Source organism: Bacillus sp. 17RED48 (genome assembly GCF_019837545.1).
GTDB classification, from domain to species: domain Bacteria; phylum Bacillota; class Bacilli; order Bacillales; family Bacillaceae_G; genus Bacillus_A; species Bacillus_A wiedmannii.
On record NZ_JADAXG010000002.1, the window covers coordinates 804,675 to 862,345 of the forward strand.

Consider the following 57,671-nt stretch of genomic DNA (forward strand, 5'->3'; position numbering starts at 1 on the left):
ATCTGAAGTTACGTAGAAGTTATATACATCCCACCAAAAATCTAAATTCCCTTCAAATCCATATCGCTTCCACGTTTGAAGTTGCTGCATAACATATGACAACGTTACTTCTGGCGTTGCTACGTATGAAATTTGTTCCGAACGTGATAAATCATTTACGTCATTTGTAATAAATGTATCTTTCACATCAGGGAACATTCTTTTTATTTTCTTAATAAAGCTAGACGCAAGTAACGTCTTCCCTTCTTCATCTGCAAGAGGGCATGAAATATATAATTTCTCAGTTGCTCTCGTTACCATTTGATACATAACGAACTGTTCTTCTAATAAGGTTTGTCTCGTCGTTGGTGCTAATTCGATACCTGCAACGCTAAGAACATCTCTTTCCTCATCAGAAAGCATCCCTTCATCCATTGGTGCTGCCGGAATAACTCCTTCATTCACGCCAATGACAAATGTTGCTTTCACATTTGATAATCTTGAACGATCAATATTAGCAATTAACACTTGGTCTAATGACGGCGGAATGTTTGCGAATTGAAGCGCCTCAAGACCTGTCGACATAACATCTGTGAACATAGAAAGTGACATTTTCTCTTCGCCAAGCATCTCAACGAACGTATCAAGAAGACTCATTACTTCTTCCCATACTTGCTCATGATCTGTCGCAAATAAGAAATCTCCGCTCTCTTCTGCGCGAATACGTAATGCTTCTAGTTTTTTCGGAACGTCTAGCTCTTCTAAAAATAAGTAAACCGCTTCGCACATTTGCATAACTGTTCCCGCACGCTTCAGCCTTTTTTGCATACGAATAACAGGCGTTCTTACAACATCGCGCAGTCGATTTATTCTCTCTTCCATTTCCCGTTCACTGTCTGTAATCATCCCGTCCGTATCGTCAAGAGAACGATAGCGGCGATACATCCACGGATCCTCAGAAGTCCATCTCTTCCCTTGTACACCGTACGCTAAACAGTAGTTTTCAAACTCATCCATCTCTTCGCGCATCGTTTCTTTTCTTACGTCTAGTGGATATAAAAGCTCTGTTTTCACGCAGCGGAACACTGCATCATAACGCCAATTTCCGCTAATAATCTCGAGTGCAGAACGAATGCATTCTACTAGCGGATGATGTGACATCGGGCGTTTTTCATCGATGAAATGCGGGATATTATAATCTGTAAATAGCGTTCGCATCACATCGTAATAACTTTCCCCGTTACGAAGAAGAACTGCAATATCTCGGTAACGATAGTCTTCATCCGCCACAAGTCTACGAATTTCACGAGCAACACCTTCTACTTCAGCCCGTAAATTCGCTGCTGTACTAATCGTTACACTTGCTTCTCCGTGAAACTTTTCATTTGGACGTGCTTCATAATGCGTTTCTAAATGCGCTAATGCTTGCGAATGAAAACGCGGTTGTTCCATAAGTGGAATCGTTTTTTCAATTTCTATCTTCTCTTCACGCGCCACTTGCTTTATTTTTTCATACGTTAACGTCGTTTCATAGAATAAATCTAGTTCATTTACTGGCTGCGCTAACGTTTTTTCATCTATCGTTAACGTGATCGTAACTCTCGCTCCGCAAATCATAAGCTGTCTTAAAATTTCTAGTTCTTGCGGTGAAAATGAATGAAATCCATCTATATAAATTTCAGCCCCTTTTACATATTCAGACTGTGGAAGCTTTTCGACTAGCAATTGCAGGTAGTCTTCTGAATCTAAATATTTTCCGATTAAAGCACGTTCGAAATCATCATATAATAGTTGTAGATCATGCACTTTATTCGCTAATAGCTTTTGTTCGGCACTGCTACTATGTGCATCTAATTGTTGCCACATTTCATATACGTTAGATGGCGTCACATTGTAACGTTTAAACTCCGCAATCATACTACCAAGATGTTCAAAGAAACCGTTTTGCTCCGCTGCTTTTTGGAATACTGATAATCCATCTTTACGAGACTCTACAATTTTACGAAGTAGCATATGTACGCCCGCTTCATCAATGTGTAGACGACTCGCTCCGCCAACTTCTTGCAGTACCTTCCATGCTAACCGTGAAAAACTAAAAACTTGTGCCCGAATAGAACCTCTAACATCCTCACTACCAATTAACGCCTGCTGCGTTTGGAATGTCATCTGTTCTGGCACAAGATATAATATTGTTTCCCCTCTTGGGCGCTGCTTTAACTCTTCTTGCACTTCGTGTAAACAAAGTGTACTTTTTCCACTTCCCGCTCTACCAATCACAAATCGAAGTGACATGTAACCCCACCTTTCACTTACATAACGAACGTTAGTTTGCTACTATAATTGTATTATAGGACACGAAAAAAGACAAACGGAGTAGTTTGTCTTTTACTATACTTCTACCTATTATATCAACCTTTTGAAAAATTCGTTTGCACCTCTTTAATTGGCCAATATCGTAAATCAACTTTACCGACAACTGTATCAGCTTTTACAAATCCAAAGTGTCTACTATCCCAGCTTCCGAGGCGGTTATCGCCTACTACAAAAATATATCCAGGTGGTACCGACTTTTCTTTCGTTAACTCTTCTAGTTTAAAATCACCTGTTAGTTGTCGTCCATTTATCTCTTTCTTATACGTCTCTAAATAAGGTTCATCCAAGAATTGTCCGTTTATATATAGTTTATCATGCTTATATTCAATTTGATCCCCAGGTAAACCGATAATTCGTTTTACATAGTCCTCTTTTTTATTCGCATGAAACACAACAACATCAAACCTGTTCAAGTCCCCTACTTGATAACTCACCTTATTTACAACGAGCATATTGCCATCTTGCAATGTCGGCATCATTGACTTCCCCTCTACAACGTACGTTGAAAAGAAAAACGTTCGAAAAAATACAGCTAATAATACACCAATTAAAATTGTTCGTATCCACTCTATGCCTTCTTTTTTCAAAGTTTTCTTCATCCGCTTCTCCCCTTATCCTTTAATAATGAAGCTTTCCTTTACAAAGAAGACTATTCTTACTGTAGTTCTAACTTTACTTCGATTTTCTTGCCGACATACCATAAAATAAAAATACCAATCACTACAATGACTGATTTCACCGGATTATGAATAAATGACATTAAATCATGACCGATATACGTTAAAATAAAAATCATCACAAGTTTTCCGAACGCGAGTGCAAGGCCAAACTGTTTTACACTAATGCGAGATAAACCAGCGACAACATTTATAAGCGCAGACGGTGTAAACGGAAAACAAAAGATGACGAAAATTGGTGCGAATCCTTTCCTTTCAATCCATCCCATTGCCTTTCGTACTCTCTCATGCTTATTTACAAAAGAAAAGAAACGGCTGCGGCCAAAATGGCGGATTATGAAAAAGACAAGCAAGGCACCCATTACTGATCCAAGCCAGGAATAAAGAAAACCGAGCCAAAATCCAAATGCAACAGCATTCGCCAGTACAAATACGATGAGTGGCAATGCCGGAATCAACGCTTCTATCATCGGTAAACCAATACCAAGAAGTGGTCCGAACGCTTTATAACTTTCAACAATATGATCCATATTTTCTGGTGAAAAATACTCTTTGATTGTCTGAAAATCCATTCTACACTTTACCCCTTTACTCTAAGTACTACCTCTACTGTATCATCGCTTATATGAAAGAGGAAATGGTAGATACGACATATGGAGATGTAATTATTAAGTTTCCATATCTTTCATTAGAATTCCTTCATTATTATGCTATGATAATCTATCAATATTCGACAGGACGTGTCGCGATTTTGGAAGTGGTCCTTTTGTTTTGGTGGCAAATTCCTTGGTAACTGAAATTATATTGGCGATTTTCTGAATATATCGACCGTAACTCACTTTTTATCAGCGATTTTTCAAATATATCAACCACAACTCGATTTTTATCGGCGATTTCTCGAATATATCGACTTACCGACAAAAGCTGACAAATAAAAAAAGATGGGGGTTCCCCCATCCTCTCACATTTCGCCTTCCTTAACAAAATACACTTTCTCATATGCTGGTTTTAATCTAGATTCCTCATTTTTATCAATTAATTTAAAGGAAGGATTTCCTTGTTTTTTTCTACGATCTTCATATTCAGTACGCAATTTCGCTGTACGATTTTGTTGATTTTCAAAACTACTTTTTGATATTTCTAATTTCACAGCAAAGCCATTTATAAATCTAACAATAACATTTCCATCTTTTAACTCTTTATTACTTTCAATATAAAAATGAGACAACCAAGCGCACTCTTTTCTAGAGTAAGAATACGTAGGGAAAAAATAAAATTGATCTGCCGGACTAATCGCAATCGGTGCTTTATGTGTAATATGAGTTAACTCTTTCGTTCCTTCTTTTCTGCCTAAGAAACTAGAGCCATGCTTGCGGCAACTTCTTTCTATAATATCTAGGGGCTTTTGAAACACGAAAAAAGAATCTTCCATCTCAACAACTCGTGTAACAATTTTCTTTTCACTTAGAATAACAGGAAGTAAGGCCATTGTATTTTTATTTACCACATAGTTTTCGACATAGCGTTCTACTTTACTTTCCATATTCTACTGTCTCCTTTTTTACATTTATATTAGCAGCTGCATATATAATTTTAGCATCTATGAAAAGGAAATGGTTTACAGATTCCGATTTTTTACAATAATTTATCATTTATCAAATATCTTTTAAATTATAAATTAACAATATAGTGATTTCATAATAAAAAGCCTATATAAAATGTATTTATAATACCTATAAATATTTACAACTACTTCCTCATTTCGCATCATTACGACAATTAACTTTGCTATAATTAAAAGGAAAATCCAATATATGGAGGTCCACTATGGAAGAAAAAGAAATGCAACCAACAATTCAAATGAAAAATAGTAGCATTGTAATCGTGAAAAATTCAGCTAGTATTATATTCGGTTTGTTTTTCATTCTACTATTCTTCGCAAAGCCTTTTCGTAAATCGAAATGCTCTGAATGTAAGAAACGCGAGAAGAAAAAGATTGGAAAAGAAGAGTAAAAGGCCTTCCATTTTGGAAAGCCTTTTACTCTTCTTCGTCCTCAAAAAAAATGACTATTTTTTCTTATTCATCTAAAACGGGCGAATAAGATTTCTTCAATCGTATTGTGTAGATCTTCTTTATTCCCGCTACGAACATCGAGTATGACTTCATTTGTATACTTTTCCCCAAACTATAATCATTATGCTCGTATATTACAACAAAAAAAGGGATGGCAGCAGCCATCCCTTTTTTCCATAATAAACTATAAAATTATAGTTTGATTACGTTTTTAGCTTGAGGTCCACGGTTACCATCTTCGATTTCGAAGCTAACTTTTTGACCTTCTTCTAGAGATTTGAAACCTTCAGTTTCGATTGCAGAGAAATGTACGAATACATCGTTTTCGCCTGGAACTTCGATGAAACCGAATCCTTTTTCGTTGTTAAACCATTTTACTTGTCCTGTTACTGCCATAATTATTTCCTCCTAAAGAAAACACAATTTATTTTAGTCTTCCTGTATAAAAAAAGAATCCACACATTATCAAACACGAAACATAAACTAGTTCTCACATACTTTTTCTCGTTCGTTTTTCGGCACTTGATAATATATGGATTGCTTAATTTAACTATTCAACTGACTTCATCATAGCATACTTAAAATGAAATGTACAATCTTTTTTGAAAATAACTGACAAATTAAATTGATTATACATTCGTAAATAATTGATTTTAGTATGTGTGGATTTCACTATAAAGTGAACACAAACATCATTTGAACGCGATTACATCCCTTGTTCTGAAGTGTTACAATATAATCGTACAGTCGTTATATTGGAGGGGATTATATGTCAAACTACACCAACGAAGAAAAGCTTACAGGTGGAAATGTATCAAATGTGTATCGTTCTGAAAATACTGTTCGGCGAGAATTAAAGCCAGGCAGTGCAAAAATTCATACATTATTACAGCACTTAGAAAACAAAGGATTTCATCATGCTCCAAAGTTTTTAGGTGTAGATGAAAAAGATAGAGAGATTTTATCCTTTATTGAAGGAGACGCTGGGAATTATCCTTTAAAAGAATATATGCGATCTAATGATGCTTTAAAGGAAATAGCAAAGATGCTCCGCCTTTATCATGATGCGGTAAGTGACTTTCCCTTATCAGATGAATGGCAACCGATGGATCTTACTCCAAATAACATTGAGGTTATTTGCCATAACGATTTTGCTGTATATAACATTATTTTTAATGACGAGAAACCAGTAGGTATTATTGATTTCGATGTTGCTGCTCCTGGTCCAAGAATTTGGGATATCGCTTATACGCTTTATACTTGTGTACCTTTAAGTAGAGTGTATTATACAGAATCGGGTGAGGCAGTTCATTATGAATCGGTACAACATGCTAGCCGTATGAAAGAAAGAGTGAAATTGTTTGTCCAGTCCTACGGTAAAAGTATGGACGAAGACTACTTAGGAATAGTGTTACTACGATTAGAAGCATTATGTACATATATGAAAAGAAAAGCACAAGAAGGCGACTTGAATTTCAAAAGAATGATTGATGAAGGACATTTAGAGCATTATGAGAAAGATATGAAGTTTATTCGCGATCATAGAGCTGAGTGGATTTAATAATATCGTCTTTTTTGTCTGTAAGTCGATATATGTGAAAAATCGTTCCGAAAATAAAAAGGGGCACCCTTCAAAAAGGGGCCCCTTCCTTTTATTTCGTAAACTGTGCTTCTTCTGTAGATCCTTTTAGCGCTGTCGTCGATGAAGTACCACCTGTAATAACTTGTGCTACTTCATCAAAGTAACCTGTTCCTACTTCGCGTTGGTGACGAGTTGCAGAGTAGCCGTGTTTTTCTGCTGCGAATTCTGCTTGTTGTAGTTCAGAGTACGCTGCCATGCCGCGCTCTTTATAGCCACGTGCTAATTCAAACATGCCGTAGTTTAATGAGTGGAATCCAGCTAGTGTTACGAACTGGAACTTATAACCGTAAGATGCGATTTCTTTTTGGAAGCTTGCAATTGTTTTTTCATCTAATTTTTGTTTCCAGTTGAATGAAGGTGAACAGTTATATGCAAGTAATTTCCCTGGATGCTCTTTATGAATTGCGTCCGCAAATCGTTTTGCATCTTCTAAATTTGGTTCAGATGTTTCACACCAAACGAGATCTGCATAAGGAGCATATGCTAAACCACGTGCAATTGCTTGATCAAGACCTGCTTTCGTACGGTAAAATCCTTCTGGAGTTCTTTCTCCTGTAATAAATGCTTTATCAACCGGATCGATATCGCTCGTAATTAAATCTGCTGCATCCGCATCTGTTCTTGCAACGATAATTGTCGGCACTCCCATTACGTCTGCTGCAAGGCGTGCCGAGATTAAATTACGCACCGCTGTTTGCGTTGGTAGTAATACTTTTCCGCCTAAATGGCCGCATTTTTTCTCTGAAGATAATTGATCTTCAAAGTGCACACCTGATGCACCCGCTTCAATCATACCTTTCATCAGTTCAAATACGTTTAATTGTCCGCCAAATCCAGCTTCTGCATCTGCTACAATCGGTACGAAATAATCTGTATCACCGCTTCCTTCCATATGCTGAATTTGATCCGCACGTTGAAGTGTTTGATTAATTCGTTTTACTACAGCAGGTACGCTGTTCGCTGGATATAAACTTTGGTCTGGATACATATGTCCAGAAAGGTTCGCATCCGCAGCGACTTGCCATCCACTTAAATAAATTGCTTTTAGCCCAGCTTTCACTTGTTGCATCGCTTGGTTTCCTGTTAATGCGCCAAGTGCGTTAATATAATCTTCCGTATGAAGCGATGACCAAAGCTTTTCAGCACCGCGGCGCGCTAATGTATGTTCAATATCAATTGACCCGCGCAAGCGAATTACATCTTCTGCCGAATATGGACGTGTAATCCCTTTCCAGCGCGTATCTAGTTCCCAGCTCTCTTGTAATTTCTCGATTCTTTCGTTTTTCATTTGTTCCATCCCCTTTTTGTTTTTTATAAAATTTCATAACCCGGTAATGTTAAAAATGGTACGAATTCATCATTCCGAACGAGATTTGTAAACAACGTTGTCGCCTCTTGGAATCTCCCTTTCTTAAAGGCTTCTTTACCAATCTCTCTTTCTATTTTTGCTAGTTCTTCTTCTTTTAGCTCTTCCATCAATTCAAACGTAATATTACGACCATCATTTAGCTTTCCACCTTCATGACGAATCCATTGCCATACTTGTGCCCTAGAAATTTCCGCTGTTGCAGCATCTTCCATTAAGTTATAAATGGGTGCTGCTCCCCGTCCGCTTAACCAAGATGCAATATATTGAATACCTACGCTAATATTTAGGCGAAGCCCATTTTCTGTAATCGTTCCCACTGGTACTTCTAATAAATCCTTTTCTGTAACATGTATTTCTTCACGTTTTCTAAAAATTTGATTCGGTGTTTTCATAATGTGATTAAATACTTCCATCGCGACTGGTACAAGTCCCGGGTGGGCAACCCATGTCCCATCATGACCGTCTAAAGCTTCGCGCTCCTTATCTGCACGCACTTTTTCAAAAGCTGCTTCATTCGCTTCTGGATTGTTTTTAATCGGAATTTGTGCTGCCATTCCTCCAATAGCTGGTGCATTACGACGGTGACACGTTTGAATGACTTTCAAAGAATACGCGCGCATAAATGGCGCCGTCATCGTGACTTGCGCTCTATCTGGAAGCAAAAATTCATTATGATTACGGAAACTCTTTAGAAAGCTGAAAATATAATCCCATCTTCCGCAATTTAACCCAGCAGAATGATCTTTAAGCTCATACAAAATTTCATCCATTTCAAACGAAGCGTGAATCGTTTCCAGTAACACCGTCGCTTTAATCGTTCCGTTTGGAATACCGATATATTTTTGAGCAAATACGAAAACATCATTCCATAACCTTGCTTCTAAATGGCTTTCCATTTTCGGTAAGTAAAAGTATGGACCGCTTCCTTTTGCTAAAAGAGCCTTTGCATTATGGAAAAAATAAAGTCCGAAATCTACTAAGCTACCAGACATATTCTTCCCATCAACTTGCATATGTTTTTCTTCTAAATGCCATCCTCTTGGACGCACAATTAATACTGCTGTTTTACTATTTAAACGATATTCTTTTCCGTTTTCATTTTTATGTGAAATCGTTCCCCGCACTGCATCTCGTAAATTTATTTGACCTTCAATCGCATTTTCCCAAGTTGGTGAATTCGAATCTTCGAAATCTGCCATAAAAAGATGCGCTCCTGAATTTAAAGCGTTAATAACCATCTTTCTATCCACTGGTCCAGTAATCTCTACGCGGCGATCCTCTAAATCTTTTGGCAATTTGGCAATTGTCCAGTCCGCTTCACGAATGTGCTTTGTTTCTTCTAAAAACTTCGGAAACTTTCCTGCATCAATTCTCTTTTGTTTCTCCGCACGCTTTTGTAAAAGTTCTATGCGGCGCTCATTGAAATTTTCATGTAGTTCCTTCAAAAAACTAAGCGCCTCAGGTGTCAATATTTCGTTGTACGCTGGTAACATTCCTCCGGGCAATGTAACCCGTGAAGTTTGCGTCGACATATTAGCATCCCCTTCTTAAACTGTTTTATAACAGATTTGATTTTATGTTTTATATTATATAACAAATCTTCAGAAAAGGAAGTTTTTTTTGAAAATTTAATCGTTTTTTTATAAAACTGTATTCTTTTACCGGTATTACACATAAAAAAAAAGAAGCCGATGTTATACAACACTAGCTCCTTCTTTATTATTTATTTAAACATTGAATTAAATAAGAACTGCGCATATTGTTCACGTGTTACTTTCATGTTCGGAGCGAAGTTACCCTTTCCATCTCCTACTGAAATACCATTTGAACCTACTGCATTAATCGCATTTTCTGCCCAATGTCCCTTTGGTACATCTTTAAATGTTGCTGTTCCTTGTACTTGTAATCCAAATGCTCTTGTAAGAACTTGCGCCATTTCTGCACGTGTTAACGTAGCTTTTGGTCTGAAGTTTCCATTCTCGTCACCTGTAAAGATACCTAATTCTGTTACTGCTAACACTTCAAAAGGAAACATCGTTGAGTTATCATCAACAATATCATTATATGGGCTTTCTAATACCTCATCTTCACCAAATTCTTCATCAAGATCTAGTGCGCGATAAATTAAAGCGGCTACTTGTTCACGATTTACGTTATGTCCAAAACCGAACACACCATTTCCGTAACCAAGCATAATTTCATGTTCTGCTAAAGTTTGAATTGCTTTATAAGACCAATGTCCTGCTGGTACATCTTTAAAGATAACTGGACTTGCTTGTTGTGGCTTTGCAGCTAATTCAGCTTTTGCTGTATTCCCCTCAGCACTAAATGCTACTCCACCCATAATTGTTAAAGCTGTTGCTACTTTTAAAATTTTTTTCTTCAAAGTATTCTCTCCCTAAAAACATATTTTTTTCTAATATAAAGAATTAACGAAAGCGTAACAATACAATTCCCATGTGATTTTTGTCTAATTTATGAACTATATTTCATATACTTTTATTTACACTCTATTAATAATAAAGTTACTAAATCGTATATTTAAGCAAGAAAAAGTTACTTTATTCAATCTCTTCTTATCCACTAAATTCCAACAAATAAATTATGAACAGAAAATCGATATACTTATAAATAATATAAAACAAGAAAAAAGCGTGGGATTTCCGCGCTTTTTTCTTGTTTTATATTATATTTATATATTTTAAATGTCCTTATATTTTAACTTTTATTCATAATCTTCATCTTTTACAGGAAAATAAAAAACAGCTTTATTTAAAAACGTTGCATATTGCTCACGTGTTACAACTGTATTCGGTTCAAATTTCCCATTTCCTGTTCCTACTATGACATGATTAGACTGCAGTGCACTAATCGCATTTTTTGCCCAATGATTATTTGGTACATCTTTAAATGTATGGTTTTTCTTTACCTCAAATGTAAATGCCTTCGTAAGAATTTGCGCCATTTCTGCACGTGTCACAGGTGCGGCTGGTCTAAAGTTTCCTTTTTCATCACCTTCAAAAATACCATGCTTTGTTAATACTAAAATTTCATCTAAAAACATTGTTGCCCTCTCAGAAATATCTTTGTATGGATTTTTTAAAGGTCCTTCTTTTTTCAAATTCAATGTACGATAGAGTACTGCTGCTACTTGTTCTCGTGTTACATTATCTCCTACACCAAACTTACCATTTCCATAGCCTAACATTACTTTATTGTATACTACGTCCATTATATCGTCATATGCCCAGTGGTTTACTGGAACATCATCAAAAACAATCATTTCTGGATATTCTTCTGCTTTTACGTTTGGAACATTTGTACTTACAAACAAGCCGCCCATAATAGTTACCGTTGCCATTATACGTAACATGTTCTTCTTCATTGCCCTCTCCCCTTTATCTCCATTTGAAAAAACGGAAAATAATAGACTGCAATCCTTTCCAATATTACATATGTTTCCTTCGCACCCATTATGCAATATATTACATTTAAAAAATCTATTATTGTGAAAATCACTACTAAAGGAGAGCCAATTCGCTCTCAATTTCAATTTTTATACCGAATTGTACGCAAATCATTTCCCTTTCCTATGGTCATTTAAAGGTGTTTCTATACATTAAATATTCTACTTTCTAAAAAAGAAATCCTTCACATTTTAAAAGTTCATTTTCTAGACAAAAAACGCAAATATATGTTGTTACTCCTTATATATCGACGTTTCGACAAAGAATATCCACTGGACTACAACATACGAAAATAAGAACCTATCTATTAATAAAAGCCCATAATGAGCGAAGGATGTCTCCTCTACAAATTATGAGCTTTCTCTTTATCTATTCCATTTTCCCTGGAGAATTATCAATTGATCGTTGTAAAAACTTCGCAAATTGCCCGCGTGTAACGAGCATTTCAGGCTCGAACTTGCCATTTCCCGTTCCTACCGCTACATTATTAGACTGTAATGCGCTAATTGCATCTCTTGCCCAATGGTTTTCTGGTATATCTGTAAATGTATGTGGACTCTTTGTTTTCAACTCATATGCTTTCGTTAAAATTTGTGCTAATTCTGCACGAGTCAGTGTATCTTTCGGACGGAAATTTCCATTTTCATCTCCTTTAAAAATACCAATATTCGTTAAATGTAAAATTTCGTAAGGAAACATTGTCGATTTCCCACTAATATCTCCATATGGATTTTCATTAAACACACTACGCTTTAAATGAAGTGCACGATGTAATACTGCCGCCGCCTGTTCGCGTGTTATATTATCTTCTGTCCCAAACTTACCATTTCCATACCCATACATAATGCGATGATATACTAAATTCGTAATTTCATCATATGCCCAATGACCTGTTGTTACATCATCAAACTCTATCATAATATTAGGACCAGATTTTTCGATAACATCTGTATTTGCAGACACGCCATTTGCACCTACAAATATTCCTCCCATTAAAGTTAACGATGTCGCTACCTTTACTAGCTTTTTCATCTCTCTCATCTACCTTTTCCTTTATTTTCCTATCTTTTATATTGTACAAAAAATAAAAAAATTTCCAATAGAATACACCTAATTATTTACAATTAAGAATACAAACTTTCTTTTACCGCTATTTTTTCGTCCTTTGTTTTTCGAAAAGTAAATGCCATTCCTACAAATATAAGAACAATCCCTACTACTTGCATACTAGTTGGTCTAAATCCTGTAAACACTGTATCTAATAGGATTGCAACCGCAGGATCTAAAAACACCAATACAGAAATTAATCTCGTCGATAAACCTCTTAAACTGTCAAAAAATAAGTAATATACAAATCCCGTATGTATAAGTCCTGTCGCTGTGATCATCATCCAGTTCATCTCTGTTAACCCTTGAAACTTGCCAAAATCTACGAATGGTAGCAATAAAAATATACCTAAAAATGTTTGTAAAAAGGTCATTGCATATGCGCTCGTATGCTGAATTCCTTTTCCTAATAAAGTAGTAAAAGCATAAAATAAAGCTGCAAGAAGTGCCCATACCATTCCAGACGACATCAGTTTTTCGAGCGATAGACTTCCATCTATTCCAGCTACTAAAACGGTACCGATAAAACAAATGACAATGGACATAACCGCAAACACTGTAAGCCTTTCTTTAAATACAATACTACCAATCATTAATACGATAATGGGTGCAAGATGATAAACTGAAATCGCAATTGTAATCGACATCACTTCAAACGCTTTAAATAAAAATACCCAGTTAAAAACGAGAAATACACCGCATGCTAATATTTGCATTACTTCTTTTTTATTCCATTTCTCACTTTTATACTGTCCTGTTACGAGCCAACATAATGCTAAAAATATAGTCGCACAAATGCAACGAACGAATACTAATTCAAAAGACGGTAAACCTGTTTGAACAGAAAAAAATCCAATTGATCCGAAAATAGACATCGAAAGGATCATTTTTATAGCCGGCATTGATTTTTTATTGAACACCCTTTCTCTCCTCCTATAACCTACCTTTTACAAACGAAAAATCTCCAAAACATCACGTATTATTATATATTAGAATTGGAAAATTGTAAAAAATTAGAATATACAAAATAGTACCCGCACAAAATTCCCATAAAAAAATCATCCTTTTTTACATAGGATGATCTTTTTATTCATTGAGAAGAATTTTTCTATATTAAAACTTAAATATACTACTACTTTTGAAGAGTAAATTGGGCAACTATTTGTTTTAATCCTCCGGCTGCATTATGCATATGTTCAATTGAAACCGAGATCTCTTGAACAGATTTTTCTTGCTGTTGAATAGACTCTTTTACCCTATCAGTTCGGTCAGATGATCTTTGGGAAATTTGAGCCATGTCTTCTGCAGAAGCCGAAATCTCTTCACTACTCGCTGCAATTTCATCTGTAGACATAGATACCGTTTGAATTTGCTCAGATACTTGCTGTACTTTTTCTGTAATTTTTCCAAATACTTTTTCTGTATGCATTACTACTTGTGTACCTGCCTGTACCTCATTATCTACTTTCCCCATCATATGTACCGTATGGTTCGTTGTTCCCATAACTTGAGTAATAAGCTTCTCAATTTGTTTTGCAGAATCACTAGATTGTTCTGCTAATTTTCTTACTTCATCTGCCACAATTGCAAATCCTCTACCACTTTCCCCAGCACGTGCAGCCTCAATTGCGGCGTTTAATGCTAATAAGTTAATCTGAGAGGTAATACCTTGCATAACATCAATGATTTTAACAATTTCTTCTGATTGTTCTTTCATAGTCTCTACTTGTTTCACACCGCTATGTACTGAATTTTGGATTGTATCCATCTGTTGAATCATTTGTTTCATTAATTTGTTACCACTCTCTGCATCTAATGCTGATTGAGCAGACAATTCATTTACAGAGGATGATGTATTCACTATGCTCTGCATTCCTTGTGTCAACTCTTCCATCGCACCCGCAGTTTGCTCCATTGCTTGCATTTGACTCTCTGCGCCATTTGCAACTTCTTCAATATCTATAGTGATTTTCTTCGCTGCACCACTAGATACTTCCGATGCAGATACTACTCCGTCTGCATGTTGGAATAAAAGCTGAATATTATTCTCTATTTCTTGCATATTCGTTCTTAGCCCTGCAATCATTTCGTTAAAATCACTTACTAATACACCTAATTCATCTTTAGCATTATACTCACCATGTACAGTTAAATCTCCTTCTTTTGCTCTTTCCATCATACGACTAACCGTTTGTAAAGGAGCAACTATAAGCTTGCTAATAATATAGCTTACTATACATATAATGATTGTAGTAACTACTACAAGAATGATAAAAGTAATAACGGACCGATCTATCATTTTTTGAGAATCTTTAAATACTTGGTCAGCTAAATTTGAAACATACGCTTCTAGATCTACGGCATAACTAGCTAACTCTACTCCCTTCGGTTTTAATTCCTTATGAAATTCGTTTACCATTTGAGATTCATTTGTTCCCTTCGCTTTGTCAAACAACTTCTTATATGTCTCCATATAACTTGGCAAAGATTTCTTCATCTTCTGAAACAGTTCATCCTCTTGCTTACTTAAATTGAAGCCATCATCATATTCTTTTAATAAAGAATCATATTTTTCAAGATCCTTTTCAATATTACCAATAATCCCCTCTTTATTTGTCCCCTCATTTGGTGACGCTGTAATTAATTCTAGTAAGTTATACTCTAGTGAATTTTGTGTACGAAGCATTCCTTCTAATAAAACTACAGAATGTTGATAATCATCTACTACAACCTCTGTATCATGCTTAATCTTGTTAATAGAATTAATTGCTACGCAGCTCATAATTACCATGCTCAATACTGCTAATGAAATAAGCGATAATAATTTATATTTCACTTTTAAATTTTTTAAAAAATACATTTTTTCACCTTTATTCCTTTATATATAGATTTTTAGAATTTTATAGCTTATTATTTACAAAATCACAATAAAAAGCAATGATAAATATTCCCAATACCAAACTTATATTTCTATAAAAAAGAAGTAGCATAATCGCTACTTCTTGTTTTTTTGTTTCTCATATTGTTCAAACGTATGAATTCTTTCGAAAATCGGTGGATGTGTGTATAAGAAAAATTTTACTAACGCAGGTGGATTCACTTGGCTTAAGCTTGTTTTTGATAAATATTGAAACGTTCTCACACCAGATTTTCCATCTTTCGTCATATTTAAAGCATATTGATCTGCCGCTCGTTCTTCTATTCGTGAAACGTAGTTTGTTGCTGGTTGTGATGCAAAAGAGAGTACAGAAGAAATTAAGAAAAATAAAGGTAAAATTGAAAAACATGCTACTTTTGAAATTTGCAGCGTACCTCCCCATTTTCGAATACACATATTTATAATACGGCTAATGAGATACATCCCTATAAACGATAGCAACATATAACTCGCTACGCCCCAATATATATGTTTCATAACATAATGTCCCATTTCATGGGCCATTATAAATAAAATCTCTTTATCTTTTAATTGCTTAAGCGTTGTATCCCACATTACAATACGGGCGTTAGGGCCAATTCCTGTTACATATGCATTTAACGCATTCGTTTTTTCCGACATATTTACTTCATATACATGTTTAGCTGGAATATCAGCTTTATCTGCTATCGCTAAAATTTTCGTTTCTAATTCTTTATTTTGCAGCGTCGAGAAGTCGTTATACAGTGGGTCAATAACGACAGGCTGTATGAATGTTAAAAAGATTGTAAATGGAACAGAGAGTGCCCATCCTGCTAGCCACCATCTCTTCGGAAATTTACGGATAAGCCATAGAAGAACGGCAACTACAATTAACATCGTCGCATAACTTTCCCAAAAACCGATAACGTGATCTTTTATCCAGCTTTGTGTACTTTGCGTTGAAATGCCATAATCAACGGACACTTTTCGGCTAATCCATTGCATCGGCAGGGCAAGAACTGTTGTGAGTAGTGATAAATAAAAGAAATAAATCGCAACTTGCAGGACACTTATTTTCGTCGTTTCCTTCGACCATTTCTCAAACTTTCTTGAAACACCGAGCACAAGTACAAATAATAAAATAATCCATTCAAGAGGCGTCGCTAAAAAGTACAGTAAATTTTTCACGCGCGAATAATCTTGGCTTAGCGTAAGCTCTCTTGCATTCATAAACGTTTCTGGATCTGCACTCGTTCCTTTATACATGTCCGGAATAAGTTCATGATTCCATCCAAATAAATACCAATATATAAGCAATGCAAACCCAACGTACAAAAAAAGCGACCACCCAATAACCTTCCTCACGCTATTCCCTCCTCTATGCTGCCTGTCTATTATTATTGTAAGTTCGTACATGCTAAATTAGAACAAGCTTATTACGCGAATTGCTCGAGAGCCTTCTAGTTATATAAAAAAACTCTTCTACAAAAAGAAGAGTTTTACCTACCTTTAGACACTTTCTTCGGTTCATAATCTGGGATAAGAAATATACTTACAACCCAACATATGAAACCAGCGCCTTTTATATAGCGTATATATTCATAGTCCTGAAAAAATAACGTCGTTACAATAAGCGTAAAAAATCCAATTAAAACTAGTACGTATCCTATTTGCTTCTTACATAACATAACGTGCCCCCTTAAGGAAGTACATCCATCAATAGACTAAAATCTTGTAAAGAAAAAGAACTATATTTCATAATACCTTGTACAGCTAAAAGTAAAATTAGACCGGTCACACACATATAATTAATGCTTTCTTCACTCTTTTTTTCAGCAACTATTCCGCCGCTTATACATAATATTCCTAACAAATGGAGTGCTAAATACATAAAGAAATAAGCTTCCTCCCAGCGAAGAATAACATTGACTGTCGTTATCAGCACAATACTAAGCAAAATCAAATAAAAAAACTTATTTGATGATATTGTTTCATTCATATAATTTTATACATCCCTTTCAATTGCCTTATTCATCTCATTTATCCCGCTATTTGCGGGCAGTAAAACTCCCACATCAAAATTCAGTTGGAGCAAAGAAGTTAGGTCAGAGTCGAGCTGTCCGTAAACGCCAGATTGATGATGGCTAATTATAGTTTCACTTTATCCCCCACTACATCTGAAAAACTCTTTTCTTGCTCTACATATATAGCTGGCATTTCTTTACTCCAATATTTGCGGTTAACAAATAAAAAGATGAGTACTAAGTTTAATCCCGTTATAAAAATAATTAGTCCTGGAAAGAACGTCGTATAATTTGAGAAATCTGCAAAACTCATTATCTCTTCTTTATTTATTAGAAAAGAAGCACCGATTACAAATGCATTGTTTAACATGTGAATAGCAATTGGCATGAGTAAACTATTCGTACGAATATATACGATCGATAGTACAACGCTAAATACAACTGCGCCTAGGAAATCAACATGTAGCAACGCAAACAACATCGCTACTACAATGATCGCTATACTCGTTCCCCATTTTGCTGCAAAGCGTTGCAGTAAAAATCCGCGAAAAACAAATTCACCAATAATTGGTGCGATGAATACGACCATAATAACTTGATATACATAGCCCCCTGTACTATCTATAATCGGTTCACGTAATGCGTTCATAATAAATTCCGGTGTAATCCACGCAAAGCTATACATGTACAAAATAAGATACCCGTAACTAAATACGCATAACATAATCGCAATGTATAAAACTTGCACCAGGTTAAATGTTTCATTTTTATTAACAAATAATGAAAAGGAAACACGGTGTTTTCTATACTCATAAAAAATCCATGTAATCGGAAGGATGTAGAATATAAGAATATTTATAAAAGCAGAATTTTGCATATGAAATGTATTTTCTATCAATGCATTACTGACTCTTGCAACTAAAGTTAATAGTGCAAATACAATTAAAAAATATCTAGCTCGCATCGTTTGAAACGGATTCACACTCTTCTCCTCCCCTATGTTACTTTTATCATATCATTTGATTCTTAATTTTTTGCGAAAGAAAACCTTAAAATTCCCTTAAAAATTCCATAAGTTACAGAAAGATGATATGATATTCGAGGAAATTAGGAGGGATTTTTATGTATGAAGCAAATATTTTGCTCGTTGATGATGAAACAGCAATTTTACAATTACTAACTACCATTCTTGAAAAAGAAGGTTTTTCTCATATTACAACTGCAACATCCGCTGAAATAGCTTTATCTCTCACCGAGCAAAACGATTACGATTTAATTATTTTAGATGTCATGCTTCCTGGACAATCTGGTTTTGATATTTGTCCAATCATTCGCCAAAAAACCGATTGTCCTATTTTCTTCCTCACAGCCAAAACATCTGATTTAGATAAAATATCTGGATTTTCACACGGTGCAGATGATTATATTACGAAGCCATTTAATCCACTTGAAGTAGTCGCTCGTATGAAAGCACAACTCCGAAGACATATGAAACAAGCAGTACCACACGAACAAAAAGCAAACTTCAGTTCATTTGGTAGATTTGAAATTGATCGATATTCCGCAGAGCTTACAGTAGGTGGACATGTTGTCGAATGTTCCGCCCAGCTATTTCAGCTACTACTCTTCTTTTGCGAGAATCCGAACTACGTATTTTCGAAAGAAGAAATATACGAAAAAGTTTGGGGAGCACCTGCCTATAATGGCGATGATAATACCGTTATGGTTCACATTCGAAAACTACGTGAAAAAATTGAACAAGACCCAAGTAAACCAGAATATATAAAAACCGTTCGAGGACTTGGCTATAAGTTCATTACAAAGTAGGGTGACGATATGAATTTTAATAAACGACTTATTATCCAGTTTATCATGCAACACGTATTTGTTTTAGTTACATTACTGCTTGCTGTAGTAGCTGCTTTCACTTATTTAATTTTCCTTGTTACTAGTACTTCATACGAACCGAATATTCCAGATGCTGATAATTTTATGATTTCAAAATATATCTCTTCAGAAGATGGCGATATTTCGTTAAAAGCTGAAGTAAAAGACCTAATTAAAGAAAAAAATGATTGGATTCAAGTTGTAGCGGAAAACGGAAAAGTTCTCTATCACTTTAATACGCCGATTGACGTACCGACATCTTATACGAAAACATCTTTATTCTTGTATATACAGAATCATATAGAAAGCCCTTATACATTTACATATTGGGAAATTGAACTAGAAGAAAAGAACGTACTTGTTATATACGGCGGTATGTTAAAAAGCAATGTATTACTGAAAACAATCCAGAAAGAGCACCCGTCTGTATCTACGGATTCGTTCACATTAACAGAAGAAGAAAAACAGTTACTTTCTAAAGAAAAAGCAGCACTTCAAATCTTTAATAGTGATGGCGAAGAAGTATTCTCCTATCCAGCTGGAAAGAAAAAAACGTTTTCTGCCATACAAGCTGCTCTTAGCGAAAAGGAACCGTGGAATCATAAAGAAAACACGTCTAGCTTTTACGAAACAAATAGCAATCATCTTCTTGTTGTAACTGCCAAAAATGAGTACTACTATCCAGATGATGAAATAGACGATGTATTTACTAAAAAGTTTCTAATCGGATGCGGATTAATCCTTCTTATCGTATTTGTTTATTTAGTCATTCTTTCTATTTGGTACGGTAATAAATTTGGAAAACCGTTACTCCATGCGATGCGCTGGCTTAAAAACATCGCTGGTGGAAAGTACGAAGAACCTGTTAGTAAAAAAGGGAAACCTGTCAGGTTCCGGCGATCTGGGAAAGAAAAATGGTCATTCCGCTTATTTAGTGATGTAACAAATTCACTAGAGCATCTTTCTATTACACTCAAAAAAAATGATGCAATGAGGCAAGTACTGCAGCAAACACGTGAAGAATGGATTACCGGTCTAACGCACGATTTAAAAACACCACTTAGTTCTATATATGGCTACGCATTATTACTAGAATCACAGCAGTACAACTGGACTGATCGCGACATTCAACAATTCGGCAGCGTTATGAAAGAGAAATCTCAATATATGACGACATTAATCGATGACTTAAGCTTAACGTATCAATTAAAAAATAACAGTCTTCCTGCGCAGCACGTAAACATTGAAATGAATCAATTCGTCCAAAAAGTATTATTACAATTTATTAATAATCCGACACTTCAAAATCAAAATATTGAATTCGTACCGAGCTCAAATAAAATTCAATATTTCATTGAAGAAAAATGGTTCCAGCGTATTATCGAAAACTTACTCGTAAACGCTGTAAAACATAATAATGAAACGACAAATGTGAGCGTAAAACTTTCCCAAAACGCTACTTCATTTACACTCTCTATTTCAGATAATGGAAAAGGAATGGATGACAAAACGAAAGAACTTCTATTTGAGCGATATTACAGAGGAACAAATACAGAAGAAAGCAACATCGGAACGGGGCTTGGCCTCGCCATTACGAAACAGCTCGTTCATGCTCATAACGGAACGATTTCTATTGATAGCGAACTTGGAAAAGGAACAACGATTATACTTGTGTTCCCGTTTCATTCGTAGAAAAGACGCTATGTGGCGTCTTTTTTTTGGCGGAGTTCAGAGGTAAGTGAAATTATATCGGTGATTTTTCAAATATATCGGAGCAACTCAAAATATATCCGCGGTTTTCAAGATATATCGACTTACCGACAAAAATCATCAAATATAGCAACCTATATGAAAAAAAGCGAACCACTCAGTGGCTCGCTTTTCTTTCTATTATTTCTTCTTCACCGGTATCCAAAGTTCAATTTGAGCGAACTCACTTTTATCTGCATGGGAACGCTCATCGTATAGTTCAAATTCATTAACGCCGCAATGTTCGTATCCTGAATGCGGGAACCATTCTGAAAATACCGCATTCCACGTTTGGTGGATAGACGATACCATTTCGTCATGAGGAACTTTCGGCGTTGTAAATACAGCATATGTCGCTGCTGGGAAAGTACGCTTCGCAACTCCATTTGGTACATTTTCAAATCCTGTAACTTCCATTCCAATTATATAAGTGAAGTCCCCTGTTTCTAAATTAAAATCAGTACATAATCCAAGCTCTACCCATTGGCTCGTATCTTTACGATTCGGAATTGTCGTTCCAAGATCTTTCTGTAAATATTCTTGCCAAAATGCTGGGATGTCTTGATGGTTTTTCCCTTCTTTACTTGTCGTCTTCAGCTCATAACCCGCCACTAAAAATTCTGGTTTATTTACAATACGATATTCCATTTGTATGCCTCCTAAATACGGATTTAATTTTCTTTGCTTTACATTCACGCTGTAATACATCGGTGTTTCAATTTCTTGTTTTCGATATTCACTCGGTGTCATTTGAAATATTTTTTTAAAGGCTCTCGTGAACGTTTCATGAGATTGAAAGCCATGCTCAAATGCAATATCAATAACTTTTTCATCCGTATGAGAAAGTTGATAAGCTGCCCGAGCTAACCTCCTCTTTCGAACATACTCCATTACTGTATCACCTACTAACGCCTGAAATACACGATGAAAATGCGACTCAGAAAAACCTGCAATACGCGCTAAATTACGCAGCGTCTGTTTTTCCATTACATCTTCTTCAATATAATCAATTGACCTTTGAATTTGTGTCTCATAGCTTTCCATCTCTGTTCACCCGCCTTATATGTATTATGATAAAAGAGAATCCTATCCAATTCTTGACGTTTTTTACTATAATTCCATGAAAAATTGTAACTTTTTTATATGTATTTCGTTGTTATGTATGAAGGGAGGGAAATGTAGTGAAACGCAAACAATCATTAGAAGAAATTTACTCCGAACATATGCAAGATTTATTTCGCTATCTTCTCTCCCTAACCGGAGATTCCCACTACGCGGAAGATCTCATGCAAGAAACATTTTATCGAATGCTCGTCCATATTGACTATTATAAAGGAGAAGAAATTAGGCCTTGGTTATTTACGATTGCCTACAACGCCTTTATCGATTGGTATCGAAAAGAAAAAAGATATAAAACAACGACAATTGCAGAATTCCATTTACCAAACGTACCAAGTACAGAGCACTCTTATTTCGTAAAACACGAGATTGCTAGTTGGTTAGACAGTTTATCTGCTCTTCCTCTTGAAAGACGCAATGTGTTACTACTACGAGATTACTACGAATTCTCGTATAAGGAAATAGCCGAAATGACTGGTCTCTCACTAGCGAAAGTAAAAATTGAATTACACCGGGGACGAAAAGAAACGAAAAGCATAAAGGAGTGATAGGGATGGGTTGTACAAAGTTTAAAAAACTATGGAAGAAGTACGAAAATGGAACACTTACGCATGATGAACAGGAGCTGTTAGAAAATCATATTGAAACATGTGAAAAGTGTGAAGCTTACTTAGATGAGTTGCTTTCGAAGAGTGAACCGATAAAGAAAAGACTACCACCACAAAATCTTAAAATCTCATTTTGGAAAATAAAATGGAAACAGCGTTGGCAAACCGTTAGTTTTGTCCTTGCTGTTTGTATAGCAATCTATTTTATTGGTCATTTTTCATCTTCCTTTTACTTCTATTCGAACGAAATGAAAAACTTCCGGAAAGTGGATGATATACCAGCACTCGCACTAGAAGCAACAATGCCAAATAGTCGTTCCGCTGGAGGAAATACGAAGGTTAAACCCTTCTTCCGTACAGAGACTGAAATGAATTTATATAAAACAATCGGCAAAAAAGAATTTCCAATTGGTACAGTAACAATGAGTAGTTTCTTATCATCTGTAACTGTCACAAATCAATCTTGGGAAAACAGAGCCTATTCAAAAAAACTTTCCTTTGTTCATCCAAAAATCAAGGAAGATGCTTCTTTGAAAGAATCATCTAAAAAAGTGTGGGATACACTTGGAAAGGTACATGAGGGAACCGTTGCAGAAGTAGCGCTATCGTTTGACAAACCTTACGCTTTACAAGAATTAGAATCAATTCTATATAGCGCATTTGAAGCACAAGAAATGCCGCCAACTCCTATATGGTACGCTTTAGACACAGGACAAGAGAGAATAAATGAAGACGATTTTATCTTGCATAGCGGAGAGGTTATCGGATTTCAAGAACATATAGATCTTCCTGATAGTGAAGCAGAACAACCGAAGACAAAAGAAGATGAAGTAATTGAAATGATGCGCATTCTTTCTGAATATAAAAAAACTGTGAGTGAAGCTACTCGGACTCGTGAAAAAGATCTGAACTTAGATAAGCGCTATCAGTATGTAAAAGATAACGGTGTAAAAGTATACGGCATTGTCATTACTGGTCCGTCGAAAGAGTTATTAAAATTACAAAACTCACCGCACGTGCGTTATGCGACTCTTGGAGATATTGAGGTTTGGAATTGGTTTGATTATTAATGAGAAAAAGGAGAGCAAAGTGATGCTCTCCTTTTTTAATCCGAAATCACTTTCACATACATCCCTCTCACCGCTTTTTCATAAGCGACCTCACTCATCTGTTTTATTCGTTCTGACACAACAGACGATGGAACAACTTCCCCTTCACGAAGTAATAGAGGATTAATAAGACGAACTTTATTTTTCTGATACAAATCATAATCGTTTCTATCTTCTTTTACTTTTACATTCGGATGAACTTTGCTTAATAAAGCATCTACTTCTGGCTCACTACATTGCTTCAATTTCGAAATTAGCTCATCATCTTCAAGAAGAAAATCATCTGCATGAATAACCTTTTTATGAAGAGCTAACTTTAACGTTTTCGCTAACATATCATTTCCGTAAATATTCATTGGCTTCATAAAGAAATCGATTACTTCTTTGTAATACGTTTCTGTAAACCACTCAGCCATTTCGATACTTTGAAGAACCATTTTCCCATCTACAGCGACGACATCCTCTAAAAAACTGTGAACTTCTTCTAACGGAATATACCCATATGTATACATATCTCGTAACGTATAATCCACTCTGTCTGCACATAATTCTGGTGCTGACCTTTCCAGTAACGTCCACTTCGAATCATCTAACAAAATATCTTCATAGTTATAACCATACTTTGAAAGAATCGCTGGAATTTCTGAGTTTTTCACAACAGAACTAAATATCTCCTCATGATAACTTTCATCCTCATTATGAAAAACGTAATCAATCACGTGGGAAAAAGCAGTATGTGATACGTCATGCAGTAAACCAGCAATTTGTTCTTCTACTGAACCACCAAGTTTCTTAATTAACAACATAACGCCAACTGAATGATCAAAGCGCGTTACATTCCATTTCTCGTTCATTAAATAACTTGCACCGGCTTGATGAATACCTTTCAGCCTTTGCACAGACTTACTTAAAATTAATTCTTCTACTACTCGATCTACTTCAAACTCACCGTATAGTACATCTGATATGATCACTTATAATCCCCCTTTATTTCAGCCTAGTCTTATAATCGTACCTCTTTTATGAAATCAACATCAATATAAATATTAAATCTAAATATATTGATGTTTAGTTTTTAATATTGTATATTATACATGTCTGTTATTTCTGTTATTTCTTTTAATTCATTTTTTATTGAGTGCTCCTTATATGGAGCCTTTTTTTATTGAAAAATATGGGGACTTTCATTCCAAATCGTGAACAGGACGCTAGAAATAGAAACGTACATATTCCGGCGATAAAAAGGATAACATTGCCAGTTTTATTCTTCTTTGATTTAATACAAGTATGGCCGTTAAGGGAAAGAGGGGAAACATGAAAAAGGTTTTCTTCACCATTCTATTCATCATTATTTTATTAATTAGTTTAGGATATTGGAAATTCTTCACTTTATCTGGGGTTTCAGGCGGTGAAAAGATTCAATCTATCCACTCACCAGATAAAACGTATACTTTACATATATACAGGCATAATGGCGGCGCAACGACTAGCTTTGCTATAAGAGGAGAGCTTGTAGCAAATAATAAAAAATTTATGAACACGAAAAATCTATACTGGAATTATCGTGAAGAAGATGCAACTGTACAATGGTTAGACGATCATACAGTGATGATTAATAAACATAAATTACATGTAGAGACGGACACGTATGATTTTAGAAAAAACTAGTTTTACAGTTATAGTACGAAAGGTCGGGAATCTATGGACAGTTATTTTCCAAAAATAGGGCAGTTAATTGGTGGATTATGTGTACTTGTCATTTTGCTTTCATCCCTTTGGCTTATATGGATTGGCGAAACAAATATTCGTTATAGTGGAGATCATAAGGACACGATGCCTTTTTGGCACAAGTGGGTCCCTGTTATGATCGGTATACTCCTTATCCGTTTCTTACCGTCTCATCATAAAAACTATAATCCTCTTCAACAGTTTGAACAAAGGCGCATCATGATTCAAGCTATTGTCTTGTTCTTGAGCGGATCCCTCTTCACAATTAGTCTTCTCACCACGAACTTTGAAGGGATGGCATTACAATTTTGGTTTATGATATTTAAAATCATTTTATTATTATTCACCCCATTCATGCTTCTTTTGTTTTATAAAAGTAATCCCCAAAAAGAGAGACTGAAATCTATGAAATCAATAGAAAATCATAAATGGTATCGTTTTACACCACTTATTGTCATTATAATATGGGGGTACTTCAAATTCTTTTCTACATTCTCTACACCATTTGTTTCGGCTAAAATGGAACCCATAGTTTTAATATTAATTTTACTTGTAGGCTTTCTTATAAATAGTGTACTGGAAGAGTTTTTTTATAGGGTTTGGTTGCAAACACGTTTGGAATTATTACTAGGCACTTGGCCGGCTATTCTTCTTACATCATTGTTATGGGCGAGCTGGCATATCGCATTACATGGCTCTGGTCATTGGGATATTGATACAGCTACAGTTATTGTGAACCTTGGTATCGTAGGTCTATTCCTCGGATATTTGTGGGTACGTTATCGCAAAGTATGGGCAATTATTATTGTCCATGGACTAATTAATGCACATCCACTACAACTAATTGAAATTTTATTTAAGTAAAGGGCGCGGTTGCGAAACAAAAAAGGATTATACATATTAGTCATGTATAATCCTCTTTTTACACTTCAAATGCTAGTAACGGATGAAATTTTCAGCTTAATGCGTATGTGATTCTACTTCTAAATAAGTAAAATTTTATAACACTATTCAAACGTAACTTCCACCTGTACAATCTCCGACCTACTTCCAAGTCGAAGCGGTGGTCCCCAGAATCCGAAACCAGAAGAAACAATCGCGTGGAATGCACCTTTTTGTGCGTATCCCCAATCTAGTTCGTACATTCTTCTCGTTACAATATGATTCGGCGCCATTTGTCCGCGGTGCGTGTGACCGGATAATAGTAAATCGACGCCAGCATCCGCTGCTTGTTTCAACTCAAATGGTTGGTGATCCATTGCGATAACTGGCATGGATTTATCTACCGTACTCATTAAACTTTCAAAACTTTGGCGATCTCGCTCTGTTTTATCTCTTCTTCCAACGATATAAAAATGATCTTCAATTGTAATCACTTCATCTAACAGAATACGAATATCAATCTTATCCATCTCTTGTAAAAATTCCGGAACCGCTCGTCCGTAATATTCGTGGTTTCCTAACACACCATATACGCCTAATGGAGCCTTCATTTGTTTCATAATTGGCCCCATATTTTTTTGAATGAACACACCTGGATGATCATCGATAATATCTCCTGGCAGTAAAATAATATCAGGCTCCATCTCATTTACATGACGGACAAGTCTTTTCAAATGCGAAACGCCAGATAATTTACCAAAATGCATATCCGAAGCCATCGCAATGCGTAAGCTTTTACGTCCCTCTACTTTTTTCGGGATGTGCACCTCATATTTTCTTACTACTGGGCTATATGCGTTGAATACTCCATATGCAAAAATGAAGATGAACGCAAGTAACACGGCCGTTCCTGTCCAAATAATTGCGGTCTCTTTCTCCACCCCAAACTGTAGAAGGAAAACTGTAATATCAGCAAGTGGTAACAACATAAGCGCGTATTGTATGACCGCAAACCAAATTGAACCTATTGTTCGTAGAAATGGCAAAAACTTAAACACTTGCACGAGAATGTACGCATATGAAATAAAACCGACTACGAAAGCGTAATATCCCCAAGATTCCCAGCCAAACACCCTACTAAGCCAAACCCAACCGTTCCAGCCGATGTAAAACATGAGTAGTGTGTATACAATTAAAATAGTAAATATATTGAAATAACGAAAATTCTTCACAGATAGCCTCCTTCTTAATTTCTTCTATTATATCTTGTTATGCACGTTTAACGTAAATATTAAGCACAGCAATCTTTACAATAAAAACCTCTAACTGCTAGATGCAAATCTAGCAATTAGAGGCGCAATTCAAAACAAAATTACTTTTACAGATTTTCGTTATAGAAACTTGTTAATTTTTCAACTGCAATTTTTACTGGTTCTGGTTGGTCGTATAAATCGTAATGACTCGCACCTTTCACAACAAGTAAATCTTTTTTCTCTGAAGCTGCTTTCTCATACAACTCATGACCATCTTTATAAGAACCGAATGCGCCTTGCTTGCTGCCGACAATAATTTGTAACGGCTGTGTTAATAATGTATCTGCTAAATGGAACGCATCAAAACCAATTACCGATCCCATGCTCGTAAAATTTAACTTATTTGGAGAGTTAACACTTTGCCCTCGCGGTGTTGTATAGTACTCAACTGCTTCTACAATATCTATATCCGTCATACTTGCTACCTTTAATTCCTCCTGATTTTTAGGAATCCAGTTTGTAATCATTGCCTCTGCTCCGCGCGCTTCAGCAGTACGTTGTTTACCAATCGCCTCTAACACCCCAATCGGATCAGCTTCACGGTTTAATCGCCCAATATTTGCACCAACAACTGTGCCAACTGCTTTAATACGGCGCTCTGTCATTGCGGCATTTACCGCATAACCACCGCCTGCACAAACCCCTAACACACCGATGCGTTCTTCATCTACATAAGGGAGAGTAGTTACATAATCCACTGCTGAGCGAATATCTTCAACGCGCGCAGCTGGTTCTTCCATATATCTCGGTGCCCCTTCACTTTCACCTTGATACGATGCATCAAACGCAAGCGTAACATAACCTCGTTCTGCTAATTTCTCCGCATATAATCCTGCTGTTTGATCTTTACAGCTACTACCTGGATGCACACAAACAATCGCTGCATTTTGTTTCTTTTCCTCAGCACCTACAGGAATATTTAAAATACCTGCAACTTGTAATCCTCTTGCATAAAAACGTACATTTCTCTTCGTAACTGCCATATATAAAACCACCCTTACTGTATTTTAAATTTACACTTGTGAGAGTTAATACTCACGTGTATATTTATAATAAAGCGAGCAACCACTTGTTTCAATGACCACATTTGCGCATTTGGGTGATAATACACACATAACGAAATATGTGTATCAATAACGGAGGAACATTATATGGAGAAAATCGATAGAAGAATTATAAAATCACAAAACGCCATTCAATCCGCATTTATCGAAATGTTAATTGAAGATGGCTTTGATGAAATTACAGTAAAAAACATTACAGAAAAAGCAAACATCGGCAGAAAAACTTTCTACCTACACTACCTAGATAAATACAATTTATTAGACAAAATTGTGGACGACCATTTAAATCAATTAAGAGAAATATGCGATATAAAACAAACAAAAGGCTATATAGAAGGAACTGTCATATGGTTTGAATACTTCAAAGAACACAAACCATTTTTCGCATCGTTATTTAGAAGCAACAGCACATTATCGTTTCAGAAAAAGTTCCTAACGTTCATCATGGGGGAACTAGCGAAAAAACTAAACACGAATACGTCAGTAAATAAAAACATTGATACACACATCGTTTTAAAATTTTTAGGAACAGCTGTCATGGGCATTTTGGAATCTTACGTATTGGATGAAATTGATAATGATATTGAGTATGTTGCGACGCAGGTTGGGGAGTTAATGAAGAGGAATATATAACAATGCAAAAAAGGAAAATTTGAACTGCAAATTTTCCTTTTTTATTTATGCTAAATCTAGTATACGTTTCAATTTATTTCTTCAACTTATCCGTCTTCGCAATAAATTGTGCTGCTTCTGCGCGGCTTACTGCTTTATCTGGAGCCCAGCCATTATCTGTTCCAATTGAAATATTTTCTTGGATTAAAATATTGGCATACTTCGCACCCCAATGATTGTTTAAGTCAGCAAATTCTTTTGGTAGTTTCATATTTTCATTTCTTTCTAATTTATATGCATTTACTAGCATAGAAGCCATTGATGCACGGTTAATTAACCCGCTCGGATTAAAGTTACCCTTCTCATCACCTTTTACAATACCTGCTTTTTCAACAGCTGCGATGTACGGTGTAGCCCAGTGATTTTGTGCATCACGGAATGATGGCTTCGCATCTTTCTTAATTTCTAACCCTAAAACAGTTGCTAATATTTTTGCAGCTGAACTACGATCGATATTTTCAGCCGGAGCAAATGTACCATCTGGCTTACCGTTCACTGCTCCTTTATCTACTAAATATTGAACTGACTCTTGTGCCCAAGCTGGTACATCTGGGAATTTAGATTCCTTTTTAATTGTACTCGCATCAATTTCAAACTGCAGTTGATATTTATGATCATATTTAATTGCTGGAATTAATATATGCATTTGCATATTATATTTTTTCGAGAACTCCCCAATTTCAAATTGAACAACTTTCGTACCGTTATTCGTTTTATCTTCGGAGATTACTTTTACATCATGGAATGTCCCTACTTTATTTGGATCTTCTACTCTAAGATACTGAAAATAGCTACTATCTTGAACTGTTAGCGTAACGATTTTTTTATCACCTTGAATGGTTACTTTTGCATTTTTCAAATATGTAGACGCAACTGATGTATCATTCGTTTGATCTTTATAAGTCTTTAAAATAACGTCATATGTGCCATCTGCTAGTTTGCTATTTACTTTCATTTCTACTGCCGCTTCTGCTTTCGCAATCGGTGCCATAATACCACTGAATGGAACTGCTAAAGTTGCTGCTATAACGAACGCATTAACATATTTTTTCTTAATCATTATCAATACGACATCTCCTTTTATATGAATATACCCAACATAACTATCATATTGATAATGATTATCAATGTCAAATAAAATTAATAATACTATTTCCTACATAAGTACGCCTTCCGCTCGTTATTAAAAAGTAAATAATGCGCCGTGTGAACTTTTCTTTCCAAATAATCAATAGAATACGAGCTTGATGGATCGACTAAATCACCTATTGCACCTGAAAGATGATCGATTACTTGCTGCAAAATTTCTAAGTTTTTCTTCTCATTTTCAGAATTCATTTCATCCATAATGTCACAAATAAGGTATTGAACTCTCCGTAAACGTAATTCCTTTTGCTCCACGTATATCTCCTCCTTATTAGTCATATTACGGTTTAAATATATGGGGTTATAGCTTAACCAATTCTAAAAAATACAAAGGCAACCATCTTCATAAAGATGGTTGCCCCTATTTTTATACTTGTATCGCTTTTTCTCTCAAAGCTCTTCTTAACAATTTACCTGTCGTATTCTTTGGTAACTCTGTTAAAAATTCGATACTCATTGGCACTTTATATTTCGCTAAATGTAACTTGCAATAATGCATAAGTTCCTCTTCTGTTACGTTAGCTTGTTTTAGAACGACGTAAGCTCGCACTGCTTCTCCTAAGTTTTCATCAGGAACGCCAATTACGACAACTTCTGCTACAGATTCGTGTGTATATAATACTTCCTCTACTTCACGAGGGTATACGTTATAACCGCCAACTAAGACGATATCTTTTTTACGATCAACGATATAGAAGTAACCTTCTTCATCCATTTTCGCTAAGTCACCTGTATACAGCCAGTCGTCTTTCAATGTCGCAGCTGTATCTTCCGGCGCGTTATAATATCCTTTCATAACGTTAGGTCCGCGAACGATTAATTCACCGACTGCGCCAACAGGTACTTCTTCCCCAAGTTCATTCACAATTTTATTTTCTACATGCCAAATATTTGTACCGATTGATCCAGGTTTACGCGGACGATCTAGCGGGTTAAAACAAGTAACTGGTGATGCTTCTGATAAACCGTATCCTTCTGAAACAATTACATCAAATCGTTTTTCAAAGTTTTGCAGAAGAGCAACAGGCATTGATGCACCACCTGAAATACAAAGGCGAAGCGTCTTCACATCTTCTGCGCTTGCTTCTTCAAATAAATATAAATAATTGTACATTGTCGGTACACCAGCAAAAATCGTTGGCTCGTACGTGCGACAAATACGGAATACTTCTTTCGGACTAAATTTCGGTAACATTAAAATAGTTGCTCCGTTCACAATTGGCGCATTTACTGCTACTGTTAAGCAAAATACATGGAACATCGGCAGTGCCGCAACGACGCGATCATCAGCCGTATATTGTAAATACGACGCCACATCGCTCGCATTACTATATAAATTTTTATGTGTTAACATAGCGCCTTTCGGTTTTCCAGTTGTGCCTGAAGTGTATAGAATAACCGCTACATCTTCTTCATCTAGATCTGGGCCTTCGTAAGTTAAATCTCCAGCCCCTATCATTCTCGTAAACGTTTTCATTTTTTCGGTTTCTGTATGGTTAAAATCTGATGAGGTTTCGCATATGATGATGTTTTCAAGTGAAGGAAGTCTTGTTGTAAGAGATTGTATAACAGGTAGAAGGACGTCGAGTACGATGATTGTTTTTACATCTCCATTTTGTAAAATATAATGCATTTCGTCTGCTGTATAAATTGGATTAACTGGAATGACAGTTGCTCCAGCTTTCATTGTTCCGTATAAACCGACCAAAAAATGTGGTGAATTTCCAACAACTAATGCGACATTGTCCCCTTTTCCAATGCCCATTGCTGCTAAATTGCTAGAAAACCTTGTGACCATTTTGTTTAATTGGTCATACGAGACCGACTGATCCATAAATATATAAGCCGGTTTATCCCCCTTCTTTTTCGCCGTTTCAGCCAAAGATTGAACGAGATTCACAAAAACCCCACCTTTATAAAATTTAGAATATTTAAAAATTCTAAATTAATTATATTAAAAGAAAATTAAAGTAGCAAGTGATATTCCATTAATTGCATATACAACGATCACCTCCTGTTGACTCTCTTTGGAAGGATAAGGGAATTTTATTTATTAGCAAATGATGAAACGAAGGCTAAAATCATTTCAGGATAATATGCACTCATCTTTTCGCTAAGTTTTTCTAGTTCCTCCTTATTCAAGCTCGTCTGCTCCCCATACAAGTTGATTGCATCCGCTCCATTTTCATGAAAAAACAATGTAACATATAATGTCGGTAACCCGGTATTGGCCTCATCTATCGACAAGACAAGATCCGGTGTTTTATTCACAGCGCTAAACGTTTCATTTCTTTTCCATTTCTTATTTTGAAACATAGTTTGTATATCATCTATCTTTCGTTTGTTATCCGTATGCGTAAAATATATGACATTATCCTTCCCTAGCTTTCCAATCGATAAAAGTGTACGACTTGAGGACGTTTCATCGTTACAGGCTGTCATTCCGATGACGAAGCCGAGCAATAATACGACGTACATTACCCTTTTCATTTCGAACCGCCTCCTTTTGAATATATATATTCCTTTACAAGGGGCAAATGTCCTGTGATTTTACGGTATATGAAATTATATCGGCGATTTTTTGAATTTATCGACTTACCGACAAAACGTGACAATCTGCGAAAAAAAAGAGGCTACCAGTTACGGTAGCCTCCCTCATTTTTAAAAGAATAAATGTAAGAAATCTTCTGTTGTAATATTACCGAAGTAGCGTTTAATATCTACGTCTTCTAAAGCTGTAGTGAATGCATCTTTATCAAATTGTACGCCTGTTAGACGCTCTTCAATGTCATGCACATCTAATGATCCGAAGAAATCACCGTAAATTTTACATTCTGTTACTGTTCCTTTTTTCACTTCAAGACGAACGTCAACTTGTCCAACGGGGAAGCGGTGTGAATGTTGTAAGTTGAACTTCGGAGATTTTCCGTAGTTCCAGTCCCAATTTTGGTAACGTTCTTCAGAAAGTTTGTGGATCTCTTTCCAATCATTTTCTGTTAATTCATACGTTGGAATTTCTGTTTCCCCTTCGAAAATTGTTTCTAGAAGAAGTTGTCTAAACTCTTCTGTCGTCATTTTTTCGTTTAAAAATTCTGTAATGTTCGCAACGCGGCTACGGATTGATTTAATTCCTTTTGATTGGATCTTATCCATTTTTACTTTTAACGCTGATACGACGTGATCGATTTCAGAGTCAAATAGTAACGTACCGTGACTGAACATACGACCTTTCGTTGAAAACTGCGCGTTACCTGAAATTTTTCTACCTTCAGCTAAAATGTCGTTACGACCACTTAGTTCTGCATTTACGCCTAATTTACCAAGCGCTTTCGTTACAGGCTCTGTGAATTTTTTGAAGTTGCTAAAACTGTCTCCATCATCTTTCGTAATAAAGCTAAAGTTTAAGTTTCCTAAATCGTGATATACTGCGCCTCCGCCTGATAGACGACGAACGACATGGATACCTTGTTCTTTTACGTAATCTGCATTAATTTCTTCTACTGTGTTTTGGTTTTTACCAATGATAATAGAAGGTTCATTAATATAGAACAGTAAATATGTTTCGTTAATATCTAAATTCTTCACACAATATTCTTCAATCGCTAAGTTTATTCTAGGATCTGTAATCCCTTTATTATCAATAAATAACATCGTATCACCTCATGAGTTCCAGATGTAACCACTATGCGCTAGCGTAATATGGCCACTGAAAATTTGTTTTGCTTCTGTTACTAAATCAGATGGGTTTCCTGTATGCGGTAAGTGCGTTAATAAAAGTTCTTTTACATTCGCATCTTTCGCAATACTTGCTACTTCTGTACTATTCATATGCCCTGCTTTCGCCGCCTCTTGATGTGCATACATATTACACTCACAAATGAAAAGATCAACATCTTTTGTGAATGGAATAAATTCAGGAATATAACTGGAATCCGCGCTATATACGACAGCGTCACTACCAGCTGTAATACGCATCGCATAACAGGTAACAGGATGAACAGTTTTTAAAAATGAAATCGAGAACGGTCCAACTTGAAGTGTTTCTTCTGGATTGTACGCGATTCCTTTCGTATGCGGTTCATGTGTTAAAGAATGGAAGCCATTCTCGTCAAACGTATGACCGTATATTGGTAATTCCGATAGTTGTCCCTTTGTCGCACTTGTAATTAATCTCGCATATTGCAATACCCCAATGTCTGCAACATGATCATGATGATAGTGTGACAGTACAACTGCATCTATATCAGATGGTGTTATATATTTTTGAAGCTGTGCTAGTACACCACTACCACAGTCGACAAGTAAACGAAAACCATCGTGTTCAAACAAATACCCCGACGTTGCTTCTCCCGCTTCTGGAAAGCCGCCCCAAAAGCCGACAACAGTCATTTTCATATGTATCCATCCTTTCTAAAACCGAGTAGGAATGCATGTTTCACTTACATTCTACATTGTTAACTATAATCCATTTCCTAAACTTTTTCATTAATTTTCATTTTGTTATAAAACAGTTGTTGACTTTTGTTTTTTGTACTAATACAATGATAGTAAGAAATGGAAATGGAGGGATTGACATGATCGATCAACCAATGGAGTTTTTCAGAAATTTACCGACGAAAACTTGTGCGCACTGTGGGAAAGAAATTGATGAGCAGCACGAAGCATACCATAACAAATGTGATGACTGCGTTCACGAAGAATAGTAATTTATGAACATAAAAAAACCTAGCAGACATAGTCTACTAGGCTAATAACATCGTATCCTTCTTCATCGTTGAACCTTTCACCAAGAGCTCCAATTCAAACTCATACAATTCTTTTTGTCGATAATTTTTCGTATGGATTTTATCCATCATCAGGTCGACAACTTTTCGGGCCATCTCATCGATTGGCTGTTCAATTGTCGTAATACCTGGCTCAGTAATCTGTGATAATATTTGATTATCAAAACCGATAACAGCGAGATCATCTGGAATGCTCCAGTCATGGCGTTTTGCCTCTGAAATGATTCCAGCTGCAACCTCGTCGCCTCCTGCCAAAATCGCGGTAGGATTTTTTTTGTCCTTTAATACTTCATGGAATATTCTCTTTCCATCATCCCAAGCGAAAGCGTTTTCAAGAAAATCGATCGCTTCTACTTGGCGGCTCTTCTCAGTTATTGCACGTAAAAAGCCCATTTTTCGCTGCTGGCTAACCACTTTGGTTTCGTTACCACGACAAAAAATAAGATTACGATATCCTTGTTCTAACACATGCTTAGCAGCTATGTATGCTCCTTGCGCATGATCAAACTTCACTGTTGGAACATTTGCTTCCTCAATATATTCATTACATAACACGATTGGACCGTGCTGTAAGTATGGCTCTACATCTTCCCAAGGATTTTCTAGTGAACATAGAATAATCCCATCTACTTGTTTCGTAGATAATAATTGTAAATACTCCATCTCTTTTTCCGGTAAATATCTTGTTTGACAAATAATCAGTTTATATTTATGTTCAGAAGCAGCAATCTCGATTGCTTCAATAAATCGACTGAAGAAAGGATTTGTAATCCTTGGAACTAGCACCGCAATTGTTTCCGTCTTTTGTTTACGAAGCCTTCTCGCCGCAGAATTAGGAACGAAACCTAAATGCTTCATTGCTAATTGAACCCTTTTTTTCTTCTCATCTGAAACATATGGATGATTATTAATCACCCTAGAAACCGTTGTCCTTGATAACCCCGCTAATTTCGCCACGTCCTCTATAGTCGACACGAAATTCTCCCCCTTTGCATGAAAACGTTTTCTTAAACTGATTATATAGTATATTATTGGAAACTGCAATATGGGTTGTTATGATTTTACTATATTAATATTATACATAGGGAAAAGTCTGTTAATGGGAGGAGAGTTTATACTACTTTTAGAAGTTTACAGTAGGCATAAAAAAAGATGTACATAACATTACGTATATACATCAGCTTATTAATACGTCCTTTATAAAATCAAATTTTAATCTATATAAAAACCCATCAATACGTCATCTCCATACGATCCATCTTCATATTTAATTTGTTTTCTTTGTCTTCCTTCTTCTACAAATCCCATACGTTTGTACACCTTAATCGCTCTATCATTAACAGAAACTACGCCTAAACAAATTTTCTCTAAACCCTTCTGCTCTTTAGCCCAACTAATAAGAAATTCAATTAGTTTCGTACCAATGCCTTGATTACAGTACGCCTCCCTAATCCTCATTCCCATTGTACCTGCATGTCGTAAGCGTTCTAGTTCATATCGATTGAAAATTAAAAAGCCAACCACTTTTTTATCTACTTCATAAACTATGTAAAGATTACCTTTTTCATTACTTTTCCGTATCTTTTCTCTTTCTGCATTCATATCATTTGGTAATTTCTTTGGAGATACTATGAAAAACTTTGTAGTAGTTTCCGATAATATAATTTCTTTTCTAATATCTATAATTGATTCTGCATCAACCTCTTTTGCTAACCGTATCATTGAATCACCTCGTACTTTTTCTTTTTAAAAATAATATTACAACTATAAAACGTTCAATATGCAATATTACATATTGAGAATTTTTTTACTCTTGATACAATATTCATATATCAAAATAAAAGGAATGTATACAATGAATCCAATTTTAACAGCTGCAAAACAACTATTACATAAAGACGAAGTTATTATATCTACTTTAAATTGTTCACTTACTGGCTATATGATTACGCATAAAGTTCCGCATCCAGGCATGCTACTGGCTACTAATAGAAGGCTTCTCTTTTATGGAAAGTCTAAAAATACATTCATTGCCGAATTCGAGTATAAAAAAATTGTATCTATAGAAACGAAGAAAAGAATCTTTGATAAAAAAATAATATTTTACTATGAAGATGAATATATAACGTTGGGATACATTACAAGTTTAAATATTGAAGAGTTCTTAGACTTACTAAAAAAAAATGCACAACTAGCTTAAACTCGTAATCAGTGGGGATTTCCCCGCTGATTCATTATTTTAACTCCTCCCACTTCGTCCACACTTCTCTCCCGTTTATACGGTACATATTATCCTCTCGATCCATAAACCCATGCACAATAAACTCGCGTCTAATTGTACAAAAATCATCATGATATTGTTTTATAAATGTATTAATTTCTGTTTCTGTATATTGATTTTCAGTATTTAACTTGCTAACTAAATGCTCTAACAATACTAGTTTTTTCTTCTTTTGACCTGGAATCGATTTTAGGCGGTCCTCTTTATCGAAAAAGTTACGAATCGTCGTATCCCTGAATTTCATTTTACTTTCGGTCATTTTGTTATCCTCCATCTGTTTTTATGTACTAAAACTTTTTATTTGTCTTTACCGTTTTTCTTCATTCTTTCACTTATAACATCCATAAGGTAATACCCGCTAATTAGCACATAGTAAACTAAAAGTATTCCTAGTGCATCTTTCATATTTATATATTTTTCTTTGTGAAACAAGATAGGTGAAAGGGCGTAAACCAGAAAGATGATTAGCGGATTTACGATGAAATAATAAGTAAGATTTCCTCTCATCATATCAGCTCCTCTACCCTATGTTTCTCTGTAAATTGTTGTAATTCCTTTTCACTTTTAATCCTCTCCTCCACACTTTTTTAATTTATTCATCATCTTTATACTTGTAACTTATTATTCAAATCAATAATTTCATATGGTAAATTATGTTATAATTAACTTATACATACTTTGGAGGGTACATAGTGAAAAAAGCTATTATAGTATTAAGCATCCTATATCTGATTTTAACTGTACATACAGGAGCTGTTTTTTTAGGAAAAGAAGATTATAGAAGTGCTATCAATACATTAAAAAAAACGGAAGAAGTCTCTTCATTTCAATCTGCAAAAGACGGTGTAATTTTATTAAAAGGGACGTTAACTACTGCGCAACCTATTACAGAAGAAAAACTTCAAAATAAAGAATTCGCACTCCTTGAAATTAATACGTATAAACGCCGAAAGGCAAATTGGATAAACATTGATACTGAGCAGCATATTGCAAAGCAACTCTTATTAAACAATGAAACTCTTCCTACATTAAAAGAAACCCGTTTTTCAATGGAGCCAATTACACTGTTAGGAAAAGATATTTCTGCCGAAGATTACTCACTAAAAAAGGATGATACTCAATTAACAATTAAAGGTAAGGGCTACCGATATACAGGAATAGAAAACAAATCAGATACTCTTATTTTTGGTATAAAAAAAGGCGATACACTTGAAGGCTATAGTGGCTCAGAAATTCTAATAGGAAAAACAAAAGAGGATATTGCCAGGAACATGAAACTATATACTTTTGCTGAAAGATATGGTCCATTTGTTTGGATTGTAGCTACTATTCTCCTCATAAGTGTTGTTATACACTTGTTCCGTAAAAATAAAAAAACAAATAAAATTTCTCATCCAATAAAATAAAACCGATAAAAAAGGCACCTTTTCAGTGCCTTTTTTATTGGTCTTATTTACGCTTCAACCGATTGGTTTTCCGCAATATTTCTAAATTGTCGTTTGTGCATCCAAGTTAAGGATGCGATTGTTCCAAGTGATAATACCACGATGAAAATCATGAGTATTCCTACGTTTTGCCACATGAAGTTAAAGTCTCCACTTGATACGACTGCTTTCAATCCTGATACAGAGTATGTCATCGGCAACCAAGCATTGAATGGTTGTAAAAACTTCGGAATCAATTCTAGTGGGAATGTCCCAGCACTTGTTGTAAGCTGAATAATCAATGTGATGATGGCGATGAAACGCCCTGCATCACCGAATGCTGTTACTAAACATTGAATTAATGCGATAAACGCTAAACTTGTAACGATGCTAAAGAGTATGAAATACGGAATACTTTGTACTTCTACACCTAATCCGAATAGTAATATAATATCTGCTACTATCGCTTGAATAATACCGACTGATAGTAACACGCCGAACTTACTAATAAACCAGCTAAATCCTGATTTCGGAACACCGACTGTATCACGTAATGGATATACGATAGATAATAATAATGCCCCAACGAATAAACCGAGTGATAAGAAATACGGTGTAAATCCAGTTCCGTAGTTAGGAACTTCCGCCATTTTCTCTGTCTTCACTTTTACAGGACTTGCAAACATATCATACGTTTTATCCGTCCCTTTTACTTCACCAGTTTTCTCTGCTCCTTCGCCAAGTTTCTCAGCAAGTTCGCCTGAGCCATCATTTACTTTTACGAGGCCATCCGTTACTTTTCCGGATCCGTCTGCTAGTTTATTTACGCCGTCGATTAACTGGGTTGAGCCTGTTGACAATGCACTTAACCCTGTTGTTACTTGGCCAGAGCCATTTGCTAATTGCGTTATTCCGCCTGACATTTGGCCCGCTCCTGCAGATAATGTACCTAAGCCGCCTGTTACTTGGTTTGAGCCGTCTGCTAATTTGGATACTCCTACAGATACTGTGCCTAAACCGCCTGTTACTTGACCAGAACCATCTGCTAATTGATTTACTCCTGCAGATAATTGCCCTAATCCTGCTGTCACTTTTCCAGAGCCACTTTGTAATTGCGTTACTCCATCAATTAATTGAACTGATCCATCTTTTAATTTATCGGCACCTATTTTTGCATTATCTAATCCCTCACCAAATCCATGAAACTTACTAACAAATTCATTTTGTGCGCTCGTTAGTTTCTCAATACCACCTGCCAGAGTTTTTATCCCTGCTGGATTTGGTAAGTTGTTTTGCAATCCATTTGTTTTTTGATGTATTTCACCTTTTACTTGTTTTACTTCTTCATTTAATTTATTTGTTCCACCTGCTACTCCGGCAGCTTTTTGCTGAACTGTCGCTGTACTTTTTACAGCACTTGTTATGAATGGTTGTAACTGCTCTTGATATTCTTTTGGTAAGCTTTCAATTTGCTTTTGTAAATTCGCTACATCTTGTGCTGCATTTTTTGCATCTCCTGCTGTTGATTGCGTAAGTTCATTTAACTGATTTACATTCGCCCCAGCTCCATCTATTTTCTCATTTACTGTATTCAATATAGAAGGAACTTTTAACTGCATTTCCTCTAAGCCTGCAGCTGACTTTTGTACGTTACTATTTAAATCTTGCAAACCCTTTTGGATCGCTTGAGAACCTTCCTCTAATTGACTTTTCCCTTCAACAAGTTTTCCCATACCATTTGATAGGTCAGTTGTTCCTGCTTTTAATTCACCGGATTTACTTACTAATTTGTTCAAGCCACCGGTCACTTTCTCAGATCCATCACGCAATTCACCCGTTTTGCTATTTAACGTATTTAAACCGTCTGTTACTTTGCCCGAGCCGTCTACTAATTTCCCGATACCTGCATTGCTATTTAGTGCATGTAAACCATCTGTTACTTTGCCCGAGCCATCTACTAACTTTCCGATACCTGTTTGCATCTCACCTGTTTTGCTGTTTAACGTATTTAAACCTGCTGTTACTTTCCCAGATCCATCAAATAGTTTCCCTACACCTGTCTGTATCTCTCCAGACTTCCCTTGAAGTGTATGAAGGCCATCCGTCACTTTACTTGAACCATCATGCAGCTCACTTGATCCGTCGTGTAGTTCATTTGCTCCTTCTGCCCCATCTGCTAACCCTTTTGAGACATCTTGAATGGAATCAAACATTTTCTCTGCGTATGTTTTCGTTAACGTACTTGATACTTCACCTTTAATTTTTTCAATGGCTGTTCCGCCAATTTGTGAAGATAAAAAGTTTAAGCTTTCGTTTGGAATGTATTCTAAGTTTAATGGTTTTGGATCATCTTTTAATAACGTTGTAGCGTTACTTGAGAAGTCATCTGGAATGCGTACTAACATGTAATACTTTCTACCTTCCATTCCTTTTTTCGCTTCTTTTTCACTTACAAATTCCCATTTAAAACTTGTATTATCTTTTAAGTTATCAACGAGGCCTTTTCCGACCTCAATTGGTTTACCATCAAATACTGCACCTTTATCTAAATTGACTACCGCCACTGGTAAATCATCTAACTGTTTATACGGATCCCAAAAGGCCCATAAAAACATACCTGCATATAAAATCGGTACGAATAAAACCGCGATAATTGGAATTAATATTTTTTTACTTTTTATAATTTCAGTAAACTCTTTACGAAGTAACTGATTCCATTTCATCATTTCTCCCCCTTTTCTAAATGACCGAATTGTTCATTTGGTCATTTTCTCCCGAATAAAAAGGCTATACTTATTCATACATATGCCTTATCCCCGAATTTATACTATGCAACTGTTCCTTAATATGAAGTAAATATTTATATTATCCCTCCTAAAATAAATGTATGACTGTTTCGTTCAAACAGTCACTTTTTATAATAATAAAAGGATTATCTTAGTTTGACAATCCTTTTAATAAATAAAGTTCAAATAATTCTGCAATTTTTTCTTTTTCTAGCGGTTTATGATTTTTTTCCCAATCAAAAATAAGAGATACGTATAAGCGAAGCATAATAAATGCTGTAATTTCTGGATCACATTTGCTAATTTCACCTTTTTCAATCGCAATCTTTAAATACGATTGAATGACAGAAACGATTTCCACATCTACTTGTTGCATCACTTCTTGTACTTCTTTCGTTCCCATATCACGCTCTTCTTGAATTAACTTAATCATGAGCTGATGTTCTTTTCTGAATTCTAATATGCTATATAATGCTCTATGTACATTTTCAAAAAATGAAACATCTGAACGAATTGCATTTTCTGCAACTTGCTTCATTTCTGTAATTAAATTAGAAATAATTTCACCAAATAGCTCTTCTTTATTTTTGAAAAAAGTATAAATCGTTCCTTTTCCTACATTCGCTAACTTCGCTACTTGATCCATCGTTGTTGCTTTATAACCGAACGCTGAAAAAGACTTTGTTGCAGCTTCAATAATAGAACGTTTTCGATCTATCGCCACATCGTCACCTCCAAAAATGACCAATTGGATAATATAGTCAATCAGTACATCTTTGATATTACCACACGCTTACATTCTATACAAGTTCTCTTTTTTATTATTTCCAGTATAAAAAATTCCAGTCAAATTATATAATACTGTCCATAGTGTATCAAAAAGAATGCTTATATGGAAAGCAAGAATATATTCATAATAATTGCTGGCTAAATCCCACTAGAAATTTAATAAAATAGTCAGTGTTCTTAAAGCAAAAAGTTTAAGAACACTGTCTTTTATTTTGACATAGACAGTAATATTTTCTCCATCTCTTTCTTAGTTAGATCATCATCAATTATCTCTTCGTATATCTTTGTATCTCTTGTAAAAATATCATTTACTATTACAATTTGATACTCACTATTCTTACCTTGTGCTGGTACAAACATTTTGAGCCCTTTTAACTTACTCTCTCCTCCAGAATATTTATTATAGACCATTGTTTTTCCGTCTAAGCTATAATTTACTAAATTCTCTTCTCCAGGCATCATATAGTGTAGTGGATCCTTACCACCATTAACATTACCATCCATATACATCCTTGACTGATAAATTGTAAAACCATATTTCCCTTTTGTATATTCTGATTTAGTAACTAATTCTACATCTCTTCCAAAATATGAGTCAGCCCATTCTCTCTTTAATTCATAACCTTCAGGTATATAAGTCGGCTGCTTAATTTGAAACGGTACATGTTCTTTTGCTTCTTCCATAGTATATGTTAAAGACTTCTGCAATTTATCATTAAAAGGGTTTAATTTCTTCTGAATACTAGCTAATTTTTCTTGATCAGTTTTATTCAAACGTTCAAGATTAATTTCCTTTGTATCTCCATCATAATTCTCAGGCACATTTTTCTTAACCATTGCTTGTTTCTGAATTTCACTAGCCTCTTTAAATAATTGGACATATTGTTCAAATTCTTTTTTTGTAAAATTCTTCTCTGCCAAATACAAAAGATCTGTATCTCTTTTATATGACTTTATCGACATACCCCATTCTCTACTTGCATTCTCTGGTGTACCATATACGGTTTCTATCGCTTTTTCAAATGCCGCTTTAGATTGCTTGTTTTCTACAACCTTTTCCTTCTGTCTTTCATCTCCCTCAGTTATCCTTGCATTTAACAAAAAACCGCCTGCTATAGCTGCTATAGCAATAACGCCAAGTAAAGACAGACGATACGATTTCTTTTGGAACTTTTTAATCATAACGATTCTCCTTTTTAATGTTCGTTTATTTCTACTTAAATTTGCTAGGCTTGGTACTTGATAGGAATAATGTTCTAAAAGGGTAATAATTGTATGGCCGTATGCAATTTGCTCCTCTTTATCTATAAACGTAAGCGCATATGCATCGCAGGCTAATTCTTGATCTTCTCGCATACAGAAATTGGCGTACCAAAGAATCGGATTGAACCAATTTAATAGGAGTAAACTGTACATAATCCAATTTACAGCTACATCGCTTCTTTTAATATGAGCTAACTCATGGTAAAAGACATATTGTAATTGTTGCTCATTTAATACTTTCATATGTTTTTTTGATAGTAATACTTTCGGGCGAAAGAAACTAAAAACCGTTGGACTTGCAATCTTTCCTGCAAAACGTAATGAAACTGCCTTCTTCATTTTCATAGACTGCTTACAGTGATTAAACACTGTAGCGACCTGTTCATCCGTAATATCCGGTTGTTTCTTTATGTAAGAATACAAACGTCTATTTGTAATAAACGTCATGACTACTAATATGATTACTCCAGCTAACCAAACATATAGAGCAACTTTGTATACAGACAATGTAGCCTGTCGTTCCGAACTCACGTTTACTTCAGGTTCGCTATTTTTTGTCACGGTTTCAGCATTGGATTCTACTTCTACTGTCTGTTTTATCTCGTTATTCACTGTATTCTCATGTAAAGGTGTATTTTTTTGAATAACTTCCGATACACTAGAACTATAGGAAAATAATGATTAAATGCTATAAGAACTATCCGGTGACCACGGTAAAAGGAGTCGTATCATTAGTACGATCCACAGCATATATTGCCACCGGGGCGTTAACTTATTTCTAAATAAAACTTTTATACATAAAATAAATCCAACTAGTATACTCGCCATAAGTGACGTTTCTATAAGCCAATCAAAAAAATGAGGAAGGTATACATTTATAAGCATGTCTTTCATTGTTATCTATCCTTCCTCTTATTCTCCTCTGTCTTCTCATCTAAAATGCGTTTCAGTTCATTAATATCTTCTGAAGACAATTTTTCCTCTTTTAAGAAATTAACAAGTAATGGCTTAAACGCTGCGCCGCAAAAACGCTTTAGCAAAGATTTCGTTTCAACTTGTAAATAATTATCTTGTGATACTAACGGATAATAAGCATACATACGCCCTTTATCTTGATGATAAGAAACTGCTTCCTTTTGTACTAACCGATTAATTAATGTACGGATTGTTTTCGGTTTCCAGTCCATTTCATCTTCTAGTACTTCTATAATTTCATTCGCTGTTTGTGGAGAATTAGACCAAAGTACTTTCATAATTTCTAATTCCACTTCAGATATTTTAGGTAATTGATTTGTCATAGTATATTTCACTCCTTAGTATTACATTTGTAATCTGCAATTAAGATTACAAATGTAATACTAAATTGTCAACCATATTTTAGAAAATATAATTTCCGTTAAACCTTACTTAACGACAACAAATTTCCCTTTTTTCAAATAATCAAATAAAAAAACAAGAAAATCTTTACATTTAATAGTAATATAGAAAATAGACAAGTTTATCAAAATAGTGGAGGCTTTTTCAGTCATGATGCGTGCGCTTCGTTTAAATATAAAGCAAGCTTTTTGTAGTCGTATTTCTTTAATTATGATGCTTAGTGGATTCGTTCTTATTTGCATCTATCACTATTATTATGTCATTCGTTATTTAGGCGACGCTGCGAATGGTCCTATATCAACAGATTTAAAATGGATTGGATTTCGCGACAATGAAATGGATGTTTATTTATTATTAATGCCAGTTATTGCGAGTTTCCCCTTTAGTACAAGTTACAATTCGGATAAGTCAGATGGTTTTAAACCATTTGTGAGTAAAGGGATTTCTATATTTCCTTATTCAGTAGCGAAATATATCGTTACGTTTTTTTGCGGAGGATTTCTTTATACATTTCCATTCATCTTATCGTTATTATTTTGCAAATTAACCATTCCAGACGGAACACCTACGATTGGTTCAGGCATCATAAATGCTGATGGAATGTTCGCAAACCTATATTTCGATGCGCCTCTCACTTACATTACTGTATATATCGGAATTAATTTTTTATTTGCAGGTTTAATGGCCCTTTTAGGACTTGCTGCATCTGTATGGTCACAAAAAGACTATATGGCCATTCTCTTTCCATTCGCAGCTGCCTCCATTCCGTACGTCCTGCTAAATACAATACTTCCTTCAATAGGCGGAGCACCTATTCATTTATATGATCCGAAACAACCATTGCAAGGCATGTCACCGTACATTTTAATGATGCAATGTGCTTTCTTCCTTTTCGTTAGCTTACTTATGTATATACAAGGAGTAAAGCGGGATAGAAAAAAATATAGAAGAAGACTGCAAAAAAGAGATCGGTGTAGAAAAGCGTTTCAAGCAATTTCAGACTAAATGATTGTACGAATAAGAGCGTAATTCCCTAAGTTAGCTTAGAGAATTATGCTCTTATTACCATTTACATTTATCACTCGTATAATCATCTCCCCTTTACGGCGTACCTGCCAATCCCCATAAAATAACGACCGCTGTAAAGTAAATCGCTTTAATACCTACAACTGAACATAATAAAATAATTGCATATTTACTTAGTTCTCTTCTTGCGCCTATTAAAGTAAAAATGACTGCGAAACTAAATGTTACATAGGAAGATGCTGTATGTATTAAGTTATACGTAATGTCCAAATTTTGAGTAAGCCCCGTTACCTCCGCTACAAATTGGAGCATGACGATCGTACAAAACAAAATCGCAAGCTGATTCATTAATTTTCCATTTAACCATGCTTGCATCTTTAACCTCCTCATTATAAAAACTGAATTTTTAATTAATTCTAACATGATTTTCACAGAAAAAGAACGCTCAGCATATCTCTAAGCGTTCTTTCATGACTATTTAAGAAGCTTTCTTCAAATCAATTTGAGCAAGTACTGGGTCATGATCACTTACACGTCCATGTTCTTTCATAATGTTTGAGTTTAAGTGTACTGGATCTACAATTGTGTATGGTGCGATGTTGTTTGTTACTAAAATATGATCTAACACTTGTGCATTTCCTTCATGAATGTACGTGTAGCGGTTCTCTTTCGGCACTGTGTTTAACATATTCTTTAAGTTTGTTCCTTCTAGTGCTTTTAGTGGTTTAGCAAACTCAAAATCGTTCATATCTCCTAACACAACAACTGGTGCATTTGTGTTCTTTTTCTGAATTACTTGTACAAATTGATTTACTTCTTGCGCTAACTGAATTCGTTTTTCTTCACTCTTTAATACGAGCGGCTGCACTTTTCCAAATGGCGTTGCATCCCCTATTTTTGAGTTTAAGTGATTTGCAACGACAACAACGTTTTGTCCTTGGAACGTAAATTCTGCTGCAAGCGGTTTACGTGTACTTTCAAATAATGAACTTTCGTCTCCAATGCGAACGACATTTTTATCAAGTAACTTCGGTACTGCTGCTAATTTCACGCGTGATGGGTTGTAGAAGAAACCGACGCGAATATTCGCTCCTGGTGCTCCCCCGTCTAGATTATTGTTCGGAGCAATTTCTACATACTCATACTTCGGTCCACGAATTTCTAAAACTGCATCAATAATACGTTTTGCACTTAACGAAGCATCTGTTGTACCATCATTAATCGTTCCGTTATTATCTTGCATTTCCTCTACACCGATAATATCTGGCATTTTTAAATTGTATTTAATAGAATACGCTAACGCTTTTACTTTTTCATCTGTTGTTTCTTTTTTATTCGCCGAGAAGTTTTCAATGTTATATGTAGCAACTGTTAACTTATCAAGACGAGGCTGAATATTCGCTCCTACTTGCTTAAATCCACCGTCCACTACTGATGGTAATTCCGTTATTGGCGAAATGCGGAACGAACCGTAATCATATCCGACTACCCCTGTTATATCTCCAGTGAAAGTATCTCCTACTTTTGCTACATAATCACGAGGGACTTTTACAGAAAGACGCTCTGGATTTAATTGATTTTCATCTAATACAGGTGTGCCATATTTCGTTACGACTTTATCTCCACCATTTTCTACTGTTACATATAAATTCCCGTTTTTCTGAGGTGCAATAATTTTTGGTGTTGGCATCGTAACGCGCATACCTTCTATACTTTCATAAAAGTCGATTGCATCTTCATTTGGATCAAATAAACCGAATGCATCATTATCGATGATTTGATCAGGGATTTTTACACCGTTTTCTCCAAGTACAATCGGCGCTGGTAAAGGTTGATCTTTTGCAATTACAGCAACGCGGCTCGCCTTAATTTCCGTCGTTGTTAAATCTGTGTCAAACCTTTCTGCATATCCAGGCCCAACATATTCTTCTACTTCTCCATCAACTTGAATAAGATCTCCTACTGCTACATTCGCATCTTTTTTGTATACGTACATACCTTCTGAAGTAGCTGGATCATTATCCGGCTGATTATCTTCTATATAAAAACCATTTTTATCAAGCGCTGTTACAACGCCTTCCACATTGTATACTTTCTTTCCTTTGTAGGAAGAAATATGTGATTTCCCTTGAATATCATGAATACGAACTGGTTCATTATTTACGATAATAAATGAAAATGTTGAAATGGCTGAAGAAGTAAGCCCTTCTTTCTCTGCAATTGCTTTAATCACACTATTTTCATTCACTACAATTTGTCCGTTATAACGAACACTCTTATTTGTAGGGTTAGAGCCATCTAACGTATAGTAGATTGTTGCTCCTTCTGTATTCGTTGTTAATGTTACCGCTGTTCCCTTCGCAACTTCTCCGCTACCAGGCGAAGCTACTACATCGCTAACACGGTTTTGTCCTTCCCCTTGAAACTTATGAGCTGTTACCGATTTTAAACCTGGGCTACTAAAATATAATTCAAGCGTTCCTGTTAAACTAACTTTCTTCCCGATATTTTCTGGATGATCTTTCACGTTTACTGCCGCTCTCACATCGCCTTTTGGCAACTGAACAGGCATGATTTTGTCTGGATTCGTTTCATTTGGCGAATCCGCAATTGCTACGTTTGTATCATCAAACTTAGCAGGATCTTTCGTGTATTTAGAAGGACTTTGCGTATATCCAACGATGTATCCTTCCACTGTCCCCTTCGTTTTCCCTTGCTGCTTAAATACTTGAATTGCTTTTTCTACTGACATAGAAGTATTTTCTTCTGCTTGTACTAAAGTTCCAGTAAATGAAAGCAATAGTATGAATGATAAAAAGACACTTAACAATTTCTTCACAGTCATTTTCCTCTCCCTATTTCATATTTTCTCAGCATTTCTATCATATCAAATGATTCGTTATATAGAACTATATTTCGACAAGTTTTACAAAAAATTTATTTAATTTACAAGCTTTCAAACTATAATACAAAATAATAATTTTACACCTTCTACGAATGCACTCTATAATGTTAGAGAGAGAAAACAGAAAATATCGAAATTTCATTGGCATGTAAAATGGATTCATTTGAATAGGAGTGATTGGATGGAAGTGCAAACAGAAACATACCGCGCAGCTATGAATGGAACATTAGAACGTCATTTTTCAGATATGATTGCCGTTATACCAACTAAAATTACAATTGAGCAGTTAAAACTGCGGCTAGAAACAATCGCTACTAAAGTTGACGAATTGAAAATTGTTTATAGTGATGAGACAAGCATTATTGTTGAGTTACATATGGATGAAAAAATTACACCGTATGAACTGCATATTGATGAGGCGAATGACCCAGAAGAATATAAAATGTACAATAGACAAGATTCTACACTCGTAGATCGTAATTTTGAAGATGCTGCTTATGGAACTGAAATTTTCACTCGTACGCTATTTGTAGGCGATGTGCTGGACTGCTTTTTCCAGCAGTTACAGTTTTTATGGAACCTCGCTCCAGACTTGTTATTTGTAATCGATTCAAGTGCAGCAATGAAAGTGATATCTAGAAGCTATATTGAATATCACGTTGAAAATGAATTATTACCTGACATTCCTGACTTGTACGTTATTCATTCTGTTTATGAAGACGATAAAGAAGGTGCGCCTACGCAATATTGGTTTCATACACATGGCCTTTTAAGAGCAGGCGTAACAGAAATAGAATTAATTATTCCAAATCGCATCTCTTCCTACTACGGCATTGGCGATCTTTTTCAAACATTTGCTAATAATGCCATTGAGAATGGACAAGTCCCTATGAATGAGCCTATCGTTATCGCGCATAGTCAGCAAGGTTCTATACATACAGTAGCTCTTCCATGGGAAAAGGGATTATCTTATATTGGGCATAAAACGAGCATGGATCAATTATCTTCAATCGAGGATGAAGAAGTGAAACTACAACCAATAGATTCGCAAAACACATTCTTAGGCGGTATGGATGACCGAGATGAATACCATCAATCTCCATCCGTTTTCTTATTCAAATGTAATACTTCAGAAGAATATATTGAAAGCTTTTTCCAAGAACACGAGGAAGCTACAGGGCTCATGTTCTATAAAACAAATAGTGAAACCGATCGTATGGCTTACAATGCGAAGAATACTTTCGGATATTTCAGCAACATTTTTCACATTGAACAATCGAATGAAGATTTTCGTTTCCTCGCTAAGTTTGGTGTCTCCTACGAAGAAGGAAAAAGTGAACATATGTGGTTTGAAATGCAAGAAATCGCGGAAGATTTCATTCAAGGAATACTCATTAATGAACCATATTTTATAGAAGATATGAGTGAAGGAAATAGTTATCATTTAGAGTTTGAAAACTTAACAGAGTGGGTTATTTATGCAGGAGATGCCGTTATAAAGCCAAATAACTTATATATGTTTATTGGTGAATAAGTAACAAAACGCCTTCAATGTGATTGAAGGCGTTTCACTTTATTGTGCAATTAATTCGGTATCCATTACTTTCTCCAAATGAGAGAGTACACGCTTTGCGGCTTTCTCACCTTGATCAATACAGTCCGGAAGACCAGAACCAGCGTAAGAACTACCTGCCAAGTATATACCTGGCAACTCTTTCTCCATAAATGTTGTGAGTTTCTTCATTCGCTCGTTATGGCCTACTGTATATTGGGGCATCGCTTCTTTCCAGCGACTTACGACTGTAAATTCTGGATCCTCTGTAATATCCATCGTCTTTCGTAAATCTTCTAGTACAAGCTGAACGAGTTCCTCTTCTGTTTGTTCTACAACTGCTTCATCACCAGGGCGTCCAACGTAACAACGAAGTAGCATTTTTCCTTCTGGCGTTGTATGTGGCCATTTTTTATGTGTCCACGTACATGCTGTAATTGTGTAGTCGCTATTTCGAGATACGACAAATCCTGTACCATCAATATCGCGCTGAATGGCTGATTTCGGGAAAGCCATTGCCACATTCGCAACTGATGTGGACGGAATGTTGCGGAAGAAACGAAACTGCTTGTACTGCGCAAACATAGATGGCAATACTTTATGTGAGCTTGCCACTACGACCGCGTCCGCTTCTATTTCTTTTCCGTTACTAAGAGCAATCGTATAAGCATCACCAAGTTTTGCAATTTTTTCAATGCGGGTTCCCTTTATTATCGTACCTTCATGCATCTTCACTTCGAGAGATTCTACAATAGATTCTAAACCTGTTTTCACTGTTTGGAAGATTCCTTTTTTCGGTTCAGATGTCTCTTTTTTCGGAGCAAGTGTACGCATACCGAGTGAAATACTGCGATGCTTCTGCTCAATTTGATACATTTGCGGAAATGTTGACATTAAGCTCATTTCATCAATATCCCCTGCATAAATACCCGATAGTAATGGTTCGATTAAATTCTCAACCACTTCATTGCCGAGGCGATGTCTGAAAAACTGCCCGAGTGATTGGTCAGATACTGGCTTTGATCTCGGCATTAACAGATCAAAACCAGCTCTTAGCTTACCAATTGGGGAGAACAGCCCGGAAAATAGAAACGGCGTAATTTGCGTTGGAATTCCCATCATCGATCCGCTCGGCATTTTATGTAACCGATTGTTTACGAGGATAAATGATTGACCGGCCTTATTATTTACAAGTTCATCGCCAAGACCTAATTCTTTCGCTAATCTAGCTGCACTTTCTTTTCGTGCTAAGAAAGAATCCGGTCCGCGTTCAATTGTAAATCCATCTTTTCGAACGGTTTGAATTTTCCCGCCAAGTTTACCCGATGCTTCTATCAGTAATGTATCGATCGGCAAGTTCTTGTCATGAATATCTTTTTGTAAGTTATACATTGTTGTTAATCCTGTGATGCCACCGCCGATGATTACAACTTTTTTCCTCAAGCATGCTCCCCCTTTCTTTTTACAATACAGATTCTTTTTTCTTTAATACAACATCTGTTAAGCAATCAATAAATGCGTCCGATGCATTTGGCATTTCTGGACGATAATATTTTGCGCCAATTTCATCTGTCACAACTTTACACTCAAAGTCATTGTCATATAAAACTTCTAAATGTTCCGCAACAAATCCAACTGGTGCGTATACGAATGAACTGTATCCATACTTTTCGTTTAGTTCTCTCGTTAAATCTTGTACATCTGGACCAATCCAAGGATCTGGCGTGTTTCCTGCACTTTGCCAACCTACTGCATAGTTTGCTACTTCAGCACCTCTTGCAATATAGTCAGCTGTTTCATTTAATTGGTCTGGATATGGATCGCCAAGTGCAATAATTTTTTCTGGTAAGCTATGTGCAGATACGATTAATACTGCTTTTTCACGCTCTGCTTCTGACATACCGTTATATATACCTTTCACTGCATCAACCCAGTACTGGATGAATTTCGGTTCTTTATACCAGCTATCAATGCCGTGAATTGTTAAGTTTCCAAGTTTCTCAGCTTCTTCTTGTGCTCGTCCTACATACGATTTCACGCTAAATGTAGAATAGTGCGGCGCAAGAACAAGTGCTATTGCATCTTGTATACCGTCGTTATGCATATCTTTCACTGCATCTTCAATGAACGGTTCGATATGTTTTAAGCCAAGATACATATGGTACTCTACTTCATCTTGTACTTCATTTAAACGCTGTTCTAACTTTTTAGCTTGCTCTAATGTAATAGTAGCTAAAGGAGAAATGCCACCAATTGCACGGTAACGCTCTGTTAAATCTTCTAGCATTTCAGGACTTGGCTTTCTTCCTCTGCGAATATGTGTATAGTAACGTTCAATATCTTCTTCTTTATATGGCGTTCCGTATGCCATTACAAGCAAACCAATTTTCTTTTTCATACAACAATTCTCCTTTACTTCGCTAACTGCCCTTTAGAGTATTCATGAATAAATGTAGTTAAACGTTTTAATGTATCTGGATTTACTTCTGGGAATACACCGTGTCCTAAGTTAAAGATATAACCAGGCTCTTTCATCCCTTGATCTAAAATACCTTTTACATGTTCTTCAATAACAGACCATGGCGCAAGTAAGAATGAAGGGTCCATATTTCCTTGTACCGCCTTATGAACGCCGCGTGCGCGTGCCTCTTCGATCGGTAAGCGCCAATCTAAGCCTACTACATCAAGCGGTAAGTCGTGCCATTCATTTACTAAGTGTGCAGCTCCTACGCCGTGCATAATCATCGGTACACCCATCGGGCGAACTTCTGCAAAAATACGCTCCATTGCTGGTTTAATAAATACGCGGTAATCTGCTACATTTACTGTTCCAACCCAAGAATCGAAAATTTGAACTGCTTTTGCTCCTGCATTAATTTGCGCTTTTAAATATGTAATAACCATATCTGCTAGCTTATCCATTAAAGCGAACCAAGCTTTCGGCTCTGCATACATGAACGCTTTCGTATTATGATAATTACGAGATGGACCGCCTTCAATCATATAGCTCGCTAGTGTAAATGGAGCCCCTGAAAAACCGATTAACGGTACGTCTAGCATTTCTGTCGTTAATAAACGAATCGTATCTAATATGTACGGTACGTCATCTTCTGGATTGATTTCCCCTAGTTTTTCTACGTCTTGTAAAGAACGAATTGGATTATCAATAACTGGGCCAATACCTGATTTAATTTCTACATCCACACCAATTGCAGGTAGTGGTGACATAATATCTTTATACAGAATTGCTGCGTCTACGTTATATTGATCAACTGGCAACTTTGTAACGTAAGCACATAACTCTGGATTATGTGTAATTTCAAATAAAGAATACTTTTCTTTTATCTTTCTATATTCCGGCTGCGAACGACCTGCTTGACGCATATACCATGCTGGTACATAATCAGTACGTTCCCCCCTACATGCTTTTAAAAATGTCTCATTTATAGTTCTTACCAAGACCCTTGCTCCCTTCCTTGCCAATGCTTTTGCTCTAAATACGTTCTATTCCGATATTTATCTTTTTTTACTATACAGCTTGTAAAAACAAAATGCATAACATTATGTACGTTGTTCATGAAATTGACACAAACATTCGTAAAACCGCTTACTATTTTCACAACATTCTTATTATAGCACAGAGAAAAACTATGGTTTAGCTACTTTTGACTTTTCTCCTTCGCGATTCGTTTGTGTGTTATATGGTACAACGTAAAAACTCGGTTTTGAAAAGATGTTAACGAACTTTTCCTCATATTCCCCGGCACCATTTACAGTGCCTACATGCGTATGGACTCCATTTTCCACTCTATAAATGCGATACATAATTCTTTCATCTGGAAGTGGTGTCCAGCTTAATTTCGCTTTAAATAAACCGAAAGGGCTAAACGCTAATTTCACTTTCACATCTTCAATCTTGCGCAAACGAATCGGAGTACCGATTGTTTCCACACCTTCTGGTTTCATAAACTGCTCTTTCTGTTCTACATTTGCCTTCGTTAAAATTTTCTTAAACAATTTCGTTGCTGACGCACTTTCTCCTTGCAACTGATGCTCTTTATCCGTACGGTCATAACCAATCCAAACAGCACCTACTAAATTTGGCGTATAGCCAACGAACCACATATCTCTAGCTCCATTATCGTCATTTGGTAAGGAAGTTGTACCTGTTTTCCCAGCTAATGCACCGCTATATATGCCTGCTTTCGCTGTCCCTTCCTTCACAACCCCTTCTAACATTTTCGTCATATACCATGCCGTTTGTTTCGAGAAAATTTTCGTTTCTACTTTTGGCGATTCTCCAATGACTGTGCCGTGTCTATTTAACACCTTTTCTATAACGTGCGGCTCAATAATAGCGCCATTTGCTAAAAATGCACGATACATTTTCACAAGGTCAAATGTTGAAACACCATTTTTCAATCCGCCAAGCGCTGTACTTAAACCAGCATCGGCAATAGGAACATTGCCTTTCTCTAAATATTGCTTTCCTTCTTCTACCCCTAGCTCATTTAATAAAGAAACTGCCGGTACATTTGCTGACTCTAAAATCGCATCATACATCGTCATTTCTTTCGTATATTGACGATTGTAATTTCGAGGTTCATAACCTTCAAAAGAAGTTTTTTCATTCTTTAATAAAGAATACGGATTATATTTTTTCGTTTCGAGTGCTGGTCCATAGACAATAAGTGGTTTTAGCACAGATCCCGGCTGTCTTTTTGCAAAAACACGATTAAAGCCTCTCGGGACATACTTTCTTCCCCCAATCGCTGCTTTAATTCCGCCCGTACGATTATCCATTAATAAAAAAGCACCTTGCGTCCCCTCTTCTTTACCAGGGAAATTCCTCGCATCTTGAAACTGGTTATACGCTACCTTTTGAATCTTTTCATCCATCGGAACGACAAACGTATATCCTCCTCGGAGTACTTCTTGATGAGATAACCCGTATAAACGTGCTGCTTCATCTATGACCATATCAATATACGGCATATATGCGAGTTCATTCTCGTCTAGGTTTTTGTAAAGAGCAATGGTCTTTCCTTGATAACGTACGCTCTCTTCGGCAGTCAAATAGCCTTGTTTATGCATCAGTGACAATACGAGATCACGGCGCTCCTTACTCTTCTCTGGAGAGAAATAAGGTGAATATCCGTTTGGTGACTTCGGAAGACCTGCAAGCATTGCTCCTTCTTCTACTGTTAAATCTTCTACACTTTTATTAAAATACAACTTTGCTGCTGCTTGAATACCGTATGCCCCATGGCCAAAATAAATATGATTCATATACATTTCAAGAATTTGTTGCTTCGTATATTTTTGCTCTAATTGAAGGGAAATTGCGACTTCCTTCAATTTACGCGTAACTGTTTTTTCACGAGTTAAAAAAACGTTTTTAGCGAGTTGCTGTGTAATCGTACTACCACCTTCGACCTTTTCTCCAGCTAACGTATCTTTATAAAGAGCCCGGAATATAGACGGGTAATCAATTCCTTGATGCTCATAAAAACGAGAATCTTCCACCGCAATAAACGACTGCTGCACGTATTTTGGAATTTGCTCGATTGGTACGAGATCTCTATTTTCTACGTATAATTTCGTAATTTCTTTCCCTTTCTGGTCAACGATACGTGATGAAGAGTGAAAAACGAGTTGCTTTTCATCCGTCATATAGCCACCAGCTAACACAATAAGTTTATAAAATACAATCGCTAATACGAGCGTTGCTAACCCACCTAATAAAGTCCACTTTACTTTCTTCATACATCGGCCTTCTTTCCAAATGATGGTACATTTATTATTTGAAAAAGAAGTATCTTTATGTATATAATCTTCGAAGTTTTTTACGAGAGTTGATATAATAGAAACAAACAATTAAAGGGGGCATTAAAATGAAGGCTATTATTTCATACGAAACACCTCTAGAACAAGCACATTTCACTGCAAAAAATAATGAAAAAGATATGTTTTATAAAGAAAATACAGAAGAATCTGTAGAAGGTTCTCTTCAGTATGACGTACTAGACGCTGTTGGTGAATTTAAAGGACAACCTGGCTACATCGTTTGTAACAACATTTCTGTCACAGACGAAGGTCGCCCAGTATTTGAAAATCGATTCAAAAACCGCGCAGGCCTTATTGAAAACGAACCAGGATTCCAAGCAATTCGCGTTCTACGCCCATTAAGTAACGATACATATGTCATCTTAACAATGTGGGAAACAGAGCAAAACTTTAAAGACTGGACAGAATCACGTTCATTCGAAAACGCTCATAAAAAACGCCCTGCACAAGCAGAAGGACAAGCTCAGGCTCAGGCGCATCCACATGCGGAACAGCAGAAAAGTATTTTCTCTCGTCCGTCATTTGTGACTACTTTTGATGTGTTAGTTTAAGGGTTTTGTACGGTAGTCCTCCAGGGATGCAGTACACGAAATTATATCGGCGATTTTTGAGATATATCGACTTATTGACAAATCACGACACAAAAAAGGAAACACCATTACGTACCGGTGTTTCCTTTTTCTTTGTACCAATTATATATGCGAAGCGCATCTTCTTTTTGCATATGCTTCACTTTATATTTATGTCCC

At 35.9% G+C, this 57,671-nt stretch carries 57 protein-coding genes and 2 pseudogenes (2 of these 59 cut by a window edge); 17 read left to right on the forward strand and 42 right to left on the reverse strand.

Annotation, left to right across the window (positions count from 1 at the left end; all coding sequences use genetic code 11):
* The 3 genes from addB to ILT06_RS10960 all read right to left on the reverse strand — a co-directional run.
* Positions 1-2,271: the 5' portion of a helicase-exonuclease AddAB subunit AddB gene (addB, locus tag ILT06_RS10950; RefSeq protein ID WP_222655092.1), read on the reverse strand. 1,245 nt of this gene lie to the left of the window's left edge; 2,271 of the gene's 3,516 nt are visible here — the first part of the coding sequence; the start codon lies at positions 2,269-2,271; the stop codon falls past the left edge of the window.
* 116 nt (positions 2,272-2,387) lie between these two features.
* The gene (lepB, locus tag ILT06_RS10955) at positions 2,388-2,951 is read right to left on the reverse strand and encodes a signal peptidase I (protein ID WP_097816569.1); all 564 of its coding nucleotides are present in this window, start codon (positions 2,949-2,951) and stop codon (positions 2,388-2,390) included.
* Between the two features lie 56 nt (positions 2,952-3,007).
* Complete coding sequence (locus ILT06_RS10960; RefSeq protein WP_098586168.1) at positions 3,008-3,601, reverse strand: TVP38/TMEM64 family protein; 594 nt, start codon at positions 3,599-3,601, stop codon at positions 3,008-3,010.
* A 53-nt stretch (positions 3,602-3,654) separates the two neighbouring features.
* Between ILT06_RS10960 and ILT06_RS10965 the strand changes: the two genes are divergently transcribed.
* Positions 3,655-3,822: a hypothetical protein gene (locus ILT06_RS10965; protein WP_218012699.1), complete on the forward strand. Its 168-nt coding sequence runs from the start codon at positions 3,655-3,657 to the stop codon at positions 3,820-3,822.
* Positions 3,823-3,990: 168 nt separating this feature from the next.
* On the opposite strand, the gene ILT06_RS10970 is transcribed toward ILT06_RS10965, so the two are convergent.
* The gene (locus tag ILT06_RS10970) at positions 3,991-4,572 is read right to left on the reverse strand and encodes a competence protein ComK (RefSeq protein ID WP_064476843.1); all 582 of its coding nucleotides are present in this window, start codon (positions 4,570-4,572) and stop codon (positions 3,991-3,993) included.
* A gap of 284 nt (positions 4,573-4,856) precedes the next feature.
* Here ILT06_RS10970 and ILT06_RS10975 point away from each other — a divergent pair, with 284 nt between their 5' ends.
* A complete protein-coding gene (locus ILT06_RS10975; RefSeq protein WP_000391438.1) occupies positions 4,857-5,042 on the forward strand; it encodes a hypothetical protein in 186 nt (61 codons plus the stop codon).
* A gap of 253 nt (positions 5,043-5,295) precedes the next feature.
* Here the strand turns inward: ILT06_RS10975 and cspA are convergent, their stop codons facing one another.
* Complete coding sequence (gene cspA / locus ILT06_RS10980) at positions 5,296-5,499, reverse strand: RNA chaperone/antiterminator CspA (RefSeq protein ID WP_000301521.1); 204 nt, start codon at positions 5,497-5,499, stop codon at positions 5,296-5,298.
* A gap of 373 nt (positions 5,500-5,872) precedes the next feature.
* Here cspA and ILT06_RS10985 point away from each other — a divergent pair, with 373 nt between their 5' ends.
* Positions 5,873-6,664, forward strand: coding sequence for a phosphotransferase (locus ILT06_RS10985; protein WP_149173346.1), 792 nt, complete (start codon positions 5,873-5,875; stop codon positions 6,662-6,664).
* A 91-nt stretch (positions 6,665-6,755) separates the two neighbouring features.
* On the opposite strand, the gene aceA is transcribed toward ILT06_RS10985, so the two are convergent.
* The 12 genes and pseudogenes from aceA to ILT06_RS11040 all read right to left on the reverse strand — a co-directional run bounded on the left by aceA (position 6,756) and on the right by ILT06_RS11040 (position 18,593).
* Complete coding sequence (gene aceA, locus ILT06_RS10990) at positions 6,756-8,033, reverse strand: isocitrate lyase (RefSeq protein WP_064476845.1); 1,278 nt, start codon at positions 8,031-8,033, stop codon at positions 6,756-6,758.
* A 23-nt stretch (positions 8,034-8,056) separates the two neighbouring features.
* Entirely contained in the window at positions 8,057-9,646 is a 1,590-nt protein-coding gene (gene aceB / locus ILT06_RS10995; RefSeq protein ID WP_064476846.1) for a malate synthase A, read from the reverse strand.
* A gap of 191 nt (positions 9,647-9,837) precedes the next feature.
* A complete protein-coding gene (locus ILT06_RS11000; RefSeq protein WP_064476847.1) occupies positions 9,838-10,500 on the reverse strand; it encodes an S-layer homology domain-containing protein in 663 nt (220 codons plus the stop codon).
* A 339-nt stretch (positions 10,501-10,839) separates the two neighbouring features.
* Positions 10,840-11,499, reverse strand: coding sequence for an S-layer homology domain-containing protein (locus tag ILT06_RS11005; RefSeq protein ID WP_064476848.1), 660 nt, complete (start codon positions 11,497-11,499; stop codon positions 10,840-10,842).
* Between the two features lie 451 nt (positions 11,500-11,950).
* Entirely contained in the window at positions 11,951-12,622 is a 672-nt protein-coding gene (locus tag ILT06_RS11010; RefSeq protein WP_064476849.1) for an S-layer homology domain-containing protein, read from the reverse strand.
* Positions 12,623-12,705: 83 nt separating this feature from the next.
* On the reverse strand, positions 12,706-13,608 hold the full coding sequence (locus tag ILT06_RS11015) for a DMT family transporter (protein WP_064476850.1): 903 nt from the start codon (positions 13,606-13,608) through the stop codon (positions 12,706-12,708).
* A gap of 212 nt (positions 13,609-13,820) precedes the next feature.
* A complete protein-coding gene (locus ILT06_RS33265; RefSeq protein ID WP_412678090.1) occupies positions 13,821-14,774 on the reverse strand; it encodes a methyl-accepting chemotaxis protein in 954 nt (317 codons plus the stop codon).
* Positions 14,769-15,548: pseudogene (locus ILT06_RS33270) on the reverse strand (MCP four helix bundle domain-containing protein); the annotation flags it as partial. The pseudogene ILT06_RS33270 and the gene ILT06_RS33265, both read right to left, overlap by 6 nt.
* Positions 15,549-15,683: 135 nt before the next feature.
* On the reverse strand, positions 15,684-16,952 hold the full coding sequence (locus ILT06_RS11025) for a M48 family metallopeptidase (protein ID WP_064476852.1): 1,269 nt from the start codon (positions 16,950-16,952) through the stop codon (positions 15,684-15,686).
* 134 nt (positions 16,953-17,086) lie between these two features.
* Positions 17,087-17,275 (reverse strand): hypothetical protein, encoded by a 189-nt coding sequence (locus ILT06_RS11030; protein WP_064476853.1) that lies wholly within the window; start codon positions 17,273-17,275, stop codon positions 17,087-17,089.
* An 11-nt stretch (positions 17,276-17,286) separates the two neighbouring features.
* The gene (locus ILT06_RS11035; RefSeq protein WP_064476854.1) at positions 17,287-17,586 is read right to left on the reverse strand and encodes a hypothetical protein; all 300 of its coding nucleotides are present in this window, start codon (positions 17,584-17,586) and stop codon (positions 17,287-17,289) included.
* A 149-nt stretch (positions 17,587-17,735) separates the two neighbouring features.
* A complete protein-coding gene (locus tag ILT06_RS11040; protein ID WP_222655093.1) occupies positions 17,736-18,593 on the reverse strand; it encodes a CPBP family intramembrane glutamic endopeptidase in 858 nt (285 codons plus the stop codon).
* A 140-nt stretch (positions 18,594-18,733) separates the two neighbouring features.
* Here ILT06_RS11040 and ILT06_RS11045 point away from each other — a divergent pair, with 140 nt between their 5' ends.
* Both ILT06_RS11045 and ILT06_RS11050 read left to right on the forward strand, forming a co-directional pair.
* On the forward strand, positions 18,734-19,438 hold the full coding sequence (locus tag ILT06_RS11045; protein ID WP_149173347.1) for a response regulator transcription factor: 705 nt from the start codon (positions 18,734-18,736) through the stop codon (positions 19,436-19,438).
* Between the two features lie 9 nt (positions 19,439-19,447).
* Positions 19,448-21,190: a sensor histidine kinase gene (locus tag ILT06_RS11050; RefSeq protein WP_222655094.1), complete on the forward strand. Its 1,743-nt coding sequence runs from the start codon at positions 19,448-19,450 to the stop codon at positions 21,188-21,190.
* Positions 21,191-21,388: 198 nt separating this feature from the next.
* Here ILT06_RS11050 and ILT06_RS11055 read toward each other — a convergent pair whose 3' ends face one another.
* Complete coding sequence (locus ILT06_RS11055; RefSeq protein ID WP_088047854.1) at positions 21,389-22,291, reverse strand: AraC family transcriptional regulator; 903 nt, start codon at positions 22,289-22,291, stop codon at positions 21,389-21,391.
* 137 nt (positions 22,292-22,428) lie between these two features.
* Between ILT06_RS11055 and ILT06_RS11060 the strand changes: the two genes are divergently transcribed.
* Together ILT06_RS11060 and ILT06_RS11065 are read left to right on the forward strand one after the other, a co-directional pair.
* Positions 22,429-22,914, forward strand: a complete 486-nt coding sequence (locus tag ILT06_RS11060) for an RNA polymerase sigma factor (protein ID WP_064476859.1) — start codon at positions 22,429-22,431, stop codon at positions 22,912-22,914.
* A 5-nt stretch (positions 22,915-22,919) separates the two neighbouring features.
* Entirely contained in the window at positions 22,920-24,044 is a 1,125-nt protein-coding gene (locus tag ILT06_RS11065) for an anti-sigma factor (protein ID WP_088047855.1), read from the forward strand.
* 35 nt (positions 24,045-24,079) lie between these two features.
* On the opposite strand, the gene ILT06_RS11070 is transcribed toward ILT06_RS11065, so the two are convergent.
* Positions 24,080-25,057: an HD domain-containing protein gene (locus ILT06_RS11070; protein WP_088047856.1), complete on the reverse strand. Its 978-nt coding sequence runs from the start codon at positions 25,055-25,057 to the stop codon at positions 24,080-24,082.
* Positions 25,058-25,257: 200 nt separating this feature from the next.
* Here ILT06_RS11070 and ILT06_RS11075 point away from each other — a divergent pair, with 200 nt between their 5' ends.
* Genes ILT06_RS11075 through ILT06_RS11085 form a run of 3 tightly spaced genes read left to right on the forward strand, consistent with a single transcriptional unit; the run spans position 25,258 to position 26,675 of the window.
* Entirely contained in the window at positions 25,258-25,401 is a 144-nt protein-coding gene (locus ILT06_RS11075; protein WP_222655095.1) for a hypothetical protein, read from the forward strand.
* A complete protein-coding gene (locus ILT06_RS11080) occupies positions 25,398-25,751 on the forward strand; it encodes a DUF5412 family protein (RefSeq protein ID WP_088047857.1) in 354 nt (117 codons plus the stop codon). The genes ILT06_RS11075 and ILT06_RS11080 overlap by 4 nt, the downstream gene beginning before the upstream one ends.
* Positions 25,752-25,784: 33 nt before the next feature.
* On the forward strand, positions 25,785-26,675 hold the full coding sequence (locus tag ILT06_RS11085; RefSeq protein ID WP_222655096.1) for a CPBP family intramembrane glutamic endopeptidase: 891 nt from the start codon (positions 25,785-25,787) through the stop codon (positions 26,673-26,675).
* A 143-nt stretch (positions 26,676-26,818) separates the two neighbouring features.
* On the opposite strand, the gene ILT06_RS11090 is transcribed toward ILT06_RS11085, so the two are convergent.
* Together ILT06_RS11090 and ILT06_RS11095 are read right to left on the reverse strand one after the other, a co-directional pair.
* Positions 26,819-27,925, reverse strand: a complete 1,107-nt coding sequence (locus tag ILT06_RS11090) for a metallophosphoesterase (RefSeq protein ID WP_222655097.1) — start codon at positions 27,923-27,925, stop codon at positions 26,819-26,821.
* 146 nt (positions 27,926-28,071) lie between these two features.
* The gene (locus ILT06_RS11095; RefSeq protein WP_149173351.1) at positions 28,072-28,989 is read right to left on the reverse strand and encodes an alpha/beta hydrolase; all 918 of its coding nucleotides are present in this window, start codon (positions 28,987-28,989) and stop codon (positions 28,072-28,074) included.
* Positions 28,990-29,157: 168 nt separating this feature from the next.
* Between ILT06_RS11095 and ILT06_RS11100 the strand changes: the two genes are divergently transcribed.
* On the forward strand, positions 29,158-29,703 hold the full coding sequence (locus tag ILT06_RS11100) for a TetR/AcrR family transcriptional regulator (RefSeq protein WP_088047861.1): 546 nt from the start codon (positions 29,158-29,160) through the stop codon (positions 29,701-29,703).
* A 73-nt stretch (positions 29,704-29,776) separates the two neighbouring features.
* Here the strand turns inward: ILT06_RS11100 and ILT06_RS11105 are convergent, their stop codons facing one another.
* From ILT06_RS11105 to ILT06_RS11130, 6 genes are all read right to left on the reverse strand, one after another.
* Complete coding sequence (locus tag ILT06_RS11105; RefSeq protein ID WP_149173352.1) at positions 29,777-30,802, reverse strand: S-layer homology domain-containing protein; 1,026 nt, start codon at positions 30,800-30,802, stop codon at positions 29,777-29,779.
* An 89-nt stretch (positions 30,803-30,891) separates the two neighbouring features.
* Complete coding sequence (locus tag ILT06_RS11110) at positions 30,892-31,143, reverse strand: hypothetical protein (protein ID WP_064476867.1); 252 nt, start codon at positions 31,141-31,143, stop codon at positions 30,892-30,894.
* A gap of 112 nt (positions 31,144-31,255) precedes the next feature.
* A complete protein-coding gene (locus ILT06_RS11115; RefSeq protein ID WP_064476868.1) occupies positions 31,256-32,788 on the reverse strand; it encodes a fatty acid--CoA ligase family protein in 1,533 nt (510 codons plus the stop codon).
* A gap of 146 nt (positions 32,789-32,934) precedes the next feature.
* Positions 32,935-33,378: a hypothetical protein gene (locus ILT06_RS11120; RefSeq protein WP_088047864.1), complete on the reverse strand. Its 444-nt coding sequence runs from the start codon at positions 33,376-33,378 to the stop codon at positions 32,935-32,937.
* 171 nt (positions 33,379-33,549) lie between these two features.
* Positions 33,550-34,539 (reverse strand): lipoate--protein ligase, encoded by a 990-nt coding sequence (gene lplA, locus ILT06_RS11125; RefSeq protein ID WP_088047865.1) that lies wholly within the window; start codon positions 34,537-34,539, stop codon positions 33,550-33,552.
* 9 nt (positions 34,540-34,548) lie between these two features.
* Positions 34,549-35,283 (reverse strand): MBL fold metallo-hydrolase, encoded by a 735-nt coding sequence (locus tag ILT06_RS11130; protein ID WP_222655098.1) that lies wholly within the window; start codon positions 35,281-35,283, stop codon positions 34,549-34,551.
* A gap of 179 nt (positions 35,284-35,462) precedes the next feature.
* On the opposite strand from ILT06_RS11130, the gene yhfH reads away from it, so the two are divergent.
* Positions 35,463-35,591, forward strand: a complete 129-nt coding sequence (yhfH, locus tag ILT06_RS11135; protein ID WP_000567010.1) for a protein YhfH — start codon at positions 35,463-35,465, stop codon at positions 35,589-35,591.
* A gap of 39 nt (positions 35,592-35,630) precedes the next feature.
* On the opposite strand, the gene ILT06_RS11140 is transcribed toward yhfH, so the two are convergent.
* Positions 35,631-36,647 carry a LacI family DNA-binding transcriptional regulator gene (locus ILT06_RS11140; RefSeq protein ID WP_064476870.1) on the reverse strand — a complete coding sequence of 339 codons (1,017 nt, stop codon included), beginning with the start codon at positions 36,645-36,647 and terminating at the stop codon, positions 35,631-35,633.
* Positions 36,648-36,884: 237 nt separating this feature from the next.
* A complete protein-coding gene (locus ILT06_RS11145) occupies positions 36,885-37,394 on the reverse strand; it encodes a GNAT family N-acetyltransferase (RefSeq protein WP_222655099.1) in 510 nt (169 codons plus the stop codon).
* A gap of 124 nt (positions 37,395-37,518) precedes the next feature.
* Between ILT06_RS11145 and ILT06_RS11150 the strand changes: the two genes are divergently transcribed.
* Positions 37,519-37,872 (forward strand): PH domain-containing protein, encoded by a 354-nt coding sequence (locus tag ILT06_RS11150; RefSeq protein WP_141669148.1) that lies wholly within the window; start codon positions 37,519-37,521, stop codon positions 37,870-37,872.
* A gap of 34 nt (positions 37,873-37,906) precedes the next feature.
* Here the strand turns inward: ILT06_RS11150 and ILT06_RS11155 are convergent, their stop codons facing one another.
* Both ILT06_RS11155 and ILT06_RS11160 read right to left on the reverse strand, forming a co-directional pair.
* Positions 37,907-38,212, reverse strand: a complete 306-nt coding sequence (locus ILT06_RS11155; protein WP_064476873.1) for a DUF2087 domain-containing protein — start codon at positions 38,210-38,212, stop codon at positions 37,907-37,909.
* Positions 38,213-38,250: 38 nt separating this feature from the next.
* The gene (locus ILT06_RS11160) at positions 38,251-38,463 is read right to left on the reverse strand and encodes a hypothetical protein (protein ID WP_002096814.1); all 213 of its coding nucleotides are present in this window, start codon (positions 38,461-38,463) and stop codon (positions 38,251-38,253) included.
* 182 nt (positions 38,464-38,645) lie between these two features.
* On the opposite strand from ILT06_RS11160, the gene ILT06_RS11165 reads away from it, so the two are divergent.
* A complete protein-coding gene (locus tag ILT06_RS11165) occupies positions 38,646-39,359 on the forward strand; it encodes a hypothetical protein (protein WP_098112042.1) in 714 nt (237 codons plus the stop codon).
* A gap of 47 nt (positions 39,360-39,406) precedes the next feature.
* Here the strand turns inward: ILT06_RS11165 and ILT06_RS11170 are convergent, their stop codons facing one another.
* From ILT06_RS11170 to ILT06_RS11185, 4 genes and pseudogenes are all read right to left on the reverse strand, one after another.
* Positions 39,407-42,100, reverse strand: coding sequence for a YhgE/Pip domain-containing protein (locus tag ILT06_RS11170; RefSeq protein ID WP_149173354.1), 2,694 nt, complete (start codon positions 42,098-42,100; stop codon positions 39,407-39,409).
* Between the two features lie 214 nt (positions 42,101-42,314).
* A complete protein-coding gene (locus ILT06_RS11175) occupies positions 42,315-42,887 on the reverse strand; it encodes a TetR/AcrR family transcriptional regulator (protein WP_061883872.1) in 573 nt (190 codons plus the stop codon).
* A 272-nt stretch (positions 42,888-43,159) separates the two neighbouring features.
* Positions 43,160-45,109: pseudogene (locus ILT06_RS11180) on the reverse strand (M56 family metallopeptidase).
* 2 nt (positions 45,110-45,111) lie between these two features.
* Complete coding sequence (locus tag ILT06_RS11185) at positions 45,112-45,513, reverse strand: BlaI/MecI/CopY family transcriptional regulator (protein WP_098102763.1); 402 nt, start codon at positions 45,511-45,513, stop codon at positions 45,112-45,114.
* A gap of 229 nt (positions 45,514-45,742) precedes the next feature.
* On the opposite strand from ILT06_RS11185, the gene ILT06_RS11190 reads away from it, so the two are divergent.
* Complete coding sequence (locus tag ILT06_RS11190) at positions 45,743-46,597, forward strand: hypothetical protein (protein ID WP_098102762.1); 855 nt, start codon at positions 45,743-45,745, stop codon at positions 46,595-46,597.
* Between the two features lie 96 nt (positions 46,598-46,693).
* Here ILT06_RS11190 and ILT06_RS11195 read toward each other — a convergent pair whose 3' ends face one another.
* On the reverse strand, positions 46,694-46,993 hold the full coding sequence (locus tag ILT06_RS11195) for a hypothetical protein (protein WP_098102761.1): 300 nt from the start codon (positions 46,991-46,993) through the stop codon (positions 46,694-46,696).
* Positions 46,994-47,096: 103 nt separating this feature from the next.
* On the reverse strand, positions 47,097-49,463 hold the full coding sequence (locus tag ILT06_RS11200) for a DUF6359 domain-containing protein (RefSeq protein WP_098111605.1): 2,367 nt from the start codon (positions 49,461-49,463) through the stop codon (positions 47,097-47,099).
* 241 nt (positions 49,464-49,704) lie between these two features.
* On the opposite strand from ILT06_RS11200, the gene ILT06_RS11205 reads away from it, so the two are divergent.
* On the forward strand, positions 49,705-51,057 hold the full coding sequence (locus ILT06_RS11205) for a DUF4026 domain-containing protein (protein WP_222655100.1): 1,353 nt from the start codon (positions 49,705-49,707) through the stop codon (positions 51,055-51,057).
* A gap of 39 nt (positions 51,058-51,096) precedes the next feature.
* Here the strand turns inward: ILT06_RS11205 and hemY are convergent, their stop codons facing one another.
* The 4 genes from hemY to ILT06_RS11225 form a co-directional block, all read right to left on the reverse strand.
* A complete protein-coding gene (gene hemY, locus ILT06_RS11210; RefSeq protein WP_222655101.1) occupies positions 51,097-52,518 on the reverse strand; it encodes a protoporphyrinogen oxidase in 1,422 nt (473 codons plus the stop codon).
* 19 nt (positions 52,519-52,537) lie between these two features.
* Positions 52,538-53,473 carry a ferrochelatase gene (gene hemH / locus ILT06_RS11215; protein ID WP_060489228.1) on the reverse strand — a complete coding sequence of 312 codons (936 nt, stop codon included), beginning with the start codon at positions 53,471-53,473 and terminating at the stop codon, positions 52,538-52,540.
* A 14-nt stretch (positions 53,474-53,487) separates the two neighbouring features.
* Positions 53,488-54,534: a uroporphyrinogen decarboxylase gene (gene hemE, locus ILT06_RS11220; protein WP_000252608.1), complete on the reverse strand. Its 1,047-nt coding sequence runs from the start codon at positions 54,532-54,534 to the stop codon at positions 53,488-53,490.
* A gap of 189 nt (positions 54,535-54,723) precedes the next feature.
* On the reverse strand, positions 54,724-56,841 hold the full coding sequence (locus ILT06_RS11225) for a transglycosylase domain-containing protein (protein WP_149173357.1): 2,118 nt from the start codon (positions 56,839-56,841) through the stop codon (positions 54,724-54,726).
* Between the two features lie 128 nt (positions 56,842-56,969).
* Here ILT06_RS11225 and hmoB point away from each other — a divergent pair, with 128 nt between their 5' ends.
* Positions 56,970-57,473, forward strand: coding sequence for a heme-degrading monooxygenase HmoB (hmoB, locus tag ILT06_RS11230; protein WP_002150035.1), 504 nt, complete (start codon positions 56,970-56,972; stop codon positions 57,471-57,473).
* A 107-nt stretch (positions 57,474-57,580) separates the two neighbouring features.
* Here the strand turns inward: hmoB and ILT06_RS11235 are convergent, their stop codons facing one another.
* On the reverse strand, positions 57,581-57,671 hold the end of the coding sequence (locus ILT06_RS11235) for a PH domain-containing protein (RefSeq protein ID WP_222655102.1). Its footprint extends 1,328 nt past the window's final position; the window shows 91 of its 1,419 coding nt (coding positions 1,329-1,419); the start codon falls outside the window, past its right edge; the stop codon is at positions 57,581-57,583.

Bases quoted from the DNA above. Each gene is read 5' to 3' on its own strand.
- lepB (WP_097816569.1), bottom strand. From the start codon at position 2,951: ATGAAGAAAACTTTGAAAAAAGAAGGCATAGAGTGGATACGAACAATT.
- ILT06_RS10960 (WP_098586168.1), bottom strand. From the start codon at position 3,601: ATGGATTTTCAGACAATCAAAGAGTATTTTTCACCAGAAAATATGGAT.
- ILT06_RS10965 (WP_218012699.1), top strand. From the start codon at position 3,655: ATGAAAGAGGAAATGGTAGATACGACATATGGAGATGTAATTATTAAG.
- ILT06_RS10970 (WP_064476843.1), bottom strand. From the start codon at position 4,572: ATGGAAAGTAAAGTAGAACGCTATGTCGAAAACTATGTGGTAAATAAA.
- ILT06_RS10975 (WP_000391438.1), top strand. From the start codon at position 4,857: ATGGAAGAAAAAGAAATGCAACCAACAATTCAAATGAAAAATAGTAGC.
- cspA (WP_000301521.1), bottom strand. From the start codon at position 5,499: ATGGCAGTAACAGGACAAGTAAAATGGTTTAACAACGAAAAAGGATTC.
- ILT06_RS10985 (WP_149173346.1), top strand. From the start codon at position 5,873: ATGTCAAACTACACCAACGAAGAAAAGCTTACAGGTGGAAATGTATCA.
- aceA (WP_064476845.1), bottom strand. From the start codon at position 8,033: ATGAAAAACGAAAGAATCGAGAAATTACAAGAGAGCTGGGAACTAGAT.
- aceB (WP_064476846.1), bottom strand. From the start codon at position 9,646: ATGTCGACGCAAACTTCACGGGTTACATTGCCCGGAGGAATGTTACCA.
- ILT06_RS11005 (WP_064476848.1), bottom strand. From the start codon at position 11,499: ATGAAGAAGAACATGTTACGTATAATGGCAACGGTAACTATTATGGGC.
- ILT06_RS11010 (WP_064476849.1), bottom strand. From the start codon at position 12,622: ATGAGAGAGATGAAAAAGCTAGTAAAGGTAGCGACATCGTTAACTTTA.
- ILT06_RS33265 (WP_412678090.1), bottom strand. From the start codon at position 14,774: ATGATTGCAGGGCTAAGAACGAATATGCAAGAAATAGAGAATAATATT.
- ILT06_RS11030 (WP_064476853.1), bottom strand. From the start codon at position 17,275: ATGTTATGTAAGAAGCAAATAGGATACGTACTAGTTTTAATTGGATTT.
- ILT06_RS11035 (WP_064476854.1), bottom strand. From the start codon at position 17,586: ATGAATGAAACAATATCATCAAATAAGTTTTTTTATTTGATTTTGCTT.
- ILT06_RS11045 (WP_149173347.1), top strand. From the start codon at position 18,734: ATGTATGAAGCAAATATTTTGCTCGTTGATGATGAAACAGCAATTTTA.
- ILT06_RS11050 (WP_222655094.1), top strand. From the start codon at position 19,448: ATGAATTTTAATAAACGACTTATTATCCAGTTTATCATGCAACACGTA.
- ILT06_RS11055 (WP_088047854.1), bottom strand. From the start codon at position 22,291: ATGGAAAGCTATGAGACACAAATTCAAAGGTCAATTGATTATATTGAA.
- ILT06_RS11065 (WP_088047855.1), top strand. From the start codon at position 22,920: ATGGGTTGTACAAAGTTTAAAAAACTATGGAAGAAGTACGAAAATGGA.
- ILT06_RS11075 (WP_222655095.1), top strand. From the start codon at position 25,258: ATGGGGACTTTCATTCCAAATCGTGAACAGGACGCTAGAAATAGAAAC.
- ILT06_RS11080 (WP_088047857.1), top strand. From the start codon at position 25,398: ATGAAAAAGGTTTTCTTCACCATTCTATTCATCATTATTTTATTAATT.
- ILT06_RS11085 (WP_222655096.1), top strand. From the start codon at position 25,785: ATGGACAGTTATTTTCCAAAAATAGGGCAGTTAATTGGTGGATTATGT.
- ILT06_RS11095 (WP_149173351.1), bottom strand. From the start codon at position 28,989: ATGGCAGTTACGAAGAGAAATGTACGTTTTTATGCAAGAGGATTACAA.
- ILT06_RS11100 (WP_088047861.1), top strand. From the start codon at position 29,158: ATGGAGAAAATCGATAGAAGAATTATAAAATCACAAAACGCCATTCAA.
- ILT06_RS11105 (WP_149173352.1), bottom strand. From the start codon at position 30,802: ATGATTAAGAAAAAATATGTTAATGCGTTCGTTATAGCAGCAACTTTA.
- ILT06_RS11120 (WP_088047864.1), bottom strand. From the start codon at position 33,378: ATGAAAAGGGTAATGTACGTCGTATTATTGCTCGGCTTCGTCATCGGA.
- lplA (WP_088047865.1), bottom strand. From the start codon at position 34,539: ATGTTATTTATTGATAATAAAGGGATTACAGATCCTAGAATAAACTTA.
- ILT06_RS11130 (WP_222655098.1), bottom strand. From the start codon at position 35,283: ATGAAAATGACTGTTGTCGGCTTTTGGGGCGGCTTTCCAGAAGCGGGA.
- yhfH (WP_000567010.1), top strand. From the start codon at position 35,463: ATGATCGATCAACCAATGGAGTTTTTCAGAAATTTACCGACGAAAACT.
- ILT06_RS11145 (WP_222655099.1), bottom strand. From the start codon at position 37,394: ATGATACGGTTAGCAAAAGAGGTTGATGCAGAATCAATTATAGATATT.
- ILT06_RS11150 (WP_141669148.1), top strand. From the start codon at position 37,519: ATGTATACAATGAATCCAATTTTAACAGCTGCAAAACAACTATTACAT.
- ILT06_RS11155 (WP_064476873.1), bottom strand. From the start codon at position 38,212: ATGACCGAAAGTAAAATGAAATTCAGGGATACGACGATTCGTAACTTT.
- ILT06_RS11160 (WP_002096814.1), bottom strand. From the start codon at position 38,463: ATGATGAGAGGAAATCTTACTTATTATTTCATCGTAAATCCGCTAATC.
- ILT06_RS11170 (WP_149173354.1), bottom strand. From the start codon at position 42,100: ATGAAATGGAATCAGTTACTTCGTAAAGAGTTTACTGAAATTATAAAA.
- ILT06_RS11185 (WP_098102763.1), bottom strand. From the start codon at position 45,513: ATGACAAATCAATTACCTAAAATATCTGAAGTGGAATTAGAAATTATG.
- ILT06_RS11190 (WP_098102762.1), top strand. From the start codon at position 45,743: ATGATGCGTGCGCTTCGTTTAAATATAAAGCAAGCTTTTTGTAGTCGT.
- ILT06_RS11195 (WP_098102761.1), bottom strand. From the start codon at position 46,993: ATGCAAGCATGGTTAAATGGAAAATTAATGAATCAGCTTGCGATTTTG.
- ILT06_RS11200 (WP_098111605.1), bottom strand. From the start codon at position 49,463: ATGACTGTGAAGAAATTGTTAAGTGTCTTTTTATCATTCATACTATTG.
- ILT06_RS11205 (WP_222655100.1), top strand. From the start codon at position 49,705: ATGGAAGTGCAAACAGAAACATACCGCGCAGCTATGAATGGAACATTA.
- hemH (WP_060489228.1), bottom strand. From the start codon at position 53,473: ATGAAAAAGAAAATTGGTTTGCTTGTAATGGCATACGGAACGCCATAT.
- ILT06_RS11225 (WP_149173357.1), bottom strand. From the start codon at position 56,841: ATGAAGAAAGTAAAGTGGACTTTATTAGGTGGGTTAGCAACGCTCGTA.
- hmoB (WP_002150035.1), top strand. From the start codon at position 56,970: ATGAAGGCTATTATTTCATACGAAACACCTCTAGAACAAGCACATTTC.